This window comes from Elusimicrobiota bacterium (assembly GCA_016788905.1).
Taxonomy (GTDB): Bacteria; Elusimicrobiota; Elusimicrobia; order FEN-1173; family FEN-1173; genus JADKHR01.
On sequence record JAEURZ010000006.1, the window covers coordinates 56388 to 107413 of the forward strand.

Sequence of the window (51026 nt, forward strand, 5' to 3'; positions counted from 1 at the left end):
GAGGGGCCGGGGGGGGCGGGGAACGCGATGAAAGCGATTTTCAAGGGGTTCTTGGTTTCAGCGGCCATCAGCGCGGGTCTCTTCTTCATCGCGGGATACTTTTATCTGCGTGGGCCTGAAATGGACGCTTGGGGTGGTTGGTGGCGGATTCCGATGGCAGTGGCTTCGGGTGTTCTGTTGGCTATTCTTATTGATCGGTTGACCGAACACTTTACGGGAACCGAAGCTTCCCCCGTCAAAGAAATTAAAAAGTCAGCGGACACGGGGCCGGCGACCCTCATCCTCCAGGGCATTTCAACGGGTTTCGAAAGCTCCGTCTGGTCGATCCTCGTTATTGCCCTGACGATCGTTTCTTCCATCGGGATTTTTGGCACGATTCCCGGATTGGACCCGGCCCAGCGGGTGACGTTTATTCTGTATGGGGTGGCCATGACAGGTATTGGAATGTTGACCCTGACCGGCAATAACGTGGCCATGGACTCGTTCGGTCCTATTGCGGACAACGCGAACGGAATCGGGGAAATGTCCTGGTCCGGAATGACAGATCCTGAAACGAAGGCGGCACAACGGATTATGGCGGATCTCGACGGGGTCGGAAACACGACCAAGGCCATCACTAAGGGCGTGGCAATCGGTTCCGCCGTTATCGCGGCCGTTGCCCTCTTTGGTTCCTTTTTGGTGGACGTCGCTCGATCGCAAATTGAGCATAAGGTTGAGCCGGATAAACTTATCACGGCGCTGGGGATTCGGGTCGATGTGCCCATCGTTTTTGTGGGTATGTTGATCGGGGGCGCCCTTCCCTGGCTCTTTTCTTCCTTCGCCATTCAAGCGGTGAGTCGCGCGGCGGCCAAAATCGTTCAGGAGTGCCGTCGTCAGTTCAAGTTGGGCGTTTTGGAGGGAAAGGTTCCGGTGGATTATCGGCAGGCGGTGTCCATTTCGACCACGGCGGCTCAAAAAGAATTGGTGAGTTTAGCTCTGTTGGGCATCCTCACGCCTATTCTCGTGGGTCTGGTGTTCCAGGTGGAAGCCCTGGGCGGGTTTTTGGCCGGACTTATTTTGTCGGGTCAGCTCCTCGCGGTCTTTATGAACAATTCCGGTGGCGCTTGGGACAACGCGAAGAAACTGCTTGAAGAGGAACCGCGGAGCCTTGCCGACAACACGGGCAAAGGTTCTGAGCGACACAAAGCAACGGTCGTGGGAGATACCGTGGGCGACCCGTTAAAAGACACGTCAGGGCCCGCGCTGAACCCTATGATTAAAGTGGTCAACCTGGTGGCCGTCATTATTGCTCCCATTGTGGTGGGGTTTCAACCCCTGGGGGCGAAGGGATGGACGGTGGCGGCCCTTCTCCTCGCAACGCTTATTTGGGCGATTCGCCGGTCCAAAAAACCGGTGGAAGATATGACGAAAGCGGTCTAAAACCCTTTCAGGGTTATTGTGTTTGAGCGGGGCGGGTCGCCGAACGGGCGGTCCGCCCCGCTCAACTTAGAAGAAGTAGGTCAGAGACAGGTAGGTTTGATCGTTGTTATCAAAAAAACCAATTTGACTGGAAGGGGGGCCGCCGTAAATATCCACCCCCAGTTCAATTCCCACATTCGGGATGTATCCCACATTGATTTTAGGATTGTGGTAAAAACTTTTATCGGTCAAGTTAACGAAGCCCAGGTAACCCAGCTTAATGTTGCCACTGAGGATTTCCACGGAACACTGGCCGCTGAGTGACGATGTTTTTTGTTTGTGGGGCGCTAATGAGGTTTCGAAGTCGCGGATATGGCTCTGACTGTAGGACAAGTTCATGTAAGAGTTTGAAGGCCCGTTGTAGTCGAATCCTCCCACAGCCGTAATCAGGGGTTTCCTTTTTTCTTCCAAGGTCGAGGTGATGAAGCTATGACTGGACACATAGCTTGCGTCCCCGCGTAATCCGAAGCTTCCCATCGTCGTTTCAAATTCTAAACCGTAAACTTCTTCCCTCAAATAGCGGAATTCTAAGGGAACAGTGGTGTTTTTGGACCAGAGAACGAGATCTTCGACAGAAGCTTCATGTCCGGGAGGTGGGGGTGGTGGTGGGATCGGGAACGCGGCCATGGAAGGGGTGTCTCGTCTGTGGTTGAGATAGACCAAGGCCAAGTCGATCCGGCCAATGGTGCCGGAAAGACGTCCCCCGTAGCCGGCATCTTTCAATGTTTGGGCGGGGGATTTTTCCTGGATCCCAATCGGCCCATATTTTTTTTCCAAATGACCAAAGTAGGACCAGTCATCACCCGAATAATAAAAAGCGGATTTTTCAAAAAAGGGGATAAAAATACCTTGAAGATTTAAATAATCCGTGAGGAACTCCAAATTGGCCATAGGAACAGGAATTTTGCGGTCCGCCCGCGTTTTGGTGAGCCCTTGGGTGAGATCTTCGGGATTGAGGATATCCAGGGGACTTATTTCATCGGCTTTTCCCCATCGGACGATTTGGTTTCCCAAACGCAAATTAATGTGTTCGGAGGCCAGGTTGAGGTAAATGTTATAAGGGCGGACTTTTCCGTCCACCATCCATTGTCCCGCCACCGCTTGAACCGTGGGATTGGGAAGGTATTTCACCTGAGCGTTAATGTCCGTGGTGGTTTTCGATTTTTCTTCAAACAAATTGTCTTTCTGGGTGTCCCAATTAAAACGGTTATTGATTTTTGCGGTCAGTTTAATCGGGAGAGGTTTGGGGGGCGGTCTTTGGGTCCAGCCCTCCCCTGTGGCAAAGAAAAACAGGCCCAGAAGGGCGCCCGATTTCCAAAAAAGGGGGAGGAGTCTCACGGTGGCGTTACCGTGTCTGCTTCAGAAAGCCTCGGGTAAACATGCGGTTGGGAAGGCCATCGTTGTATTTGATTTGAGTGGTACGCAGGATCGTTTGGGTGTTTCGCTCGGAATTTTTCATTTCCACTTCCATGGCGGTCCAAATGTCTTGGATTTTTTCGAGTCGCCGAACTGTAAATATTTTCGTGGGTTGACGAATCACCCGGGTGTAATATTCGACACGCAATGGGATGTAAATGTCTTTGGGGATCCAGGAAATCCATCGCTTGTATTGGGACGATTTCGGATCCAAAGGAACGCTTTCAATCACCCAACACTCCCGACCGCTCCTGGATTCTTCCCGGAGAAGGGTGTGGGTGTCTTTGTCCACATTGCGCTCTTGCATGTCTTCATACGTGAAGTCCGTGTTCACAAAATCACTGTTTTTTTGTGAGGACGCGATGCGTCGATCGCGACCGATTACCGGGAGATAAAGGAACTGCTCATCGTCTTTCCCCTCCACTTGCCACGAAAGAAAGCAGGTCCCATCAATGGACGCGGGGGCCGTAAAACGGATGTAGCTTTTCGTCAGGGGTCCAAAATCTTTTACGGCCGAAATCATCGACCGCGCCTGAGTCACCCCGGACCTGTCGGTCAAAAGCATTTCGACTTTGGCGTAACTGTCCTTGCCATCGTCTCGGTCATTGACCCGTTGCACGATGGTTCTTCCGTCCAGTTTTTCGGCCGAAAAAGAAACCATTGGTAAGGCCAACAGAAGGGCAGAAGCAAGAACGATAGGGATCATGAGTGACTCCTTAATGTTTTATGGTTTAACTCTAGCCCCAAGCCTTTCTCATGTCAAGGGGAGGGAGTCCCCTATCGATTTTTGGGAATGGTTTGAAGGGTAAAGGGATTGAACCTGTTTTTAGCAAAAATGTACCAAGCGGCGGTGGACGTGAACCCGCGATCCTGGCGAACCCAGTCCAGCCCCCCTTCCTTGTTCGGGGCGTAGGGGATTGCGCGCGTCGTTTGCCCCTTTATTTTTCGATCAATCAAGAGCGCGTCCAATTGATTGGAGTAAAAGTTCGCCCGATCTTCCTTCCCAGAGACATAATAGGCGCACGCCATTTGACCCACCCCATCGGCCCATATGTTTTGGACGTCTGTCCGCGCGCTATGAAAAAAACCCATCACGCGCCGGCCGTTGACGCGCAGCGTTTTCCGATACCGGAAATCGCTTTCAGGAATGCCCAGGGCGTTGGCGTAGGAGGATCCCAAGGCGAGAACTTGCCAGGAGTACAGATCCAGGGGAAGGCGGCTCCCCACCAAGACCGAATGGAGCCATGTACGGATGTCTCGGGGGATTGTTTTTTCTCCAACGAGTTTCAAGGCCGCGTAGCAATCCAGGTTTCCTTCCGGATGTCCAGAGGATTCATGCAAGGCTGTGTCGCTCCGACGCCACCCGTGGCGGATATACCCGCCTGGGGAGGCGGGCTGGTAAAAAGAAACCAAAAGGTCCCGCAAGAGGTTTTTGAGCGTGGCGTATCGATCGGGGCCATAGCGTTGCCCGTAGTAGTGGGCCGCGATGAGAAGCCAGGCCATATCCCCCATCCACCGATCCGACCCGTGCGGCGCGAGAAAGGCAGATCCTTCCGCGGAATCCTTGAGGTACATGTCCTGATAAAACCCACGGGGTTCGCCCTTCACAAAAAAGTTTTGTCGGCTTGCGTCCAGGTTCAATTCATCCGTGGCCCTCGAATAAAAATCAAGAATACGGGCCGCCCTGTCTCGGTCGTCCTTTAAAATAAAAACGATGGCGGCCAGGGCGTTGTTAAACGTTTGGGCGCGGTTGTCTTCCATGGAAGATAACAATTGTTGCTCAAAGGAACCGGTGTCTTGAATGGTTTTGAGCCATTCGTAGACAAGGGGGTCTTCCGGGAGGGCTCTTTTGTCTCGTCGGGCAGTGAACCCGAACCCTTTTTTGTTGCGGGCCGGATCTAATCGTGGCCCATCCGGAATTGGGGTGGCCATCATCCCAGGACGTCCGGGGCCAATCTCATCCATAGAGAGAGTTCCCACTTCGGCGGTTCCCGCCACGGCCAAGGAAAGGCGAATGGGACGATTTAAATCCCCATCTCCTCCCCACCCATATTCAAAACTTTCAGGGTAAAGGACAACGGGTTCCCATTTGGACGAATACTGGGTGAGGGGATATCGACAAAGAAAGACGGATCCATCCTGATCCTGTATTTTGACTTCTAACGTTGCTCCCGAATCGGCGCGGAAAAGAAAAGTGAGGGGCCGCCCCTCGAAATCGGTTTCGTCCCAATCACGCGAAATTTGGACCCACCGATGGCCGGGTCCCTGAAGCGTAAAATTCAAATCCAGGCGAACCCCATCAATGCCTTTTGTTGGCTGGAGGGTGAGAGAACTTTCATTATCGGTTTCAATGGTCCATAGGGTGGGGCTGTCCCAATCGGATCCTCCGGCATGGAGGGTTCGAACATCGAACCCGAACATGGAAATAAGGAGGATGACCCCCCAAGAAACAGGACTCAAGATATTTAGTGGAGAACCCATAGCCGTGATGCTACATTTGAGTTAGGGAAATTGCCAGTTTTTTCATTTTGATCCGCAAGACCCGTCTCCTGTTCAGAGGTTGGATGTGCTAAACTCTTTCAGCCGCGAACAAGTGAACGCGAGCCTCGGAGGATCTCATGAAAAGATCGTTTTTATACAGTGCGTTGATGGCGGTGATCATTGGGGCTGGCGTTCACGCGGAGGAAGGGAAGAAGTGCCCCATGACAGGAGATTGCGAGACTCAAAAGGCCCAGAGGGTTGAGGCTCGGGTGGCCGAATTAAAAAAAGAATTGGGTTTGAGCGCGGAGCAAGAAACCAAAGTGAAGGCTACTTTGGAAGCCGCTATGACAAAGAAATGCGCCATCAATGAAGAATCCAGCGAAAAAGTCAGTGCCATAAAGGAATCGACATCCGCTGAGTTGAAAGGGATTTTGACCCCGGATCAACAGACCAAGTTCGATGCCATGTCCAAACCTTGCTGTGTTTTAGCGGGCCAAAAAGGACATACCTGCCCCTTGGTGGACAAGAAGGCTCCTTGTTGCGCAAAGGCGGGAGAGAAAGGGCACAAATGTCCAGTGAAAGAAAAGGCCGCCGCGTGTTGCCCCCACTTGGGAGAAAAGACAAAGAAATAGTTTTATTCCTTGTAGGATGTTTTAATCCCCCCGCTTCGGGATACGTCCCGTGGCGGGGGTTTTTTTAGGGGGATCAAGGAAAATAGTATAATGGCCCTTCCCCATGACCCCTGAATTCGTTCACCTTCATAATCATACCGAGTATAGTCTTTTGGATGGGGCGACCCGCCTCACGGACGAAAAAGGCAATCCTTCCGAGTTCATTAAATCCATGGCCGCGGCAAAATACCCAGCGCTGGCCATCACGGATCACGGTAATCTTTTCGGGGCCATCGAGTTTTACTCCGTTTGTACCGATGTGGGAATTAAGCCCATCATTGGCATGGAATCCTACATCGCACCGAATTCACGCTTGGACCGGCACGGCAGTCCTTCGGAAGCCTCCAACCACCTGACCCTCCTGGCGATGAATGAAACCGGGTATAAAAATCTCATGAAACTTTCCTCCCGGTCTTTCCTGGAGGGCTACTACTACAAGCCTCGGATCGATAAGGAAATTTTGGCTCAACACGCGGAAGGGCTGGTGGGACTTTCCGGGTGTTTAAAGGGGGAGGTCCCGAGCGCCCTTTTGGCGGATCGACCGGAAAAGGCCGAAAAGGCGCTGGACGCCTACCGACAAATTTTCGGGAAAGAGAACTTTTTTATCGAACTCATGGACCACGGTCTTGCCGACCAAAAAAAGGTGTTCCCTCGGTTGGTGGAGTTGGCTAAAAAGTTTGACGCTCCCCTGGTGGCCACCAACGATTGCCATTATTTCCGGAAAGAGGACAACCAGGCCCACGATGTTTTGCTCTGTATTGGGACCGGGAAAACCCTCGACGACCCGAAACGGCTTCGTTACGCGGCGCCGGAGTTTTATTACAAGTCGTCCGCCGAGATGTTGCAGGTGTTCGGGGAAGTTCCCCAGGCACTGAAAAATACCCTGGCCATCGCGGAACGGGCCCATTTGGAAATGAAATTCAATCAGATCCTCCTTCCTCGCTATGACGTGCCCGTGGGCGATTCCCCGGAGAGCTATTTGGAAAAGCTCTGTCTGGAAGGCCTCAAAAAACGAATGGGTCACATCCGGCCCGACTACAAGACGCGGCTGGATTACGAACTGGGCATTATTCGCAAAATGGGGTTTGCCACCTACTTCCTGATCGTCTGGGATTTTATCCGCTACGCCCGCACCCAGGGTATCCCCGTGGGGCCGGGCCGTGGGTCGGGCGCGGGGGCGTTAACGGCGTACGCGTTGTCTATTACGAACATCGACCCCATTACAAACGGTCTCCTCTTCGAGCGGTTCTTGAACCCTGAACGGCGCTCCATGCCGGATTTGGACATTGACTTCTCCGATGACGGTCGTGAAAAAGTCATTGCCTATGTCCGCCAAAAATATGGGGAAGCCTGTGTGGCCCAAATTATTACCTTCGGTTCCATGTTGGCACGTTCGGTGGTGCGGGACGTGGGGCGCGTGTTGGGGATCCCTTTACCGGAAGTCGATCGGGTGTGCCGCTTGATCCCGAAGGAATTGGGAACCACCCTTCACAGCGCACTGGGCGCTGTGACGGAGTTGCAGCAACTGACGAAAACAGATCCCCAAGTGAAACGGCTCTTGGACCTGGCCCAACGATTGGAGGGGCTCAAGCGTCACACTGGTGTGCACGCGGCGGGGACCATCATTGCCGCGGGGGAGCTGACGGAGCACGTCCCTCTGGCCAAAGGGTCACGGGACGTGGTCACCACTCAATACAATGATGAAGGCCTTCTGAAGCTGGGGCTTTTGAAAGTGGACTTCCTCGGTCTGCGCACGTTGTCCGTGATCCGGGACGCGGTCACCCTTGTACGGGCCCGTCACGTGCCGGATTTTGATATTGATAAAATTCCCGTGGATGACCCGGCCGCCTTTAAACTTCTGGCCCAAGCGAAAACCGCGGGAGTGTTTCAATTGGAATCCGGTGGGATGCGCGACCTTCTTCGCAAACTGAAGCCCACCACCCTTTCGGACGTGACCGCGTTGATTTCTCTTTATCGTCCGGGTCCCATGGGATCGGGCATGTTGGACGAATTCGTATCCCGCAAACACGCCCGGTCGAAAGTTCGTTTTGACCATCCCTCTTTAGAACCTTTATTGGCCGACACCTACGGGATTATTGTTTACCAAGAACAGGTCATGCAGATCGCCCAGGTTTTGGCCGGGTACACGCCCGGGCAGGCCGACGTGCTTCGGAAAGCCATGGGCAAAAAAATCCCCGAAATCCTTCAACAACAGAAAGAAACTTTTATGAAAGGCTGTGCAGAGAAAAAGGTCGAAAAAAAGATTGCGGAAAAAGTTTTCGACCTGGTCGTTCAGTTCGGGGGATACGGGTTCAACAAAAGTCACGCCTCGGCCTACGGGTTGGTGAGTTACCAGACCGCTTTTTTGAAAGCCAATTTCCCGGTGGAATTTATGACGGCCCTCCTGACTTCGGAAATCGGTCATTCGGCTCTTGGATCCAAGGAAGTGGAATCTAAATTGGTTATTTATATGGGGGAATCCCAGGACATGGGGATTCTCATTCTTCCCCCCGATGTTCAGAAATCCGAGGACGATTTTTCCGTGGAAAGTCCCCCCGAGCAAAAAAAGACTCCCGCCATTCGGTTCGGACTGGTGGCGGTGAAGAACGTCGGGGAGGGGGCGGTCGCGTCTGTTTTGGAAGCCCGCCGGGGGGGGCCGTTCCATTCCCTTGGGGATTTTTGCTCCCGGGTGGACACCCGTCAAGTCAACCGTAAGGTTTTGGAATCGCTCATTAAGGCGGGGGCGTTTGATGGGTTTCGTCCGGTGTTGGGGGAAGAGAGTGACGCGGTTCGGATGCCGGAACTCTGTCGCTGGCGGGCCCAACTCTTGTTTGATGTGGATGGAGCCCTCAGCCGTTCCTCGAGTGCGCGGGAAGAGGCGTCCGTGGGCCAAGGGGCCCTTTTTGACATGGGAACCGTGGCCCAGGCCAAACCCGCTCCTCGGTCGAACGGGGCCGCGCCGGTTGTGGCCCCCTGTTCCGAACACGAACTTTTAGCGAATGAAAAAGAAGTGCTTGGGTTTTACTTGTCCGGCCATCCGCTGGCGCGCTTTCGCAAAGAACTTTCCAGTTACACCACCCACACTCTCGGGACGTTGCCGGAATCCGGAACCGTTCGTGTGGCGGGAATGATTGTGAACACGAAAAAGACCATCACGAAAAACGGGAACGCCATGAGCCGTTTTAAGTTAGAGGATTTGGATGGAGAATTGGAATGTGTTGTTTTCCCGAAGACGTATACCCCGGACGTCGCCAAAGTGTTGGTGGCCCATGAAATGGTGGTGGTGAAAGGCCGTGTGGAACTTCGGGCGGACGACAAAAATTTGCTGGTGGAAGAAGTGGTGGCGCTTAAAGAGTCCCGGGCCCGGTTCGTTAAACGGTTGGTTCTCAAACTCGCGACGGCGGGCCTCGAGGACGAACTGGTCGGAAAGATCCATAAAATTTGTGCGGGACATCCTGGCCCTTGTCGGGTGTGTTTCGAACTGGACACCCCAACGCATGGGGCTTTTCGGCTGGTTTCGGATTGTGCCGTGGCCCCCACGGACGGGCTTCTGACGGAACTCCAAAACCTTGTGGGGAGAGACCGCGTCGAATTGCAGGCCTAACCTCCACCGATTCCCATTTTGTATAATCGTCGTCGGCGGCCTTGGGGTGCGCCTTTTTTTATTTAAGGAGGAAGAGACCCGTGAAGGACTATTGTGTGGCGGTGGTGGGGGCTGGGGCGGTGGGGGTCGAGATGGTTCGACTTTTGAAGAAACGTGGATTTCCCATGAACGAATTACGGGTTTTGGCCCGGAGCGAACGAACGTTGGTGGTGGATGGGGAGACCTATCCGGTTCGGGTAACCACGCCTGAGGCTTTTGCGGGGGTGGACGTGGCCCTTTTTGCGGGAACTGAGGGAGAGAAAGGGGCGGCCGTGACCTTTGGGAAAGAGGCCATTTCCCGTGGGGCGGTGGTCATTGATAATGGGGCGGATTTTCGAATGGACCCCCAAGTTCCTCTCGTGGTCCCTGAAGTCAATGGGGACGCGCTGAAAAATCATCGGGGAATCATTGCCAATCCCAATTGTACGACGGCGGTCCTTTTAATGGGATTGGCTCCTTTGCATCGGGTGTTTGGTGTCAAACGTGTTGTCGTGTCCACCTATCAGGCTGTCTCGGGCGCGGGTGGGAAAGCGATTGAGGCTCTTCGGGATCAGGCCCAAAAAGTTTTGGATGGACAGGAAATAACCGATTTGGGTGGGTTTCCCAATCTCATTGCGTTTAACGTTCTCGCCAACAATTGGAAGATTGAAGAGAAGGGTTATTCCAATGAAGAATGGAAAGTGATTAAGGAAACACACAAGATGCTCGACCCTGAAATTCAAGTGTCCGTTACAACGGTTCGGGTGCCCACGGCCATTGGCCATGGGGAATCCGTGTGGATCGAAACAGAAAAACCGATCTCGGCCGAATCGGCCCGTGCTGTTCTGATGAAGGCGCCCGGGGTCCGTGTGGTTGACGAGGATTCTCCTCTTGACGGGGTGGCGTGTCCCATGCCTATTTTGGCCGCGGGTCGGGAAGAGACATTGGTGGGGCGAATTCGGGGAGACCTCTCCAGCGATAACGCCTTGTCCTTCTGGGTGGTGGGTGACAACTTGTGGAAGGGCGCCGCGCTTAACGCCATCCAAATTGCGGAGACTCTCATCGCTAGGGGATGGCTAAAACCAATTCCCACCCCATGAAGGTGCTTCTGTTGGGGGCCCAGGGGCAATTGGGTACCGAGCTTGTTCGAACAAATCCTGGACACGACCTTCACGCGCACACCCGCGCCGAGGCCGACCTCACGGAGGAACGTTCCCTCGTCGACTGTGTTCGTTTGGAGGCTCCGGAAGTGGTGGTCAATACCGTGGCCTTTAATCAAACAGAACGGTGTGAAACGGAACCTCATGCCGCATGGGTGGTGAACACACTTGTCCCACGAACCTTGGCCCGGGTTTGCGGCGAAGTGGGGGCTCGGCTGGTTCATTTCTCAACTGATTTTGTTTTTGATGGAACCAAAGGGTCTCCTTACGTTGAATCCGACGCGCCCCACCCGATCAATGTTTACGGCCTTACAAAATATGGGGGAGAACGGTTTGTTCTCGCCGCATCCGGGCGCAACCTGGTCTGCCGGACGGCGGGACTTTACGGGAAAGTGGGGTCTCGGATCAAAGGGGGAAACTTTGTTCAAGCGATTCTTTCCCGTGCGGAGAAGGGGGAACCCCTTCGGGTGGTGAACGATATTTCCCTGTCGCCCACTTCCGCTGAGGATTTGGCGGCCCAAACGTGGGCGCTCGTGGCCCAATCGGCGGCCGGCGGGGTGTATCATATGACCAACACGGGGGGGTGTACATGGTTTGAGTTCGCTCAAGTGATTCTTCAGGCCCGTGGCCTCTCCGCCAACCTTTCCCCTATTCCTTCGACCCAATGGCCCAGTATCATGCGGCGATCCCCCGACACGCGACTGGTTTCCGAACGACTTTCTTCCCTTGGGATCAAACCCCTCCGTTCTTGGCGTGAAGCCCTCACTTCCTATTTAAAACAAACGGTCTCTTCCTAAAACAACGACCCGGTTCTAGAAATCACTCCCTGGGAAAAGATGGAAAATAGTCTTTGACTTTCCTAGCCTGATTTTTCAATATATCCGAGTCGACGATGACGGAGAGAGGCTCGAAAAATGAACCCAAATTCTGGGCACTGCGCTAAAGAGGTCATGGACATCCGGGAGCTGTCTGGGTATCTGGGTATTGGAAAATCAAAGATTTATGGACTCATCCGTCAGCGCAAGATCCCCGCTTCTCTTATTGGTCGTCAATACCGGTTTTCAAAAGAAGTGATCGATTCTTGGTTACGGGAAAGTTTGATCACCCATCCGACTGAACCTCAGGGATGATTGTTTGAGAAGCGACCCTGATTTTTATGCTTTTTGTCGACGGTGGAGGGGGGGACCGTCGGTCGACGGAAGAGAGCGTTCCTATCGACGGAAACACCCCTTGCAATTTTTTTCTAAAATGCTACAGTGTGGTCCCGAGAGGGAATATATTGTTAAAACAGGGAGGTGACTCACATGGCACAAAAAGTCGCGAAAGCTGGAATCAAAAGAGAAGATGGGTTTCTTTACTTCATCGACAAAGAGGGTGATGTATCCCGGGCGAAAATGGCCCGTGGTGGAAAAAAAGGTGGCAAACCTCAAAAAGTGACAAAAGTGGGCGTTAAAAAAGAGAAAGGCTTCCTGTATTTCCTGGACAAACAGGGGGACGTCTCTCGCGCCAAGATGGTCCGCCGCTAAACGGCAGACTCTCCGTGCGCCTTTGGCGTACGGACTCATTGACGCAGGGCGCGGGGGCTTTTTCGGTCCCTTTTCCAGCGTCTTTCAAGAACCCCGCTCTCCTCCATTAGGTCCACCTAAGGAGGGGGGCGGGGTTCGTCCTTTGCCCAGAATAACTCCGAGGGAGAAAAGAAGGGGTGGAAGTCGTTCCCGTTGGTCCCCTTGCAATTCCAGAACCCCCTCTTTCAGGGCGCCTCCCGTGCCTAATTTTTTCTTTAATGTAGAAAGGAGGGATAATTTTCCTTCCGGGTGCATCCGGAGGCCAGACACAAGCGTTACCATTTTCCCTCCACGACCCGATTTTTCAAAACGGAGGGATACGAGATCCGTTGTCATGGGGTTATTTTTCCAAAAAAGACCTGAACCCGCAACGACGTAAACCATAAACTTTCTGGATTTCCTAAAATACCTATCCATGAATTCATTTTCATTAGCGATAATGGCTGCTTTTTTTTGGGGGTTGTCGGCCATCATAGAGAAGTGGGGACTTCGTCACGTGGATCCGGCGGCCGGGGTTGTGGCGCGAACCTTGGGTGTTCTCCTGGGGATCATGGTTTTTATGGCCGTTTCACCCGACCTCCCTCGACGGTTTTTGGAGATGGACGGGCGAGCGAAACTGGCTTTGATGGGGGGGGGCTTTTTGGCCAGTGTGGTGGCCCAGATGTTTTTTTATCGCGCCTTGAAGATCGGTGACGTGGGGCGCGTGGCGGCGGTGGGGGGGGCCTGGCCAGTTTTTGCTTTCGCGTTAAGCATTTTGATTTATCACGAATCGCTCACACGTGGGAAACTCTTGGGGGTTCTTCTCGTAACGGTAGGTGTGTTTTTATTGAAATAGGTTCGACGGATATCGGGGTGTCCCCGGGATCCTCTGAAGACGAAAACAAACAATCGGAGGTTTAAGATGGCACAAGAATTTTCGTTCGATGTGGTAAGCAAAGTGGATCTGCAGGCCATGGATAACGCGGTGAATTCGGCCCTACGGGAGATCACCACCCGGTTCGATTTTAAGGGAAGTGTGAGTCGGATGGAGCTGGATAAAAAAGCGGAGACCCTAACGCTTTATTCGGACAATGAGGGAAAGTTGAAAAGCGTGGTGGACATCCTTCAAAACCGTTTGGTGAAGCATGCTCTTTCGTTAAAAGGATTGGACTACGGTCCCGTTCTCGCCGCCGAAGGAGGAACCGTTCGTCAGGTGGCCAAAATCGTCCAAGGGGTGGCTTCCGAGAAGGCTAAGGAAATGGTTCGGGCCATTAAAAACGCCAAACTCAAAGTTACGCCATCGATTCAGGGGGACCAATTGCGGGTTACGGGGAAGTCCAAGGACGACCTTCAATCCGCCATGGCTCTCTTGAAGGGGCAAGATTTTGGTTTAGCCCTTCAGTTTGTGAATTTTCGGTAGGCGTTTCTGACGGACGTTTCCTCATGCCGAATCCCCCGCTGAAGCGGGGTCTCTGGATCCTGGTTCTGGGGGTCCTTGTGGCTCTGATTTCAGGGGTCCTCTATTTCCTTCATGTGGTTTTGGTTGATGATCGCCAAATCCCTTTTCCTCCCTCTGGGAAGGATTCCCCTCCCCTTCTCCAACAAAGTTTTTTGAATTGGACCCATTTCTTCCCAGCGGATAGTCCTTCCTCAAAGACAATTTCAGGAGATCAGTTCCCCCCCCTTGTGATCAAGCATCCCGAAGTGAATTTTCGCTGGGTGGATGAAAAGTCTGGTGTGGCTCAGGTGACACTGGTTGACCCACCCGGCCAAACGCGGTTGTTCGCCCTTGTGGCGGAGGCCGGGAGCTCCTATATTTGGACGGGAAAACTTAGACCGGGGACCGTCCTTGAATTTCGCACCGGAATTCTTTCGGAAGGGGTTACGTTCCGATTTCGTATCGACCTAGAGGATGAAAAGGGTCAATTCCACCCGTTGTATTCTCAATTCTCTCGTGCTCTTTCTTCCCTATCCACGGACCGGTGGGTCAACAGGCTTCCAGCCTATTGCCGTGCCCTGATGCGGAACAGGGGGGCAAGGGATGCTCAATGGACTCCCGCCCGTGTCGACCTTTCGGCATGGGCGGATCGTAACGTTCATCTGTTTTTGCGGGTGGAGGCTCCCCACGAGACTTCCTTGTCCAACCGTGGCCTGGCTTTTTGGGGGGGGCCGGTCCTTCAGTTTCCCGCCGTTGAGATGCAATCCGTTCGGCGACGGACCTCCCAGTCTCTTCCTGAGAAAGATGTTGTTCTCGCTGTGCTGGAAACGACCCCTGATCAGACGGGAGCTCCGGACATCGTTTTTGGAAAAGATTTCACCCGTTTTGAAGATTTCCTCCGGAGGTCAACCCTCTTTTCTCGGTTCTACACGGTGGACACCCGTTTGCCGGAATCTCTCCGAGGACTTCTTTTTCCTTCTTCCGTACCCTGGCCGACCCTCTTGCAGGAGCGGGGTTACCAGACGGTTGCGGTCGGCGCGTTCACTGAAGAGATGATGTCGGTTCTCTCGGAAGCAGGATTTGATGAAATTCATCAGGTGCCTCATAACGGAGAGGATTCCGTTCGCGCGGCGGGCCGCGCGGTGGAATGGGTGAGAGACCGGGGGCGACGACCACGCTTGATTTTGGTTTTTTTTCGCGATATGCCTTTGAACCGAATTTCCCCTGTTCGCTTTTGGTCGTTTTCCATCAGCCATTTCCCCTGGTCTTCCGTGCGTTGGGTCCTGTGGCGCCGGGCCAGCGATGCTTCCTATCGGGATGATTATGTGGGTCGATTGATGGAGGAATTGGATCCTGAGGCTGTGGTGGGCATGGTCTCTTTACGGGGTGTGGTTCAGGAACCCACCCCGGTGCGTTGGTCTGAAACGGAACGCCGGGGGAAAGTGTTTCTCGATGATATGGGGATGGGACTTCGCGAAAGCGAAATTCGAACCCTGTTTGCTCTCCGTCACGACGCGCGTTTGGGACCCCAGCTTCAACGTGCCCCCGGGCAGAGCGTGAATGTGGGGCCTCTCCTTTTAAGTGCCCTCGACATCCCTCTTTCGACCGAAAAGCGGCGTCCCTCAATAAGAGGAAAGTCCACCCTGAGGGAGGATGCCACGGACCCCTGGTTGGTACGCTCTCCGTGGGCCAAGGCGGTGATTGTGGACAGCCGTTTCAAATACATTCGGCATGGCCCTCCCCGTGTGCACACCGTCAAGCGATGGGGACGCCCCGTCCAGAGGCGGTGGACCGATTTCCCGGCGGAAGAAGTTTTTGATCTTTGGAGTGATCCCGAAGAACAGCACAATCTTGTTCGCTCGCGGCGTCATCTGTTGGCTCGCCTGAGGGACGTGATGGAGGATTTGGCCCCAGATCCTGTGGATATCCGGTTCGGGTTCCTCAATCCGAAGGGGGATCGGTTGCGGGGCGTGGTCACCTGCTCAGGGGGAAAACTCGTGAAGGTGGGGGGGACTTTTCCTTTCGAGCATCGCGGGGATTATGAATTTTCATTTTCAACGGATTTGTCTTCCGGGACGTTCACGTTCGGGACTTTTCCTCCCGACTCTTCCTACAGTTTCCGTTTTCATGTGAACGGACGTCCCCTCCCTTCAAGTCAACTTCTCGTTTCTCGATGGGGGTTGCCGTTTTTTGAATCGACATGGAACGAGTGGCATGACAAAACAAATTTCGGCTGGATGGAAGGGTGGGCCCCCCCTCCCGCTTCGCTCTCCCCAGTGGGTTCGCTGGGGCGGGTTCCTTTGACGGGGAATGAAGGCAGCGGAACGGAACTTCCATGACATGGCAAGGGGCATTGAAAGGATCACCGGACCTTCTCAAAGGATGGGTTTTAGCCAGTGGGCGGGACGCCGTGGCCAGTACGCGGGCTTCTATTGTTTCTACCGAAGGACGGGCCGGGATCACGGTTTTTGTCGCCTTATGGGTGATGGGACGGCTCACGGCTGGGGGATGGAGTGTCTGGGGGCCTGAACTGGGCGGCGACATTCTTCCCATTGTTTCGAGCTGGTACCCGGGGGAGCGGGTTCTGGGTCAGGTGATCCTCTTTGTATCCCATGTTTTTTTGGGGGTCCTTTGGGGTGGAATCGTTAAGAATTGTTGGGGTGGAATTCGTCACTTTTGGCCCCGGGTGGGGGCCGACCGGTTTACCCCCTGGACGGTGGGAGTGACGTCCGGGGTCCTCATCCTCTGTTTTCATGGGGCCTGGTTGCTTAGGGACCTGTCCCGCCATCCGGCGCTTTATCAAGAAACCCTATTGGCCCCACACCGTTTCGGTTGCTGGCTCCATGGGATTTCTTTTGGAGTGATGTTATCCCACCTGAATGGACTTGTGGTTATTGGGATGGGGCTCGTTCTGGGTGTCGCGTTCTTCCATTTAATCGATCAGGTTTTTTCATGGTTTATGAAATTTTCCCGTCCGACCCGTGTGGCGATTGGAGTTTTGGGAGGGGCTTTGGTGCTGTTCGCGTTGGGAATCCGCTTTGTGGTGTGGACTCAGGACACGCACAACGAGGGGCCGAACTTGATTTTCATTTCCATCGATGGGTTGCGGGCAGACCATTTGAACCAAATCCCCGAAAGTGGGCCAGGGTCTACCGTTCGTTGGAACCGTGGTTTGGCCCGCGCGGTGCCTCCTTCCAACGGGTTGCCCACGACCCTCGCCACGGCCTTATCGGGCCGCTCTCCACTCCGGCATGGGGTTCGACACGATTTCCCTTCCAGCATGGACACCGCTCCTGATCCGGAGAGTCTCCCCGGGTGGCTACGGCAGAACGGCTGGACCACGGTCCTCTTGGCCGATGGGCCCGGGGACTACCTGGCACGAATGGGCGACGGGTTTGATGTGTCCCGCGTGGCGCCCCGTGGTTTAGGGGCGCGCTTTTTTCGCCGACAGATAGAGAGATCCCCCCATTTATTGCCATACCTTTCGGGACGGTTGGGGCGTCGGATCCCTTTTCTCAGGGGATCTCCGTTTTTGTCAGACCCCCATATTCTTGTTCGGGAAATGGGGGATGTTTTGGGCGTGCTTCGAAAACAACCCCGATTTTTCCTCTGGGCACATTTTTCGTCGCCCGGTCCTCTGGTTCCAGTGGTTTCCCCTGGGGCGGCGAAACGTTTGGTGGCGGACGGGACGGGGTTTTTCCGTCGTCCTGGAGAGGGCTGGTCGGGGGACCCTCTCGCGGGATCCGATTGGCCTCGCGTGAAGCGGCTGTATGAAGAAAATCTCAAAGAAGTTCTGGGTTCACTTGAGCGCTTGGTTCAATCGTTGAAGGATCGTGGATTGGACCGAACGACAACGGTAATGCTTTGGTCGCCGCGACCCGCACTCTTATCCGCTGAAGAAGAAGCCGACGCTCGCGCCCTCAAGGGGCCCTCTTTTTTTGAGGCTCCTTTGACGGCGGTTTCCTTGGATCCGCGTTCGGGGGGGGCTCTGTTTTCAGGTTTGGGGCGGACGGTGGATGTGGCCCCAACCGTGGCGCGGCTTTTGGGTCTGCCCCCCTCCCCCGGGTGGGAGGGGGTTTCCTTAACGGAGGAGTTTCCTCGTGGGGAGCAGGGAATCATTTATTCGGAAACATCTTCGATTCCCTTTGTCCAGGTATCATCAGGCGCGGCTTCGGTGGTTCCCCTTTTGGTGGAGGATCGGGAGGCGGCTGGGCATCTCCGGGTGCGTCCGGCCTGGGAAGATCCTCTCCTCATTTTTCGGGATCGCGCGATGCAATGGGGGAACGAACGTCTTGTTTATCACCCAGAAAAGACCGGAGTTTCCTTTGACTATTACAACTTAACAGAGGATCCGGAGGCGCGAAAGAATTTAGCCGAGACCCGTTCCGGGAAGGCCCGTGTTCGGGTTCTTCGTGAAGTATTTTTCCGCTATTTGTCTCAGGAATCTGGGTGGCGTCCGCAAAACGATTTCTGGATTCCTGAGGCTTTCCTGCGGGAAGAATGGGAGGAGGATCTTTCCCTATTAAAGAGGTAAGGACGCGGCGTCCTGGAGAGGGAGGGGGCCTGTGTCTCGAATTCGGAGGCCTCGTTTTTGGACAGCGTCCAGGTAAATCGAAGGGGGGAACGCACGTTCCAAGGGGGCCACTCCCAAAACTCGAACGGTTCTCGACACCAGCATCTCAAGGGCAATCGCGGCTGGGAAGGCGGTGGCCCGTTGCATGGCGGAAAACCCCGTGAGGGGATCTTCGAATTCCAATACCTCATACACTATTTCCGTCGGTTGTCTCGCCCGCGTTCCTCTTACCGTTACTTGTAAAATGACCATATCCCGAACCTCCGGGTGGGAGAGGCGGTCTTGAGCCAACGCCAAAAAAAGGTGTTGGGGAATGACAGGGTTCCCATCCACAACGATGGATTTTTCATCGAGAAGCCCCAGTTGCTTGAGGGCGAGTATCTTGTCGAAATGTCCGGGATATCGGAGTGTCTTAGAGCTGTAACGCCGGACTCTCCCTTCGTAGGTCCACGGGGCGGTGGAAGTGGCCCCGGCGGTGACGAAGGCTTCCAGGGTTCCTATGGGAGCCGGAAAGACAATTTCTTCTTTTTCTGAAAACGCCTGTACCTGTGTCACCTGACCATTTGTCAGCTGGATGGCTGTTCCGAAATAGTTTTTCAGCATCCCTTCCAGGTTAAATACTTTTTTATACCCGAGGGGGGGGGTGTCGTGTTCGGGGAGGCCGCCACAGAGAATTTTGACCTCTTCCACTCGATCCATAAGCGAAATCCCTTGGGCCGCCAAACTGTTACAAAGTCCAGGCGCGAGACCGCAATCGGGGGTTAGCGCAATGCCCATCTTTTGGGCAGGACGGTCCAGGCGTAAAATGTCCTGGGTGGTTTCAAAATGGCCCCCGAAATCCACATAGTGGGCCCTGGCGGCGATGGCGGCACGGGCCACCGCTAAATTCAATGAACACGGGAGAGCGCTCAAGACACCGTCATGCCCACGCATCGCGTTGTAGAGGTCGGATTCGCGACGGGCGTCTAGTGCGACGGTGGTGAAGCGTGGCGGTCGGGTCCCCCGAGCGGTGAGGAGTTTTTTTATTCGCTGGGCGCCCGCGCGCGCGGCGGGGAAAGACGCGTCGGCTAGGGTTAATCGCGCGGTATCCCCGTTGAGCGCCAGATCAAAAGCCGCGGCGACTCCCATGGGGCCTGCGCCTAAAACGATATAGGATTTCCCGGCCATAGGTCTACGTCTTTTTCGGAAGAAGAGGGGTGATGTCTTTGGAGGGCATCGGACGACCGAGTAGATAGCCCTGGGCTTCTTCACACCCGTGATCTTTTAAGAATCTTAACTGATCTTCAGTTTCAACGCCTTCGGCGACAACCGTTAACCCCAGGCTGTGGGCAATGCCTATGATGGCGTGGGTAATGGCGGTGTTGTCCTTCACTTTCGGGACTCCTTGAACGAAACCACGATCGATCTTTAATGAGTTTAAAGGGAAAAGCCGAAGACAACTGAGGGACGAATACCCCACGCCGAAATCGTCGATGGAAATGCGGACACCCATCTCGCGTAAACTGCGAAGCAGTTTAACAGATTGGTCCACGTCATGCATAGCGGCCCCTTCCGTTATTTCAAGTTCCAGGGTATACCCCAAGGACGATATTTTGGTGAGGGCGGTGCCGAAAAGGGAGAGAACGTTTTGCTGTTGGAATTGTCGGGGGGACACGTTGACGGCGATCCCCACGGGGGCCCGACCCGCTTGGTGCCACGCTTGCGCTTGTTCGCAGACCCCGTTCAACACCCAATCGCCTAAGTTGAGGATCAACCCGGTTTCTTCAGCAACGGGAATAAATTCAAGAGGAGACACCATCCCTCGCTGGGGATGGTTCCAACGGATCAAGGCTTCGAGGCGAATGAGACGGGCGTCTGGAATGCTGAAAATGGGTTGATAATAAAGTTCCAATTCCCCCCGCGCGGCGGCGCGGCGGAGTTCGGTTTCGATCCGAAGTTTGGAGACCAAGCGCGAATAGGTTTCACGACTGAACAATTCCTGGCAATTTTTTCCACTCTGTTTGGCCCGTTGCATGGCGCTTTCCGCTTCGTTAAGGAGCCCTTCCGGGGTTGAGGCATCGGGGCTGTTCAGTGTAATTCCGAGGCTGGCGGTGACGCTGACTTCTTCGGGGCCCACATCGCAGGGGGTGGAAATTAAATCCCGCATTCGGTCAGCGAAGACCACCGCCGAACGATCGTTGGGAATGCCATCCAAAAGGATAGCGAACTCATCGTCCCCGAGTCGTGCCACCGTGTCTCCCGCGCGCGCGAAGGATCTCAACCGTGCCGCCACCGCTTGAAGAAGAAGATTGGCGGGCTCATGGCCCAGCCGTTCGTTCAATGAACTGAACCGATCCAAGTCGATGTAAATGACCGCGATGAGGTAACCGGCCTGACGTTTGACGCGGTCCAACACATTGCTCAGCCGATCCATGAAAAGTGTTCGATTGGCTAGGCCTGTCACTTTATCGTGGAATCCCTCATGGCGAAGCTGTTCTTCAGCTTCCTTGCGAGAGGTGATATCGGTTTGGGACCCCACAAGGCGGTACGTCGTTCCGTTTCCATCCCGAACGGCAATCCCGCGTGTCGACACCCACCGGTAGGTGTTGTCCCGGTGGCGGATGCGGTATTCGATTTCCAAGGTGTCATTTCCGGCTTCCCCCAGATGGATGAGCGCCCTCTTCACCAAATCCAAATCGTCGGGGTGGAGCCGATCCCACCATACGTTTGGGAGGTTATCCAGTTCTCCATCGTTATAACCCAAGATGCTTTTCCAGCGGGGGGACAAGTAAATGCGGTTGGTCGGGAGGTTCCAATCCCAGAGACCGTCATTCGCAGCGCGGGCCGCTAAGGCATAACGTTCTTCGGATGACTTAAGGGCCTCCAACGCCGTTTTCCGGGCGGTCATGTCGCGAATGAGAACGATGGTCTGGTCGTGTTTCGTGGGGCGGAGCCGCGCCTCGTAATAAACCAGACCACCGTTCAGCAAAAAAGCGAATTCAAGGGTGGTGGTGGTGAGGCTCTTCCGGGCGCGGGTCAAGGATTCTTGGAAACGGCGTCCAATCTCGGTGTTGGGGAATTCAGCGAGCGTTTTCCCGATCCACTGTTTCGCGGGGCTTCCCATTTCGGCCAGGGCGGCCCCACTGGCTTCCACGATCATTCCGGTTTGGGTCACCACAAAAAAAACATCGGGAAACGTTTCGAAAATAGTTTGAATATGGGAACTGCGTTTGGCGATTTCCCGCGTGTGGTAATCGGCGTTCCGTTCAAGGCGATTTTGGTTTTTCTCTTGTTCCCAGAGAGCGTCGTTCACAGTGCGTACGAATTTTCGCCACAGAACCCCTGCGGTCCCGTTCCTCTCTTGGAGGAGCCTTTTGTGTTGAGATTTGAGTACCTTGTGCAGTTTGGCCACGTGAAATCCAGTTCCTTTTCGGGGGCCCACGGAATCGAGGTTTCTTTCTGGGGTCCGAACGTTCTATACTCTCTTATCCCCGAATCCGATCAAAATCAAGGGGGAGAAAAGGGAATCCGTCTTTATGCGAATCGCGGTCGTTCAAACCCATCCTGAACGGGGTCAGGCGCTCAAGAACATGGAGCGAGCCAGGGCGCTTATGGTCCCGACCTTTGCGGAAATTTACGTCCTCCCGGAACTGGCCTTTTCGGGCTACAACTTTTCCACGGGGGAAGAAATCGCCCGTTTGGCGGAACCCCTTTCGGGCCCCACCGCAGCTTTTTGGACAGAATTTTGCCGGACCCGCAAGACCCATGTGGTGTATGGATTCCCTGAACAGGTGGGGAATAAGCTCTCTAATTCGGCCGCCCTGGTCGGGCCCTCCGGGGTGGTGGGGGTGTACCGGAAAATTCACCTCTTTGGCCGGGAAAAGATTTTTTTCTCTCCCGGGGAGGAAGGCTTTGCCGTTTGGGACATCGCGGGTCTGCGTGTGGGACTCCTCATTTGTTTCGACTGGTATTTCCCCGAATCGGCCCGCACCTTGGCCTTGGCCGGCGCCGATATCCTTCTTCATCCTTCCAATTTGGTCCTGCCCCATTGCCCAACGGCCATGGTTACCCGCTGTTTGGAGAACAAAGTTTTTGCCGCGACCTCTGACCGGGTGGGAACCGAGGCGGGGGGAGATGGCCCGCTCACCTTCATTGGGCAGAGCCAAATTGTCAGCCCAAGGGGTGAACTTTTGGCTCGGTTGGGGGGGCAAGAAGAATCCGTGGCCGTGGCAGACATTGACCCCGCTCTCTCCCGGGACAAGAGGCTCTCCTCGGGGAACGACCTTTTTTCCGAACGGCGACCGACCCTTTATTCTCTCTGATCCCCTGTTCGCGGCCCTCCGGGAAGCCGATTATTGTAAAATTCCTTTGAATCTCATTGTGTTGTACGGTGGGGAGGCAACGGTTGAGTATTGAGGTGCGGGGGTTAACGAAACGGTTCGGGGATTTCCTGGCGGTGGACCGCGTGTCTTTCCGGATGGAAACCGGAGGCTTGGTGGCCTTGCTGGGCCCTTCGGGGTCTGGGAAGAGCACTTTGCTTCGGATGATTGCGGGATTGGAGCGGCCGGACGCGGGCGATATTTTGCTCACGGGGGAGGAGTCCACGTCCCAGTCCGCCCGGGAACGAAACGTGGGGTTCGTTTTTCAGCATTACGCCCTTTTCAAGCACATGACCATCTGGGACAACGTGGCGTTCGGACTCGCGGTCCGAAAAGCAGATCCAGAAGAAATCCGATCTCGGGTAAGCGAATTGTTGAAATTGGTTCAACTCGAAGGGTTTGAACACCGCTTCCCGGGTCAGTTGTCGGGGGGGCAACGGCAACGGGTGGCCCTTGCGCGGGCATTGGCCCCGCGGCCACGGGTCCTTCTTTTGGATGAGCCTTTTGGAGCTTTGGACGCAAAGGTTCGGGAAGAGTTACGGGAATGGATCCGCCGCCTTCATGAAGAAGCCCGCGTGACCACTCTTTTCGTGACCCACGACCAAGAAGAAGCCATGGAAATTTCCGGGAAAATCATTGTCATGGCCCGGGGCCGTATTGAGCAGGAAGGCACACCCCTCGAAATATTTGATCACCCCGCCACCCCCTTTGTGGCGCGATTTGTGGGAGAAACGAATTCGGTGGATGCCGTGGTCAACCAGCAGGAACTGGTGGTGTGGGGCCCCTTCCGTTTTACAGTGACGGGGCCAGCTGTGGGAAGCCGGGTCCGAATCTATTTCCGGCCCAACGATGTGTATCTGAGCTCTGTCCCGGAAACTCTTCAGGTGGAAGGCAAAATTATCCACACTCGGTTCCGGGGCCCGTTGATCGAGCATCAGATTGATGTGGGGGCCGATCAGCCCATTGTGGCCCATGTCCCGAAAGGGGTTTCCCTGGCCAGCGGTTTTGCGGCAGGACGGCGGGTCTACGTGGGCATCACCGCGTTCCACACTTTTTCATTGTCATGAGGAACTGCTTTTGACCACGACTCCAAGTGAAACGACTCCCTCCAACGTTTACTGGCACCAAGGAAAGCTGAGCGAGGCGGACCGGGCAGAAAAACTTGGACAGCGGGGATGTGTGGTCTGGCTGACGGGTTTTTCAGGGTCAGGAAAGTCCACCCTGGCGCGGGAATTGGAATCGCTCCTTGTCCTCCAGGGGAAAAACGCGGCTGTGTTGGACGGCGATAATCTCCGGATGGGTCTCAACATGGGCGCGTCTCTCCTGGTGGAGAAAGCCGGATATGGGGACCCCGCGGCGAAACGGTTTGGGCTGGGTTTTTCGGAGGACGATCGGCGGGAAAATATTCGGCGTGTCGGTGAAGTGGCGGCTCTCTTTTCTCAGAACAATGTGATCGCCGTGACCGCGTTTATTTCCCCCCGCCGTTCGGATCGGGCCGCCGCCCGCGCGCTTCTTCCCCCAGGACGTTTTTTCGAGATTTTTTGCGACACGCCTCTCGCTCTCTGTGAAGAGCGCGATCCCAAGGGTCTGTACAAGAAAGCCCGGGCGGGGGATGTGGCCCAGTTTACGGGAATTTCCGCTCCCTATGAACCGCCGGAATCTCCGGACCTCGTTTTGCCAACGGGGAAAGAAACGCCCTCTCAGTGTGCCGCACGGGTGGTCCAACTTCTGAAAGAAAAGGGGATGTTTTTATGACCGTGACGCCGTCACTTCTTGAGGAACTTCGACCGTTGTCGGAGCCGGGGGAACTTCTAAAATCGCTTCACCATCGGTTCGGCGACCGTATGGCCATCGGAACGGGAGGGCAATTGACCGGGGCGGTGATCGTGGCTCTCTGTGTGGAAGCCGGATTTATACCCAGGGTTTTTACCAACGACACGGGCCGACTGTTTCCGGAAACCTTGGCGTTGTTTCATAGAGTGGAAAAGAAATACGGGTTAACGATCGAACGGTTTTCTCCGACCCCTGAGGAAGTTGAATCGATGGTGTCGGAAAATGGAGAATTCTTGTTTTTTGATTCTAAGGAAAAACAAGAACTCTGTTGCCGCCTTCGAAAAGTGGTCCCCAACGAGAGGGCCCTTCGCACCGTGGATGTCTGGGTGACCGGACTTCGGGCGGACCAATCCCCTGAACGACGGAATACGCCAAAACTGGAGATGGTAGAACGGGAGGACTCGGGGAAAAAGCGTACCCTTCTCAAAGTGGCTCCCCTGGTGGACTGGACGGAAGCGCGGGTTTGGGACTATGTGCGCGCCCACGATGTCCCTGTGAACGAATTGATGACGCAGCCGCTTCCTGGGGGGTGGCGTTATGAATCATTGGGTTGTGTGATTTGTACCACGCCCATCGGGCCCCACGAACCTCGGCGGGCCGGACGGTGGCGCTGGTTTAATCAAGACGTTTCAAAAGAGTGTGGTTTGCACCTCCCCCCTCCCCGTGTCTGAGACCAGCCTCTTTCTGGAGACGGCGCGCACGGCGGTTTACGCCGCTGGTCGTCGGGTGATGGAACTTCTTTGTTCTCCTATAGAAACGTCCCGCAAAGCCGATCATTCCCTCGTTACCAACGCCGACCACGAGGCCAACACCATTATACGCGAGGCGCTTCGAACGGCTTTCCCGGATCACGGACTCCTGAGTGAAGAAACCGGGCGGGAAGGTCCTCCCGACGCGAAATACCTGTGGGTCGTTGACCCACTGGACGGTACGCGGGCTTACGCCACGGGGATTTCGGGATTTAGCGTGATGGTGGGTTTGTTGCGAGACGGGAAACCCTCCCTCGGGGTGGTTTACGATCCTCTGGCGCACACACTTTTTGAAGCGGAGAAAGGCGCAGGGGCCTATTTGGTGGGACCGGTCCTGAGGACGCCCTTGTGTGTTTCTCCCCGTGAGGATTGGTTGGCCATGCCGGTCATCACGTCGAAAGGATTTCCCCAGGAATGGCGTCGATCCCTGGAACAAAAATGCGGGTTGCGTTTCCTCGATCCGATCAACAGTGTGGGGGTCAAAGTGGGGTATGTGATCCGGAGGTTGGCGGATCTGTATCTCAATCACCACCCCGTTCATCTGTGGGATACCTGCGCGCCCCAATTGATTTTGGAAGAAGCGGGGGGCCGGATGACCCTCTGGGACGGGAGCCCTTTAACCTACGCTTTAGAGGGATCATTTGTTCATGCTCAGCCGACCTTGGCGACGAACGGGAGACGCCACGAGGACATGGTTTCGCTTTTGGCGAGCCTGCCTTCCTCCTCATGAAAGAGAAACCCCTCGATTTACATCGGTTGTCGGAACGGGATTTGGTTTTGAAATTGGCCGACGCGAATAACGATCTCCGCTGGGGGGCGTTTCAAGAGCTCGGGGCGCGGGGGGAGAATCGGGGGTGGAAAGCCTACGGCCTTTTGACCCAGGACCCCGAACTGGCCCGACTGTTCCTTTCTCCCAAGGATCCCTTTGACGCCGTGGGGGTTGTGGTGGGACCGGGAACTTACGAACGGATCCGGACAGCGTGGTCGGGGGGGCCCGAACAGGACCTCTCGGGGGGTGGAAAAGAATTTACCCTGGATTTCCGAAATCTTCGGCTGGACGTCATTTCTTTGGGTGCGACTTTTGGTCCCTTGGAAGGGGACACCCCAGAAGGGCGGGAAGGATTGGGCGAAGTGGAGTTTCGCGTGGTGGACGTGGCGGCTTTTGCGGCTCGCGTGGAAAATCTAGAGGGGGATCTACGGGGCCGGATTATTTTATTGCCTTCGGATCCCGCGGGGGTCCCATCGGGATCGTCCCCACCGGCCCGTTTCCTTCTTGCGCACATCCGTTCGTCCCGGAGCGTTCAATCGGTCCTCGTTCAACTGATTCAAGGGTAAGCGATCCCCCTTATCATTGGCAGGGAAGCCGTGGTCCCTTGCGTGATGTGTTCGATAGAGGTAGTATCAGCCCATGCCAAGTCCATGGGATGACGATGAAACACCGCGCGATGCGGTGGAACAGTTGCTGGAGCGGCTCAACCAGTTTAAAAAACAATTTAATTTTAATCTCCTTGGTGTTGGTGGGATCGTCCTCGGGGTCATTCTCTTTTTGGGAGCGTTGACCTCCTTCTACACCATCCAACCCAGCGAAGAAGCGGTTGTTCTTCGTTTCGGTCGCTATATTCGGACCGAGATGCCGGGCCTTCGTTTTAAGTTCCCCTTTGGTATTGAACGGGCCATCAAAGTCAGAACAAAAATCATCCACCAGGAAGAGTTTGGATTCCGCTCTTCGGGAACGACCGGAACCCGGACCCAATATTCCAACAGGTCCTTTGGGGAAGAATCACTCACGTTAACTGGGGATCTCAATGTGGCCGATGTGGAGTGGATTGTTCAATATCAGATTTCGGATCCCAAAAAATATCTTTTTAATACCCGCGAGGTGCTCCAAAATCTGAGGGACGCCAACCAGAGCATGTTGCGAAGGGTGGTGGGCGACCGATTGGTGAACGAAGTTTTGACGGTAGGGCGCGCCGAAATCGGGGAAGAAGTGCATCGGTTAACGCAAGAAATTCTCGACCGTTACGACATGGGGGTCCGAATTGTGACCGTTAAATTGCAGGACGTGAACCCTCCCGCGTCGGTCCGGCCCGCTTTTAACGAAGTCAATGCCGCCAAGCAGGAACAAGAACAAGCGATCAATCAGGCCGAACGCGAATACAACCGGGTGATTCCGGAAGCCCGAGGAAAGGCGGAAAAACTGGTGAAAGACGCTGAAGGATACTCGGCGGCTGTGGTGAACCGCGCCCTGGGGGACGCTTCCCGGTTTCAGGATATTTTGTCGGCCTATCGGACCGCGCCCCAGGTAACGCGCACGCGGCTCTATTTGGAAACTCTTGAAGAGATTTACGGTCGAGTGAAATCCATGACGATCGTTGATAAAAAAGTTCAAGGTGTGTTGCCCGTTTTTGGGAATTTAACACCGGACCCTCAGGTTAAACCATGAACCCCCGAAACCCACTCACTCTCCTCATTTCTGGCTTTGCGGTCCTTTTTGGATTGATCGCGATAAAGTCGTCTCTGTATATCCTCCCGGAATGGCAGCAGGCCGTCATCACTCAATTCGGTCGACCCATTGGAGACCCCATCAAAGATCCAGGTTTGCACATGAAGGTTCCTTTCATTCAACAGGTCCACCTTTTCGATAACCGGATCCTCGCTTGGGACGGTTACCCTAACCAGATCCCCACCAAAGACAAGAAGTATATTATCGTGGACACTACGGCTCGGTGGCGAATCGTGAGCCCCCTTGTTTTTCTTCAAACCGTTCAAACCGAGCGCGGCGCACGAACCCGTTTGGACGCCATTTTGGATGCGGTGACGCGGGACACCATTTCCAAGCATAATTTAGTGGAAGGGGTCCGAAATTCAAACACCATTTTGGACAACATAAAATCAAAACTGGCCCGTCAAAAAAGTGGGGAATTGAAACCGGGTGATGAGGAAGAAGAAATCATTGGAGAGATCGAACCCGTAACGGTGGGGCGGGAAGCGCTGAGTGCCCAAATCATCGATCAGGCCAAGGCTGGACTTAAAGAGTTTGGAATAGAACTGATTGATGTTCAACTTCGGCGGATTGCCTACGAAGAAAGCGTTGAAGCCAAGGTTTATGACCGTATGATTTCGGAGCGGCAACGGATCGCCCAGCGTATTCGCTCCGTGGGTCAAGGGGAAAAGGCTAAGATCGAAGGAAAAATCAGCAAAGATTTGAAAGAGATCGAATCGGAAGCCTACGGACGGGCGGAAACGCTTAAGGGAACCGCCGACGGAAAAGCCATCCGGATCTACGCCAAAACCATGAACTCCGATCCGAGTTTTTATAAATTTATTCGAACGCTCGAGGCGTACAAGAAGTCAATTCCTCAAGACAGCACTCTGATTCTTTCCACGGACAGTGAGTTTCTTCGACTTCTCCGCGGCGAATAAACTTACCGAAACACCTCCACCATCAACTCCCGTATTATGATTTAGATTGGCCCTCTTGGGGGTTTCCCTTTTGGTTTGGATCTTTTCTCAGGGACGTTTTTAATGAGATTGCTGCTTCTCGTTCCTCTTCTGTTAAATCAAAATTCAAATACCCGATGATGTTGTGGAAGGCTCTGTCCCATTCTTGGGCAGCGACTAAGCTTTGCGTTAGCCTCCAGTAATACGTCTTTTCGTTTGGTTGTTGTACGGAGAGGATACGCCACTGGACAATGGCGGACTTGGTCTGGCCTGTCCGATCGTAAAGGTCGGCCAATTGGGAGCGAAGCTTTTCGTTCCCTTTGTTCAATTCAACGGCTTCGCGCAAGAGAGCGATGCTTTTAATGAGATTCCCATTGAGAAATTCCGCGTTCGCCCATTGGGATAGGAGGGATTCGGACCGTGGGAGAAACCGGCTGGCTCGGGCAAAGGCCGCGGGAGCTCTTTGGACATTTCCATAGTCTTGAAACAGTTGCCCCAGGGACCGGCTGGCGGAACCGTTGGACGGGTCGATGGCGATGGCGGTCAGAAACGCTTCTTCAGCCTGGTCGGGTCGATTCAGGTCTCGGAAAGCCTGCCCCAACTGTTCGTAAGTTTTAGAAAGAGAAGGGGCGGAGGGTGGTGTTTCAGCCAAAAGGACAGGGAGGGTTCCCTGGGATACCTCGTCAAAAGCGGAAGGGAGTCGATCGAGTGGTGTGGGATGAAATACGAACCCCACAGGGGTCGCGTTTTTTCCAGACCCCGAAAGGAGTTTCGGGGTTTCCACATAAAAGGGGCGGCCGGGTTTGGGGATGGGGGCGTTGGGGTCTAGGCTGGGGAGGAGATTGATGTCCCGCCGTTTCCCTAAAACGTTCTGGGCGTAGAGGACGGCCCCCGCCGTTTCCCATCGGGTCCAGGCCAAAACGCTGTCCTTTGGGAGGGAACGGAACATATCGGCTGTCTGGCTTTCCACCATTGGCGCTCTAGGAAACCCAAAAGGAATCCAGTTAAACAGGGCTATCGGGAGAAGAAAGAAAGCGGCCGCGGGGCCCCGGACGGAACGGGATAAAATACTTTTTAAACCCCCAGCGAAAAAAAGGGCCAGAAAGAGGCCTGCGACAACAGGAAAAATCGAAGGATCACGGCCGGGAACAAGGGGGATCAAAATCGCGCCAAAGAGCCAAAGATAAAGAAGGCCTGATCCCTGTTTCCGATTGGAACGGAGAGAACAATAACAGCCCCACAGGGCGATGGGGGGACCTCCCCACGTTAACATCTCAAAGGAGGTTTGGAGGGCTTCTCGAATCAGAATAAATTTATTCGGAACATCATCCACTGAAAATATCCCTGTGGTCATGAGGGTGGGAAGGGCATCGATCAATTGGTCCACGGTGGCCACTTGACACGCGGTGAGAAGGATCCAGGGGAAAACAAAGGCCGACCCGACTCCTATCCCCGCGAGAGTCATGCGGGTGAGCCGGATGAGAATTCTTTTGAATAGAGATTCTGCTGGTTGGTTCGGGGAGGGAGCTCTTGTTCGGAAAGAATGGTGCAAGGCCAGGAGTCCCGGAAGGAGGAGCGCCCACCGGAGATCCAGTGTGAGGGCCAATCCGCTGGCGAAGGCCGCCCAAAAACCGCTGATCCAGCGTTGACCGAAACGCGGAGGGGATCGGCTCCAGGAAAGAAATCGTTCCAGGGCGAACACGGGGAAAAACAGGTTGGTCGCGGCCAAGAGTCCCGATGTGCCCAACCGAAAAACGCCAGGCGAAAAAAACCAGAGGGCGAGGACAGCCAAAACAAGAGTGGACCACTTTCTGTTTTCTTCCAATTCAAAAAAAGTCGGACCAGGGGCTGAACGAGGTTTTGCCAGTGTGAGCGCGTGGAACGCGAGCGGGACAGTGAGTGCGGCCAGGAGGGCTCCCATAAGATTCAAACGAAAAGCGGGGGAACCGAAGGGAAAGAGGTGAAGAGCTCCCTGGCCAAGGAGAATGGGCAGAGGAAGGGTGGCGGGGCCCTGCGGGAGAAGCGTCCATGCGGCGGTGGTCCAAAACCCATCCATCCCCTTGGGGAGTGTGGCGGGAAGGAAGGACAGAAAGAGACTAAAGGGAGTGAGAAAAATAAGGAGGTAAAAAATCACGCCATCCCCTCCGGGTCAACGTCCAGGCCCACGCCCACGCCGGTCGGAGGAACAAAAGAATTCGCCCGGGCCATCATGGGGGAGAAACACTCCAAGGACGATTTGAGCACCACCTGCCATTGAGCCCACCCGGCCTTGACCCGGTGAAACGCTGGGGCGGGGCCCAGGTAGACGGCACCGATTAAGGGCGGGCCATCCTCCATCCATCGGACAAAGGTTTCCGATCCCTCTTCCGCACTTTTTTCAGTGCGGGCGCGGATGAGGACATGGGTCATCCGGGTGAAAGGAGGGTAAGCTGATTCTTGACGGTAGGCCATTTCGTTTGTGGCAAAAGCGTCAAAGTTTCTATCCGCCGCGGCGCGCAGGGCGTAGTGGTCGGGATGGCGTGTTTGGATCAACACTTCGCCGGGCCGTTCGGCCCGACCGGCTCGTCCCGCCACTTGCATCAGCAGTTGAAACGTTCGTTCCGCTGCCCGGAAATCGGGGAAAGATAGGGACCGGTCGGCGTCCAAGACCCCCACCAACGTCAGGTGAGGGAAATCATGTCCCTGGGCAATCATTTGGGTTCCGATGATCATGTCCGCCCGTCCTTCATTCACTTCACGATAAATCCGTTCGTGCCCGTGTCGGCCCGCCACAGCGTCCCGGTCCCATCGGAGGATTCGGGCTTTAGGAAAAAGAGAGGCAACGTCCGCGGCCACACGTTGAGTCCCTCGCCCAGACATTTTAAATAGGGGTCCGGAGCAGGCGGGACATGGGTTTGGAAGAGGCGCCGCGTGGTCACAGGAATGACAACGGAGCGTGGCGGGCCCTACGGTTGGGCGGTGAAGCACGAGGCTGACCTGGCAGTTTGGACAACGGGCAACCCACCCGCATCCCTGACATTCCATATGGGTGGAGTAGCCTCGCCGGTTTAAGAACAACATGGATTGTTCCCCCCGCTCGAGCCGCTCTCGCAGGGCCGACACCAGCGAATCGGAAAAATACCATCCTTCTTTTCGCATGTCCACCAACCGAACGGTTGGAAACGGCCTGTTTTCAACGCGACGTGAAAGAACGAGCCGTTGAATCTCTCCCTTCTGGGCCCGTACGTGGGTCTCGAGCGAGGGGGTCGCACTCCCTAAAATAAAGAGCGCCCCATGGAGGCGGGCTTTTTCTTCCCCCATGTCCCGGGCGTGGTAGTGGGGGGTATTGTCCTGTTTGTACGAGGTGTCGTGTTCTTCATCTAAAATAATGGTTCCAAGGGGTGCCATGGGCAAAAAGAGGGCAGACCGCGGGCCCACAATGACACGAGCGGTACCTTCCCGGACGCGACGCCAAACGCGCCACCGTTCCCCGTCCGCCATTTCGCTGTGCCAAATTTCCAAGGTCTCCCCAAACCAACCTCGCAGGCGGTCTTCCATTTGGGGGGTCAACCCAATTTCCGGAACGAGAAGCAAGGCCCCACGCCCGGTCTCGAGAGCCGCCGAGATCACCCGCCGATAGACCTCTGTTTTCCCGGAGGCGGCAACCCCTTGAAGGAGGAACCGGTGATGATCGTTGGACCCAAGCGCGGGAAGGAGAGCTTTCAGCGCGTTGGACTGATCAGCGGTGGGCTGGAAAGGGGTGGGGGACTCTTTCACTCGGAGGGGACGGGAAGAGGGGCGTTTCGGGGGCTGGCGCCGACCCAAGGGAAAAACCGTGAACAGGGCTTCCCCGAGGGAACAGGCGGTGCGTTGGCTCATCCAATGGGCCAAGGCCAAATCCCGACTCTCTAATACGGGTTCGGGCTCAACCAATCCGTCAAGTTCTTTTAAATCGGAAGGGGAAAGACCGCCCGCTTCCGGTTCATGCAATCGGAGCACGATCCCCATTTGGCGTGCCCGTCGACCGAACGGGGCCCACACGCGGTGGCCGGGTCGAACACTTTTGTCCAATGCGGGGGGGATTTTGTAATCAAACACGCGCCGGAGCGGAATGGGGAAGCCCACTTCGGCCAATGGCATCGGTGGCACGTTTACGTTGCGGTGCCCACGGCGGCCGCGAGCGCTGCCTTGAGGTTTTTCATGTCTTCCCATACATCTTTCTTGAGGGCAGGGTTTCGGAGGAGCGCGGCGGGGTGATAGGTGGGGAGAAACCGAATGGGCGTTGGCAGTCCTTCCACACGAAAATCCACCCATTTCCCTCTAAATTTCGAAATGGCTTCTTCTGTTTTGAGAAGCGCCTTCCCCGCTGTGGCGCCCAAGGCGACGATGAAGAGCGGCCGGATAATACGGATCTGCGCCAAAAGGAATGGGGAACAGACGGCCATTTCCTCGGGTGTTGGAGGACGATCGTTTCCCCTCTTGGTGTTGTCTGACGGGTCAATCAGGGGATGGCATTTGACCATGTTTGCAATATACACCCATTTCCAGGATGGCTCTTGGGGCAGGCGGGAGAGGTCTGTGGCTGTTAAAATTTTGTCCAGCAATTGTCCCGCGGGGCCAACAAAAGGTTCTCCCTTTCGGTCTTCCGCATACCCGGGCCCCTCGCCAACAAAAAGGACTCGGGCGTCGGGGTTTCCCACGCCATAGGCCAACTGGATTCGCGATGAACCAAGGGGGCACCTCTGGCAGTCGCCGATGTGGTCCCGTAACCGAGTTAAACGTTCCCCTTTGGAAAGGGAGGTATCATCTTGAAAGGTGTCCAACGTTGATGTTGAGGCTGGGGGTTTGGGCGAAGGGGGCTTTTGTTTTTGGGGCGGCGCCACAGAGAGGCTCGGTTTCTTCCCCGAAAGCAACCGTGCCTTTTTGAGTTCAACCGTTCGGCGCAAGGAAGCCGTTAAATGGGCTAATTCTTCCCGGGGATTATCGGCCATGGTTTTGAACGGAGGTGAGAAGTTTGGCCAGAAGTCGGCGCGCTAAATCGATTTTGCTGCCGCCAAACCGTTCGGGCCTTGTTCCCGGGCGGAGGATCCACGCTTGAGTTCGTGAGCTTCCGAGAGAAGCGGGTGAATTGGCAACGATGATGTCCAGGTTTTTGGCGGACATCTTTTTCTTCGCGTGGGCCAGGACCTTTTGGGTCTCCAGGGCGAATCCCGCCAGGCGGGGGAAAGGACCACGCCGTTCCGCGGCCAGTGTTCCCAGAATGTCCGGATTTGGTGTGAGTCGAAGAACCATGGGTCTCCCATTCTTTTTGAGTTTGGTCCGCGAAACGGTTATGGGACGCCAATCCGCCACGGCAGCGGCCCCCACCACGGCGTGGGCGCCCCGTGCGGCCCTTCGCGTGGCGGTCAACATTTCCCGAGCCGTCACCACAGGGATCACCTTTATGTTTTTCGGGAAATCCAGGTTTGTGGGGCCGGCCACGAGAGTCACTTGTGCCCCCGCTTTTTGAGCGGCCTCCGCCAAAGCCCATCCCATCCGGCCCGATGATTCGTTGGAAAGAAAACGGACAGGATCCAACGCTTCGCGGGTGGGACCAGCGGTAATAACCAGCTTCCGATTTTCCCAAGAAAGCATCGTTGAAATTTATCTTTGCGGTGCCAGGGCTCGAACGAGTTCCTCCACCAGGGTTCCCGTCTCTAAGAGGCGACCGAGCCCCTGATCGCCCGATGCCAATGCGCCGGTCTCCGGTCCCAAAAACCGATGACCGAACCCTTTAAGGGTTTCCACATTTCGTCGGGTGGCGGGGTTGGTCCACATGGGTTCATGCATGGCGGGCGCGAGGAAGACAGGAGCGCGGGTGACGAGGCAAATGGACGTGAGTAAATCGTCCGCTTGGCCACCGGACAGGCGGGCCAAAATGTTGGCGGAGGCCGGGGCCACAAGCACCGCGGTGGCCCCTTTGGCTAATTCCAGGTGAGGCATGGCCCCCTCTGGGAGAGAGAACGCATCCGTGAGCGCGGGTCGCCCCGTGATGGCGGTGAACGTCAGCGGGGTGATAAACCGTTGCGCGCCCGCTGTGAGCACCGCGGTGACTTGGGCTCCGGCCTCAATTAACCGCCGAGCGATTTCAGCGGCTTTATACGCCGCCACGCTTCCCGAAACACCAAGGACAATTGTCTTGCCGCTCAATACCGCCATGGGTGGGGGGGGGTTACTTTTTCACTGAGCCTGATTCTCCCGCGCCCGCTTTCTCGTTCGTAGGTTCATCTTTCAGACTGATGGTCGGGAAAGTGAAATCCAAATCCTTCTTTTCCGTTTTAGGGGGTGGGGGAAGTTTTTCAATGTCTTCTAAAGAAACCTTTTTTCCTAAAATTTCCCGTAGGGATTGGGCCAAAAGTTCTTGGGGTTGAAGAGTGGACTGGTCTCGATGTTTGATTTCTTTGGCCCAACGGGTCACGAGGGAAATCATGCGGTACTTGTCGTGAGTGACGGTGAGGAGCAGTTGGCTGAGCGGGGCATCTAAATTGACGGCCGCATCAGCCGTCGTCAGTTCGATTTTTTCCTTTTTAGTCACGTGGGGAATCCTCCTCGAATAAAACGCTAAAGTGTGGGCGCCCAGCCCGATTCTTGCAGACCAAGGCGGGGGACGCGTCGTTGTTCGGCACGAAGGATCGCCAGTAGGTCTTCCAGGGCGTCTTCGATATGATCGTTTGTTACCAGGTAGTCGTAATGCGCCGCTTGTTCCATTTCCGCCCGGGCGTTGGCCAGTCGCCGTTGAATCGTGGTTTCATCGTCTTGGTTACGGCCCCGCAACCGTTCTTCCAACACTTTCCACGAGGGGGGGGCGATAAAAACCAACACGCTCTCGGGAAACACTTTCCTGACCGACTGGGCGCCCTGAGTATCAATGTCCATCACCACGTTCAACCCTTCGGACAGATGGGCTTCAATCGGGGCTTTAGGTGTTCCATAATAATTCCCATGGACCTCAGCCCATTCCAGCAACTCTTTCTGCTGAATCTTTGTTTTAAACGCCGGTTCTGAAACGAAAAAATAGTCCTGGCCATCCACCTCCAGCGGCCGGGGTCCTCGCGTGGTGCAAGACACCGAAAGGCGCACATCCGCCCGCCGGTCGACCAGCGCTTGGCAAAGAGTGGACTTCCCGGCGCCCGAAGGAGCCGAAAGGACGAGCACGATTCCGTTTGACATGGGGTAGGTTCTTTAAACCTTTTGAATTATATCAGATTTCGTCCCAATTCCGCTAATTCGGTAAAAGTTCCTTCTCAGTGAGGGTCAGCCAGACGACGGGTTGAGACAGAGAAAAGAGGTGAGGATCTTCGTCCCGTTGAAAAAGCGTGCGGGGGGAATCGCCTTGGATTTCCTTGAGCACACGTAAAACGTGATTTTTTCCGGAAGATAAAATGACGACGATTTCGCGTGAAGGGAGGTTCCTCTTCTCGGCTAAAAGGGCCACGGATTCCGGCGGGTCCACAAATTCATCGGCGCTTACATAGCGAAGGCTGTTGACCCGTTCGTCCACAATCTCGGAATTGGCGGGTTTTCCGTTCACGGTCCAGGAGGTGGAACTTCGCTCCACGCGGAGGCTTGTTTTTCCCCGGCGAACTTCAACCGCCTGAACGGCCTCATCGGCGGGAAGGGGGAGCAAGCGTGTTTCACGCCAAGCGTGGAGATCGGCTTCCGCATAAGCTCGGCTCAGTCCCTTGGCCAAATAGACCTCCGAACCCGTTTCCAATCGAACGAAGACGTTTCCGCCCGTTGGGGAGTCCTTCCCGATGATCCATCCTTGGGGTTCTTGGGCACCTTCTCCCCACACTTTTAAGAGAATTCCCTGGGCGTTGTCCAGGCGATACAGGGCATGACTTTCCGGTCGGTGGCTGATCACTTTTTCCAGGGTCAGAGAACGCAGGCCGGCCAGAAAGCTCACCACGCTTCCTTCATTCGCGGGGACGTTGACAGGCGAGGTCACTCTCCATCCTGTTTCCATTGATTCCATTGTGATGGAGTGGGCTGGGCGGGTGAGAGAAAACCGTTGAATTTTTTCAGGCACATCCGGTGTTTTGGGTCCGGAGGGGGGGCGGGGGATAAGAACAAGGATATAGGCCGCCGCCAGAACAAAAAGAACCACGGCCAAGGTCCGGAGGTATTTAGGCATTCGGAGGTATCTCCCGACGCGAATAAATCCCGTGAATCTTTTCACGGGTTCGGACACGATTTTGCCAGTGAAGGAATCCCGCCAAGATGACCAGGAAAGGAACAAAGAAGTATCCCACGACTTTAATCAAGGGACGTCCCCAGGGGGGGACGGGTTTTAACGGGCGGAACGGTGAACTTTTGGGCGGAATGGAAAGATAATTTCCGTCCTGAGTTAACCATCGGGCCAGGGAAAGAAGAAAAAGGGGATTGCCCGGAGCGTTGGGTATTTGTGGATTGGCAAAAAAGGATGTCCCGATCACCACCAGTTTAATCTGGGGGGCGGGTTGTTGGGGTTCCCGGAAAGAAACGGTGGACCCTTCCACCAGCGCGGCCAGAGTGAAGGGGCCCAGGTCCTTGTCCCGCCCCACGCGCTTAAAGGATGTGGGAGGTTCGGACTCCATCTGTTTTTGAATGTTCGGTGGGTCCACGTTGTAAAAGCCCGGCCAAACCCAACTGTTCGGTGAGGATCGAGCCATCCAGGTGAAGGTTAAGGTGGAGGGGGACCCTAGCGTTGACGTTAAAGCGCTAGCGAAAGGGAAACTTAAGACGTCAATCCCTTTCAGGGCTTGGTTCTCCCGCTGAAGCGCGTCCGCCATAATGAAAGGAAAATATTTAACCAAGAAGGCGGACCCTTTCGATTGCATCCCAATGTTACGGCATTGGTTGTCCATGACGAATTCCCGTTCCACGCGTATCCCGTAATGTTCCAAGAACGATTCTAAACCTGTGTCCTGTGCCATGGATCGGAAATTTTGGGGAAAGACGACCCGGCGGTTGAGCGCGACCACGAGAGGTATTCCCGAAGAAACATACGTGTCCAAAACAGAAAGCTCCTCTTCCGACAACTTGGACTGGGGACCCAATAGAAAGATCGCGTCGGGTGTGAGGCCCGAATCGAGGGTGCTCAATTGAGTGGGTTCCACATGGAACTCTTCAAAGAGACGGCCCGCAGGACCCTCCTTGATGAAGTTGGGAGACACCTCGTTGTGATTCGAAATGAAAAATAAGGTTTTCTTTTTCTCCTGACTCATCACACGGATTCGGCTGGCTAATTCGTATTCCAGGGTGTTGACGTCCTGAACAAAAGGAATGATGTCTTGTTTGTCTTGATAGTGGATAACCATTGCGATATAGCCTTCGCGAACCTGGAATTGGTCCGCGCTCTCCTGGGTGAAACGTCCCGGCTGGATGTTCAAGCGGCGGAATTCTCGGTCCATTTCATCCGACCCGTTTGGGGCAATGGTTTCCAGTGAAATCTTTCCTCGGCTGGAGGAACGCCATTCATTCAGCAAATCCTGGATATAGCGTCCCTGGCTCTCGTAGGGTTGAGGCAAACCCGGGGAGAGATACAACCGAATAAACACAGGATCTTCCAGTCCGTTCACCAGGTCCACGCTCGCCTGGGAAAGCGAATACCGTCCACCCGACGTCCAATCCCATCGGGCAAAAAAATGGTTTCCCAAAAGGTTAGCGAAAATCAGTGCTCCCAGGACCAACAGAACCCCGGTCCCGGAAAGAAGGCTCAAACGGAATTGACGTTGGTTGTGCGCGGGGAGGCTCATCGCCATCTCCGGGCGTTAAAACTCGCCAAGGTTCCCGTCAAAGCCAGGAAGGTCCCCGATAAAAAATAGAGGATATCTCGGGTGTCCACCACGCCCTTTAAAAACCCTTCGAAGTGCCGGTTCACTCCCAGGAAAGACAACAGTTGGCCTGGTACGCCAGGCATGTAATCCGCGGCCTGTCCCACCATGAAGAACGCAAAACAAAACAGAAAGCCGAGCAGGAACCCGACCACTTGACTTCGGGTGAATGAGGAAGCCAACAGGCCAAGCGATCCGTAGAACGCGCCCAGAAGGATCGTCCCAAAAAAACCGCCAGCCATTTGTCCGAAATCCGGGGGGCCCAACGCGATTAAGATACCGAAATAGGGGAGGGAGAATAGGACCATGATCAGCCAAATTGAAAGAATAGCCCCGTATTTCCCCATCACAATTTCGGCGTCATCCAGGGGGAGTGTGGCGAGTGTTTCGATGGTCCCTGTCTTGAACTCCTCGGAAAAAAGGCGCATGGTCAAGGCGGGCACGAAAATTCCAAGCATCAGGGGCAGTGTTCCGAAAAAAGAGTCCAGGTTGGCTTGGCCCCCTAAGAAAAGGGAGCTGGTAAAAAACCAGCCTTGCAACAAAAAGAAAAGAACAAGAACAATGTACGGCATGGGGGAGTTAAAGGATTCTTTCCACTCTTTCTTCGTCAAAAGCCAGGCCCGAGAAACCCTCATTTCGCCTCCGTGAATTGTCGGAAAATATCGTCCAAGGCGGCGGTGGGACGGCGCAGTTCCATGAGGGGCCATCCGGTTTCCGCGGCCAGGCGACCCATCTGCTCCCGCAAGTCTTCGGAAGCGGAGACGCGAAACCCAGGGCAACCGGGTTCCGCGTCGTCAATATGTTCCACCGCGGTCACCCCCGGAAGGGACCGCAGTTTTGCAGACACCCGATCGGCGGGGCCCCTCAGTCGGACGTAAAAGGTTTGGGTCCTCGTGACCCCTTTTTGTAACTCCTCTAGGGTTCCCTGAGCCGCAATTTTTCCCTTGTGGATAATCAAGATCCTGTCGCAAATTTTCTGGGCTTCCGGCAGAATATGGGTGGAGAGGAGGACGGTTTTCTTCTCCTTCAAGCGGAGGATCAGATCACGCACCTCTTTTTGTTGGTTGGGATCAAGCGCTGACGTAGGCTCGTCTAAAATGAGGATTTGGGGGTCGTGCAAAATGGCCAGGGCCAACCCCAGTCGTTGACGGTAACCCTTTGAGAGTTCGCCCACGTCTTTCGACATAACCTCCAACAAGGAGCACTGTTCCGCCACTTCATCAATCCGGCTGTCCATCCTGTTTTCAGGGATTTCCCTGAGTCGGGCGAAAAGTCGAAGCGATTCCCATACCCCCAGGGATTCGTAAAGAGGGTTAGCTTCCGAAAGATATCCCACGCGACGACGAACGTCCATGGGATTTTCTTGGACATCCCATCCCCCCATTTTTATAACGCCTGAGGTGGGCGGAAGGTAGCCCGTCAGAACACGAAGGGTTGTGCTTTTTCCCGCCCCGTTGGGACCCAGAAGACCGACCACTTCGCCTGGGTTTACGGTAAAGGAAACATCGGTCACGGCCCGGGTGGATCCGTATTCTTTTGTCAGGTTTTTAACATCAATCATGGAAGCGCGGGTGTCATAGTTTTAGTGAAAAAATAGTAGAAATACAAAAAACAAAAATCAACTGCGGTTTGCTCAGGATAGTGGTAGTATGATCTCCGAGGAAATATCTACAACCGTCACATCATGCCATTTATTTCACCTGCCCAGCGTGCTGGTCTCCGCCGAAAACTTCTCAACTGGTATTGGGTTCATGGTCGCCATGCTCTTCCGTGGCGCGGCACCTTTGACTCTTACCACGTTTTGGTTTCAGAATTCATGCTCCAACAGACCACGGTCCGTACGGTCATCCCTTATTTCCATCGGTTTATGAAATCCTTTCCCACGGTTCGCCATCTGGCTCGGGCGCCGTTAGAAAACGTGCTGGAACGGTGGGCTGGGTTAGGTTATTACGCCCGTGCTCGAAACCTTCACGGGGCCGCCCGGATGTTGGTTCGTGACTACGGGGGGGAAGTCCCTTCCTCGATTGAAAAGGCACAATCTCTTCCCGGGGTTGGCCCCTACACAGCCGGGGCGCTTTTGTCTTTTGCCCACGACCAGTCCGAAGCGTTAGTGGATGGAAATGTGATTCGCGTTTTTGCCCGAATTTTTGGAATCAAACGTGAGACCCGAGAACCCCAGACGCAAAAAAAAATATGGACCCTCACGCGGGCGCTCCTTCCTCCCAAGGGGGCACGCCATTTTAATTCGGCCCTCATGGATTTTGGAGCGACCGTCTGCCTGCCTCGTTCCCCCGCGTGCGAGGTTTGCCCCCTTTCGGATCTCTGTTGGGCTCATAAAAACGGCTGGGTGGATCGATTGCCCCTTTCGCGAAAGGCAACAGTGAAACGGGTGGTACGCTTGAACGCCTTTCTCGTTCAGCGGGGAGGAAAGTTCCTTTTGCGTCGTCGCCCCCTGGGCGGTCTTTGGGGCGGTCTATGGGAAATTCCTCTGGTCGAGACCCATGGTAAAAGGAAAGAGGCAGAGGGAAAATCTTACGCCCCACTCGTTCGATTGAGAGAAATCCGGCACGTGTTGTCCCACAGGGATTTGCGTGTGTCTATTTGGAAATCGGATGTGATCACAACGGCCGAAGGGGCCCGTTGGGTGAAAAAATCTCAAATTCAGAAAATGGCGATTTCATCCCTCACAAAAAAGATATTGGGATTCAAAAAAACTAGTTGATGGGGTCCCCCAAGTGGTGGCGGATGTCTTTGCCTTGGACCATGAAAATGACATCCTCGGCCACGTTGGTGGCGTGATCGCCAATCCGTTCGAGGTTGCGGGAAAGCAGAATTAAATCGACGTATTGGCAGGATCGTTCCGGATCATTTTTTAGTCGTTCAATCAGAGAGGTCAACGCTGTTGTTTTTAATTTGTCTTCCTCTTCTTCCTGAGTAAAGACGCTTTTGGCCAATTCCACATCTTTTCGAGCAAAAGCGTCCAAACTATCCCGAAGCATTTTTTGGCTGATCTCAGACATTCGGGTGAGCAACGCCACTTCAGGGACCGGGGTTTCTTTTAGGAGGTGGTAATGGCACGTTTGGCTGACGTTCACCGCCTGGTCGGCGATGCGTTCGAGATCCGTGTTGATTTTCATGGCCGAAGCGATGAGACGCAAATCAATGGCCATGGGTTGGTGCAAAGCGATCAGTTTAAGGCACCGGTCATCGATCTCCACGTGCATCTGGTTGACCTGTTTCTCGAGTTCGAACACTTCCGAGGTCAATTCGTCGCGTCGTTCGTAAAGTGCTTTGACGGCTTTTTGAATCATTTCTTCCGCGATGGAACCCATGCGGAGCAGGCGTTCTTTTAAGAGTCGTAAATCCTCATCGAAATGTCGTTCCATTTTTCATCTCCTCCCAGTGGTGGGTTAGCCGAATCGTCCCGTGATGTATTGTTCCGTGCGTGTTTCTTGGGGGCTGGTGAAAATACGACCGGTGGGGCCGAATTCCACCAGTTCTCCCAGGTAAAAGTAAGCGGTCATGGCAGACACCCGAGCGGCTTGCTGCATGTTGTGGGTGACGATGACGATGGAATACTGTTCCTTCAAACCTAAAATCATTTCCTCAATCCGCTGGGTGGCGATGGGGTCCAGCGCGGAACAGGGTTCGTCCATGAGCAAAACGTCGGGTTTCACCGCCAAGAGCCGGGAGATGCACAAGCGTTGTTGTTGTTCTGGGGGGAGGGTGAGGGCGGGTTCATTCAGTTTGTCTTTGACTTCTTTCCAAAGGCCAGTGGCGCGAAGGGACTGTTCCACTATTTCCGGAAGACGTTGTTGGGTCTTGAAATGATGAACACGTGGGCCGTAGGCCACATTTTCGAAAATGGAGATAGGGAACGGATTGGGGCGTTGAAACACCATGCCCACTCGCTTGCGGAGGGAAATAAGGTCGATCCCCGGTCCTAAAATCGTTTGGCTGTCCAGAAGGACTTCGCCTGTAATTCGTACCCCCCGAATGAGATCGTTCATTCGATTGAACGTTCTGAGAAGAGTGGATTTACCGCACCCCGATGGCCCGATGAAAGCGGTGATGGTACGGGGCGGAATCGGGATGGTCACATCTTTTAACGCGTGGAAATTCCCGTAATAGAGATTGAGGCCCCGGGTCTCGATGACGGGGGGCGCGGAGAGAGTCTCCGGGGCGGGTTGAAGAGGGAGATCAGCCAAAACGTCCGGAGACATAATCCGCGGTCCTCTGTTCTTTAGGGTTTGTGAAAAGTTGCCCCGTTTCGGAGAGTTCCACCAGTTCCCCCATGAGGAGAAAAGCGGTCCGATCCGATGTCCGGGAAGCTTGTTTTACGTTGTTGGTGACCAGCACAATCGACATGACTTTTTTGAGGCCCTGCATGGCTTCTTCAATTTTTGCTGTGGAAATGGGGTCGAGGCCCGAACAGGGTTCGTCCAAAAGGAGCACTTCGGGATGCAGCATGAGACTGCGGGCGAGACATAGGCGTTGCTGTTGTCCGCCGGAAAGAGCCAACGCCGAGAGGTTCAAGCGGTCTTTCACTTCGTCCCAGAGAAACGACGCCCGGAGGCTTTCTTCCAATCGTTGTTCAAAGTCCGCGCTCTTGTTTTGAAATCGGAGACCCAACCGGAGATTGTCCGCAATGGACATGGGGAGTGGAGTGGGAGTGGCGAACACCATACTGACACGGCGGCGGATAGCGGAGACATCGATTCCAGGCGCTAAAATATTGTCGTCATCCAACAGAAGTTCACCCGAGATGGTGAGCCCGTCTTCCAAATCGGTCAGGCGGTTCAAGCATCGTAAAAAGGTGGTTTTGCCGCTTCCGGCGGGGCCGATGATGGCCAATATTTCGTTCTGAATGAGAGAAAGGCTGACGTCTTCCAAAAGGGCTTTGTCTCCCGCGGTGATACGAATCTGACGGGCGCGGATCTTTTCTTTAAGGGCGGGGGTGGAAAGGCTCATCGGCCCTGGAGCCTCCGTCGAATTTTGGATCGAATGATGATGGCCGTGAAATTAAGCCCAAAGGTCAGGGCCAAGAGGACAAGCACCGTGGCGTAGAGAATGGGCATGGTGGCGTCCACGTCCGGCGATTGAGTCGCCAAAACGTACACGTGGTAGCCCAATTCCATGAACTGGTGGTTAAGCCGTGTGGGCAGGTGGGGCAAAAAGTAGGCGGCCCCGGTAAAAAGGATAGGCGCCACTTCCCCGGCTCCTCGGCTCACGGCCAAAATGGTCCCCGTTAAAATACCTCCCACCGCCTGGGGCAACAGCACATGTCGGACCATTTGCCAGCGGGTGGCGCCGAGGGAATAGGCGACTTCCCGATGGTTTTGGGGAACCACACGAAGGGCCTCTTCGGTGGACACCACCACGGTGGGCAAGGTCAAGAGCGCCAGGGTTAGCGCGGCCCACAGAATGGCCGGCTGGCCGAAATAGAGATCCCCCCCGAAAAAAAATGTGTCGAGCCCACGCCCCACGAATTGGATGAAAAACCCCAATCCGAACAAACCAAAAACGATGGCCGGCACGCCCGCCAGGTTTTGAATGGCCAGGCGAACCAGGTGAACCCAACGGGATCCTTTGGGGGCGTATTCTTGGAGGTATATGGCGGTGGAGACGCCTAAGGGCACCGCGGCCAGGGTCATCAGAAGGACGAGGGCGGCGGTTCCGAAAATAGCGGGAAAAATACCGCCTTCCGTCATGCCGTGCTGTGGAGCTTGGGAAAGAAAGGTCCAGGAAATATGCCCGATCCCGTGGCGAACAATGTTGCCCAGGATCAGGGCCACCATGAGGGTTAAAGCGAGACACGCCAGACCCGTGGCCACGGTGAAAAAGACGCTGGTGAAATTTATCCAGAGCCGTTTCATCGTTTCCCCGTAAGTCTCCGGTTCATCCGTCCGACCCAGGCTTGGCCCAGGAGATTAATGGTAAACGTAAAAATGAAGAGGAGGACGCCGATAAAAAAGAGCACATGGTAATGGGGGCTTCCTCGGACCACTTCTCCGAGTTCAGAGGCCACCGTGGCCGACAAACTGCGGAACCCTAACCCCAAATCCCAGTTCGGGATCGCTTGATTGCCCGAAGCCATGAGCACAATCATGGTTTCCCCGATGGCCCGGCCAAACCCTAAAATGCCTGCGGCGAAGATTCCAGGAAAGGCGGCCGGCAAAACCACTCGGCGGGCGGTTTGCCAAGGCGTGGCGCCCAACGCGATGGACCCCTGTCGATAGCTTTGGGGAACCGCGGTGAGGGCGTCCTCCGCCACGGTAAAGACGATCGGAATGACGGCCAAGCCCAGGGCGATCCCACAGTTGACGGTATTTAATCGGTAGTCCAGACCAAAAAAATCTTGAACCGTCGTGGCCATGACAATGAGCGCGAAAAAGCCCAACACCACAGAGGGAATACCCGCTAATAATTCAATGACAGGTTTAACGATTTCGCGAAGCCAAGGGGGGGCGAATTCGGACGTAAAGAGGGCCGCCCCCAGGGCCAGGGGAAACGCAAACAGCAAGGCCACCAGGGTGACTTTCAACGTTCCGATGATCAAAGGCCAGAGGGAATATTTCGGGAGTTCTGACACCGGTTGCCACATGTAACCGGGGGGTTCTCCTTCTTCGGGAACCTGGGCTAAAAAAAGTTTAGAAAGGCTCGCTTCCTGCCGAGCCTCAGCCGATGTGAAAAGGGGAACCGCTTCTTTTCCTATAAAAATGAAAATTAAAATAAGGGCCGCGATAGCCACGCCCGCGCTGACGCGGATGCCGTATTCGATGACGTGTTCCATCAGTCGTTGTCGAGTCATGGGTCTTAGGGTTTCTTCAAGGGGTAATAACCGACTTTGCTGACGATGCTTTGGCCTTCAGAACTGAGAACGAAAGCGATGAAATCTTTAATGGCCCCTTCGGCGGGGCCGCGCAAATAAAAATAGAGATCGCGGCTGATGGGGTAGGTGCCGTCCAAAATATTCTCTTCGTTGGGATAGATCCCAGGAGAATTCGCGTCAGATTTGATTCCACAGAATCGGATTCCTTTAGCGTATGCGGCTCCTCCGTAGCCGATGCCGCGTTTGTCCCGCGCAACAGAATTGGCAACGGAGGCTGTTCCCGGAAGGCATTGGGCGTAGGGGGTGAAATCCTTTTTTTTCAGCACGTGTTCCTTAAAAAACTCGTATGTGCCGGAATTGTTTTCCCGTGAATAGAGGATGATTTTTTGATCTGGGCCTCCCACCTCGCGCCAATTGGAAACTTTTCGTCGGTAAATAAGCGCCACCTGTTCCAGGGTGAGTTCCTTCAAGGGATTCTCCTCGTGAAGGTAGACCGCGATACCGTCTTTGGCCACGGAAATTTCAACGGGGTTCCGCCCCGTGAGTTCCTTGAGCGCCGCCCGCTCTTTATCTTTCATCGGTCGGGAGGAGGCACAGATATCGGTGGAGCCTGAAAGGAGTGCGGCGATCCCCGTGCCGGACCCTCCCCCGGTGACCTGGACCACCACGTCCGACCGTTCCACCATATACCGCTCGGCCCAGCGTTGGTTTAAAATCACCATGGTGTCGGAACCCTTGATGGTGACTGTTGGAGCGGCCGCCCCGTTCAGGGCGAAAAAAGAAAAGGTGATGGCCAGGAGTTTTTTCATAGGGGAGAATCTATCACTTTCGAGGAAAGTTCGGGAGGGGATTCTGGGGCAATGTGGGGAAATGGTTTAAGCCGGGAGCGTCTTTGTTTATTTAAAACGCATGACAAACAGCACGATAGCGCGTCTTGGCAGGTGTGTCGCAAGATATTGGGGTGAAGTCGAATAGAGAGTCGGGAGGGTTTGTATCAGATGTCGGGGATTTAGATAAAAGGGGCCAGGGTATGAGCGCACAACTACCGGATCGGATTATTTTTCAAAATCGGGAGTACGATATCATTTCGTTTTCCCCACATAAACTATTTGATCCGGCCCCATGGGGATTAGAGCCATCGTCTCCTCACAGGGCCTGTCTCCGGGGCACCTTGGCCACTTTTGCCGTTAAAGAGAACATCCTCCATTTACAAGATTTACGGTATTGGACACACCGTTCCCCTTTACTGGGGCTGGGTGCCGGTAAAATGATTCGAGAAGAAGAGGCGGGGGAGTGCCCGGGTTATCTCTATCAGGGGATTAACGCGGTCATCCCCTGGAGTGGGCAACTCGTCTTAGGCCGTTCGTTTTTCTGGCCGCTTCTTTTGCCCCGGGGCTTTCAACCGGCGTGGAAGTATAAAGAGGTCATGCAATTGGTCTTTGAAGAGGGATCTCTTCGCGCTTTTGGAGATATGAGCAAAAAGATAGCCCGGGTTCGGGCGGAAGTATTGGAGACGGTGGCCGCGGCAGGATTTTAGGTTGGTGAGGTTAAAAGATTTTCAAGCGGGGTCAGGATCGTGTCCCTCTCCGCTTGGAACGCCATTTTTTTGTTGGAGGGAACGGATCCCGCGGAGGGAATTTTCAGGGTTAGGAAGTTGACGGTTGTTCCATTTTTGAGGATTTCAAAGTGCAGGTGCGGGCCGGTCGAGAGGCCCGTGGATCCCACATAGCCGATCACCTGCCCTTGATTGACCTTCGTCCCCGGGCCCATCTTCTTGGCGAACCGGGAAAGATGTCCGTAGTAAGTCGTGTAGGTCCCGTTGTGGCGCACCTGCACCAAGTTGCCCAACCCGCCCTTCCTTCCACGAAAAATAATTGTTCCATCCCCAACGGAAACCACGGGGGTTCCTGTCGCCGCGGCGTAATCCGTACCGTGGTGGGGACGCCACCGGCGGAGGATAGGATGGAATCGCCGGTTCGTGAAGCCCGACGAAATTCGACGGAAATTGAGCGGCGCGTGAAGGAAGGCTTTTCGTAAAGAACCGCCCTCTTTGTCGTAATAGCTCCCCATGAACCGGGTCGCCGTGTGATGGCCGGTAGCTCTCCCGTCGTAAATGGCCCCTAAAATTCGCACATTGACCAACCGCTGGTTTGGGGTCCGTTCCTCTTCCCAGGTGAGGGCGAAACGGTCTCCATCTCGGGTTTCGGTTAAAAAATCGATGGACCAGGCAAAGATGTCGGCCAGCTCCACAATCACATTCGCTTCCATGCCTTGTTTAGACAGGCTGGCCCACAGCGATTCGGAGATGTTTCCGGAAGCGGTCTTTTGCGTTCGCGCAAGCGGGACGGCTTCTTTTCGCGCGGTCAGGGTTGGGCCGGCGGGTGAAGTTTCCGTAAGTGTGTCGAGGACGGGAGGGGGGACCGATTCGACAATGTATCGTTCAAGACGACGGACGATGGAAAGGCTTTGAAACTCGCCGGAAGTGCTGTGGTGGACCTCGTAACGGTCTCCCGCGTTAAGGGTGCGCGGGTTAAGGTGTTTGGCAAGGGCTTTCACAATGGCGACGGATTCTTCGGGAGAGATGGAAGCGTCTTTTAAGACATTGTACAAAAGAGTCCCTCGGGAGAAAGACCCTGCCGAAACGACAAAACGGGAAACCTCCTCTGCCTCGAGGGGAAAATCCGAAAGGGAATCGTTTCCGCTCCTCATCCGGGAAAACAACCACAGGGTCACAATCCCCACGGCGAACAGGACCAAAACCCACAGTCCCAGTCGCACGGGCTCATGGAGTTCCCCTTGCTCAGAAAAGAGCGCTCGAACGCGTCGTCTCACGAAAGGATTATAAAGCGAGGCCGTCCCGCTGTCAAGAAATTCAACCCTTTTCAGTCCCTTGCCGATAATTCTATAGTGAGTTAGCGAAAGGCGTGTTTCTTGAATCGGTAGGACACCAGGAGGCATCATCATGACGAAGGGCAATCTTCCCCAAGGCGACCTGAAAGAAATCATCGTCCGAAATTTGCGAACGACCAGCGGGCGAACCCCCGAATACGCCACCAACAATGACTGGTACTTAGCCCTGGCGTTAACCGTTCGGGAGCGGGTCTACGGGTCCATGGACTACGTCATGGGTCGGTTAAGTCAACCGGATGGCCGGATGGTGGCGTATCTCTCGGCCGAATTCCTGCTCGGTCCCCATCTTCGCAACCACATTATTAATTTGGATTTAAGCGGTCCTGTGCAAGAGGCGATGACCGCCTTGGGGCTTACCCTGGAAGACGTCCTGGCTCAAGAAGAGGAACCAGGCCTTGGCAATGGAGGGTTGGGGCGATTGGCCGCGTGTTATTTGGATTCTATGGCGACTCTGGGGATTCCCGCCAAGGGGTACGGCATTCGATACGAATTTGGAATTTTTAATCAGATGATTCGAGATGGGGTCCAAGTGGAAACCACCGACAAATGGCTTCGACGGGGAAACCCGTGGGAAATTCCCCATCCGGACTTGGCGTTCAAGATCGGGTTTGGAGGGCGTACCGAAAGTTACCGTAACGCCGGGGGACGCGTTCTTTGTCGCTGGATTCCCAATTGGGTGGTCAATGGCGTGGCCTACGACACACCCATGACGGGGTACCATTCCCCCAGCGCGGCCCTTCTGCGGTTGTGGAAAGCGGAAGCCGTGGAGTCTTTTGATTTCGGTGCGTTTAACAGTGGGGATTATTACCGTGCGGTTCAGGACAAGATCACCTCTGAAAACATTTCGAAGGTTCTTTACCCCAACGATGACGTGATTGAGGGCAAGAGACTGCGGTTGGAACAACAGTATTTCTTTGTTTCCTGCACCCTTCAAGACTTGATCCGCGTAAATTTGGCCCTTAAAAATCCCCTCACCCAGTTCCATAAGAAATTTGCGGTGCAATTGAACGACACCCATCCCAGCGTGGCGGTGGCGGAACTGATGCGCCTTTTTGTGGACGAGCACGGGATGGCCTGGGACACCGCCTGGGCCATCACCCGGGAAACATTTTGCTACACCAACCACACCTTACTTCCTGAAGCTCTGGAAAAATGGCCGGTGGGTTTGTTTGGGTCTATCCTGCCTCGCCACCTCGAAATCATTTACGAGATCAATCGCCGGTTTTTAGAACAAGTCCGTCAGGACCGTCCGGGAGATGAGGACCTGATTCGCCGCGTGTCGCTCATTGACGAAGCGGGGGAACGTTACGTTCGGATGGCGCACGTGGCGGCAGTCGGAAGCCGTGCCATTAACGGGGTGGCCCAACTGCACACGGATTTGCTTAAGCAAGATGTGCTTCGGGATTTTCAAAATTTGTTCCCCAATAAGATTGTCAATATTACGAATGGAGTGACCCCTCGACGGTTCGTGGTGGGTGCCAATCCCGAACTTTCCCACCTGATCACTGAGGCCATCGGGGATCGATGGATTCTCCATTCAGAGGAGGAACTTCCTAAACTACTTCCGTTGGCTCAGGATGCCGCGTTCCAGGGGAAATGGCGAGAAATCAAGCGTCATAACAAACAAAGGCTTGCCGCGCTGATTCTGGACCGAACGAATTGGGCCGTGGATCCGGAAAGCCTTTTTGACGTTCAGGTCAAACGTATTCACGAATACAAACGTCAGCATCTCAGTGCGCTCCACATTATTCGACGCTACCTGGACCTAAAAGAAAGACCAGGGAGCAAACCTGTGCCACGAACGTTCGTTTTTGGCGGGAAAGCCGCCCCAGGATATTTCATGGCGAAGCTGGTGATTCGGTTCATTAATGCCGTGGCGGAAGTGGTGAATCGGGATCCCGAAACCCGAGGAATTTATCGTGTGGTCTTTTTCCCTAATTTCAATGTAAAGAACGGGGAATTTATTTACCCGGCGGCAGAATTGTCGGAGCAGATTTCAACGGCGGGGAAAGAAGCCTCCGGGACAGGGAACATGAAGTTTACTTTGAACGGAGCCTTGACGATTGGAACCTTGGACGGCGCCAACGTGGAAATCCGCGAAGCGGTGGGGGCAGAAAATTTCTTCCTCTTTGGGAAAACGGTTCCTGAGGTCGAAGCCCTCTGGCGCGGGGGCTACGATCCCCGCCGCTATTATGAATCCGAACCACGACTTTCTGAAGTGTTGGATTTGGTTTCTTCGGGGTTCTTTTCACCCCAAGACCGCGGGCTGTTTCGGCCCTTGGTGGACTCCCTGTTGCATCAAGACCCTTACCTGCTCCTGGCGGATTTTCCTTCTTACATTGACGCTCAGGAATCTGTGGATCAAACCTACCGAAACGCGGCCCGCTGGACGGAAATGTCCATCCGGAACGTGGCCGGCGCCGGGCGATTCTCGTCCGATCGGTCCATCCGTGATTACGCCAGGGAAATCTGGAACATATCCCCCCCCGAACGAAACGGACGTTAACCCAAAATCCCCAGTTGAACCACGGGATTCGACAAAAAAATCGGGCCTTTTCCCTTCATAAAAAAGTTTGTCCGTAGTCCCTGCGACCGCGTTAGAAGAAATGCCGCGTGGGAGCGGCCTACGGCCTGCACTTTTTTGTTCGTAAAAAAGCCCGCTTTTTTCGTCTCGCATCAGCGGCTCTGCCGCCTCAGGTGCCAGGCT

General features: G+C 54.7%; 46 protein-coding genes (1 of these 46 only partly in view). 22 read left to right on the forward strand and 24 right to left on the reverse strand.

The genetic code is table 11. The features are described from left to right. A protein-coding gene (locus JNK54_03960; protein MBL8023421.1) for a sodium-translocating pyrophosphatase crosses the window boundary here: on the forward strand, positions 1-1419 show its 3' portion. Its footprint begins 915 nt before the window's first position; 1419 of the gene's 2334 nt are visible here — the last part of the coding sequence; the start codon falls outside the window, past its left edge; its stop codon occupies positions 1417-1419. Between the two features lie 66 nt (positions 1420-1485). Here JNK54_03960 and JNK54_03965 read toward each other — a convergent pair whose 3' ends face one another. The 3 genes from JNK54_03965 to JNK54_03975 form a co-directional block, all read right to left on the reverse strand. Further along, positions 1486-2796, reverse strand: a complete 1311-nt coding sequence (locus JNK54_03965; protein ID MBL8023422.1) for a hypothetical protein — start codon at positions 2794-2796, stop codon at positions 1486-1488. 7 nt (positions 2797-2803) lie between these two features. Then, positions 2804-3580: an outer membrane lipoprotein-sorting protein gene (locus JNK54_03970; GenBank protein MBL8023423.1), complete on the reverse strand. Its 777-nt coding sequence runs from the start codon at positions 3578-3580 to the stop codon at positions 2804-2806. A 71-nt stretch (positions 3581-3651) separates the two neighbouring features. Beyond that, the gene (locus tag JNK54_03975; protein ID MBL8023424.1) at positions 3652-5355 is read right to left on the reverse strand and encodes a hypothetical protein; all 1704 of its coding nucleotides are present in this window, start codon (positions 5353-5355) and stop codon (positions 3652-3654) included. A gap of 137 nt (positions 5356-5492) precedes the next feature. Between JNK54_03975 and JNK54_03980 the strand changes: the two genes are divergently transcribed. The 6 genes from JNK54_03980 to JNK54_04005 all read left to right on the forward strand — a co-directional run bounded on the left by JNK54_03980 (position 5493) and on the right by JNK54_04005 (position 12334). Further along, positions 5493-5987: a hypothetical protein gene (locus JNK54_03980; protein MBL8023425.1), complete on the forward strand. Its 495-nt coding sequence runs from the start codon at positions 5493-5495 to the stop codon at positions 5985-5987. 103 nt (positions 5988-6090) lie between these two features. After that, complete coding sequence (gene dnaE / locus JNK54_03985) at positions 6091-9630, forward strand: DNA polymerase III subunit alpha (GenBank protein MBL8023426.1); 3540 nt, start codon at positions 6091-6093, stop codon at positions 9628-9630. Positions 9631-9710: 80 nt separating this feature from the next. Then, the gene (locus JNK54_03990) at positions 9711-10748 is read left to right on the forward strand and encodes an aspartate-semialdehyde dehydrogenase (protein MBL8023427.1); all 1038 of its coding nucleotides are present in this window, start codon (positions 9711-9713) and stop codon (positions 10746-10748) included. Then, entirely contained in the window at positions 10721-11605 is an 885-nt protein-coding gene (gene rfbD, locus JNK54_03995) for a dTDP-4-dehydrorhamnose reductase (protein MBL8023428.1), read from the forward strand. Before JNK54_03990 ends, rfbD begins: the two co-directional genes overlap by 28 nt. Before the next feature lie 117 nt (positions 11606-11722). After that, positions 11723-11938, forward strand: a complete 216-nt coding sequence (locus JNK54_04000) for a helix-turn-helix domain-containing protein (GenBank protein MBL8023429.1) — start codon at positions 11723-11725, stop codon at positions 11936-11938. A gap of 174 nt (positions 11939-12112) precedes the next feature. Beyond that, positions 12113-12334: a hypothetical protein gene (locus tag JNK54_04005; protein MBL8023430.1), complete on the forward strand. Its 222-nt coding sequence runs from the start codon at positions 12113-12115 to the stop codon at positions 12332-12334. A gap of 84 nt (positions 12335-12418) precedes the next feature. Here JNK54_04005 and JNK54_04010 read toward each other — a convergent pair whose 3' ends face one another. Next, positions 12419-12709 (reverse strand): translation initiation factor, encoded by a 291-nt coding sequence (locus tag JNK54_04010; GenBank protein ID MBL8023431.1) that lies wholly within the window; start codon positions 12707-12709, stop codon positions 12419-12421. A 79-nt stretch (positions 12710-12788) separates the two neighbouring features. Between JNK54_04010 and JNK54_04015 the strand changes: the two genes are divergently transcribed. From JNK54_04015 to JNK54_04030, 4 genes are all read left to right on the forward strand, one after another. Further along, positions 12789-13208 carry an EamA family transporter gene (locus JNK54_04015; GenBank protein MBL8023432.1) on the forward strand — a complete coding sequence of 140 codons (420 nt, stop codon included), beginning with the start codon at positions 12789-12791 and terminating at the stop codon, positions 13206-13208. A 66-nt stretch (positions 13209-13274) separates the two neighbouring features. Further along, entirely contained in the window at positions 13275-13772 is a 498-nt protein-coding gene (locus tag JNK54_04020) for a YajQ family cyclic di-GMP-binding protein (protein MBL8023433.1), read from the forward strand. Between the two features lie 23 nt (positions 13773-13795). Then, positions 13796-16129, forward strand: coding sequence for a hypothetical protein (locus JNK54_04025; protein ID MBL8023434.1), 2334 nt, complete (start codon positions 13796-13798; stop codon positions 16127-16129). Then, on the forward strand, positions 16126-18324 hold the full coding sequence (locus tag JNK54_04030) for a hypothetical protein (protein ID MBL8023435.1): 2199 nt from the start codon (positions 16126-16128) through the stop codon (positions 18322-18324). The genes JNK54_04025 and JNK54_04030 overlap by 4 nt, the downstream gene beginning before the upstream one ends. On the opposite strand, the gene JNK54_04035 is transcribed toward JNK54_04030, so the two are convergent. After that, positions 18313-19530, reverse strand: coding sequence for a saccharopine dehydrogenase NADP-binding domain-containing protein (locus tag JNK54_04035; GenBank protein ID MBL8023436.1), 1218 nt, complete (start codon positions 19528-19530; stop codon positions 18313-18315). The two genes, JNK54_04030 and JNK54_04035, sit on opposite strands and share 12 nt — an antisense overlap. Before the next feature lie 4 nt (positions 19531-19534). Then, positions 19535-21655, reverse strand: a complete 2121-nt coding sequence (locus JNK54_04040) for an EAL domain-containing protein (protein MBL8023437.1) — start codon at positions 21653-21655, stop codon at positions 19535-19537. 223 nt (positions 21656-21878) lie between these two features. On the opposite strand from JNK54_04040, the gene JNK54_04045 reads away from it, so the two are divergent. From JNK54_04045 to hflC, 8 genes are all read left to right on the forward strand, one after another. Continuing rightward, complete coding sequence (locus tag JNK54_04045; GenBank protein MBL8023438.1) at positions 21879-22664, forward strand: acyltransferase; 786 nt, start codon at positions 21879-21881, stop codon at positions 22662-22664. 83 nt (positions 22665-22747) lie between these two features. Continuing rightward, the gene (gene cysA, locus JNK54_04050) at positions 22748-23788 is read left to right on the forward strand and encodes a sulfate ABC transporter ATP-binding protein (protein MBL8023439.1); all 1041 of its coding nucleotides are present in this window, start codon (positions 22748-22750) and stop codon (positions 23786-23788) included. After that, positions 23694-24476, forward strand: a complete 783-nt coding sequence (cysC, locus tag JNK54_04055) for an adenylyl-sulfate kinase (protein ID MBL8023440.1) — start codon at positions 23694-23696, stop codon at positions 24474-24476. Before cysA ends, cysC begins: the two co-directional genes overlap by 95 nt. Next, positions 24473-25225 carry a phosphoadenylyl-sulfate reductase gene (locus tag JNK54_04060; GenBank protein ID MBL8023441.1) on the forward strand — a complete coding sequence of 251 codons (753 nt, stop codon included), beginning with the start codon at positions 24473-24475 and terminating at the stop codon, positions 25223-25225. The genes cysC and JNK54_04060 overlap by 4 nt, the downstream gene beginning before the upstream one ends. Further along, the gene (locus JNK54_04065) at positions 25218-26033 is read left to right on the forward strand and encodes a 3'(2'),5'-bisphosphate nucleotidase CysQ (GenBank protein ID MBL8023442.1); all 816 of its coding nucleotides are present in this window, start codon (positions 25218-25220) and stop codon (positions 26031-26033) included. The genes JNK54_04060 and JNK54_04065 overlap by 8 nt, the downstream gene beginning before the upstream one ends. Beyond that, the gene (locus JNK54_04070; GenBank protein ID MBL8023443.1) at positions 26030-26638 is read left to right on the forward strand and encodes a hypothetical protein; all 609 of its coding nucleotides are present in this window, start codon (positions 26030-26032) and stop codon (positions 26636-26638) included. Before JNK54_04065 ends, JNK54_04070 begins: the two co-directional genes overlap by 4 nt. A 73-nt stretch (positions 26639-26711) precedes the next feature. Beyond that, complete coding sequence (gene hflK, locus JNK54_04075) at positions 26712-27746, forward strand: FtsH protease activity modulator HflK (GenBank protein ID MBL8023444.1); 1035 nt, start codon at positions 26712-26714, stop codon at positions 27744-27746. Continuing rightward, entirely contained in the window at positions 27743-28726 is a 984-nt protein-coding gene (hflC, locus tag JNK54_04080) for a protease modulator HflC (GenBank protein MBL8023445.1), read from the forward strand. The genes hflK and hflC overlap by 4 nt, the downstream gene beginning before the upstream one ends. Positions 28727-28760: 34 nt before the next feature. On the opposite strand, the gene JNK54_04085 is transcribed toward hflC, so the two are convergent. From JNK54_04085 to JNK54_04135, 11 genes are read right to left on the reverse strand one after another with little or no spacing between them, the layout of a single operon-like run. After that, positions 28761-30878, reverse strand: a complete 2118-nt coding sequence (locus JNK54_04085; protein ID MBL8023446.1) for a hypothetical protein — start codon at positions 30876-30878, stop codon at positions 28761-28763. Then, positions 30875-32863, reverse strand: a complete 1989-nt coding sequence (priA, locus tag JNK54_04090; GenBank protein MBL8023447.1) for a primosomal protein N' — start codon at positions 32861-32863, stop codon at positions 30875-30877. The genes JNK54_04085 and priA overlap by 4 nt, the downstream gene beginning before the upstream one ends. A gap of 11 nt (positions 32864-32874) precedes the next feature. Further along, positions 32875-33714, reverse strand: coding sequence for a uracil-DNA glycosylase (locus JNK54_04095; GenBank protein ID MBL8023448.1), 840 nt, complete (start codon positions 33712-33714; stop codon positions 32875-32877). Further along, entirely contained in the window at positions 33704-34357 is a 654-nt protein-coding gene (locus JNK54_04100) for a phosphopantothenoylcysteine decarboxylase (GenBank protein ID MBL8023449.1), read from the reverse strand. Before JNK54_04100 ends, JNK54_04095 begins: the two co-directional genes overlap by 11 nt. Before the next feature lie 9 nt (positions 34358-34366). Further along, a complete protein-coding gene (locus JNK54_04105; GenBank protein MBL8023450.1) occupies positions 34367-34921 on the reverse strand; it encodes a hypothetical protein in 555 nt (184 codons plus the stop codon). A 13-nt stretch (positions 34922-34934) separates the two neighbouring features. Further along, positions 34935-35297 carry a hypothetical protein gene (locus tag JNK54_04110; GenBank protein ID MBL8023451.1) on the reverse strand — a complete coding sequence of 121 codons (363 nt, stop codon included), beginning with the start codon at positions 35295-35297 and terminating at the stop codon, positions 34935-34937. A gap of 26 nt (positions 35298-35323) precedes the next feature. Then, on the reverse strand, positions 35324-35932 hold the full coding sequence (gmk, locus tag JNK54_04115) for a guanylate kinase (GenBank protein MBL8023452.1): 609 nt from the start codon (positions 35930-35932) through the stop codon (positions 35324-35326). A 52-nt stretch (positions 35933-35984) separates the two neighbouring features. Continuing rightward, entirely contained in the window at positions 35985-36896 is a 912-nt protein-coding gene (locus JNK54_04120; protein MBL8023453.1) for a DUF4340 domain-containing protein, read from the reverse strand. Continuing rightward, positions 36889-38499 carry a GldG family protein gene (locus JNK54_04125; protein ID MBL8023454.1) on the reverse strand — a complete coding sequence of 537 codons (1611 nt, stop codon included), beginning with the start codon at positions 38497-38499 and terminating at the stop codon, positions 36889-36891. The genes JNK54_04120 and JNK54_04125 overlap by 8 nt, the downstream gene beginning before the upstream one ends. Beyond that, a complete protein-coding gene (locus JNK54_04130) occupies positions 38496-39212 on the reverse strand; it encodes an ABC transporter permease subunit (protein ID MBL8023455.1) in 717 nt (238 codons plus the stop codon). The genes JNK54_04125 and JNK54_04130 overlap by 4 nt, the downstream gene beginning before the upstream one ends. Then, complete coding sequence (locus JNK54_04135; protein MBL8023456.1) at positions 39209-40138, reverse strand: ABC transporter ATP-binding protein; 930 nt, start codon at positions 40136-40138, stop codon at positions 39209-39211. The genes JNK54_04130 and JNK54_04135 overlap by 4 nt, the downstream gene beginning before the upstream one ends. Positions 40139-40261: 123 nt before the next feature. Between JNK54_04135 and mutY the strand changes: the two genes are divergently transcribed. Beyond that, a complete protein-coding gene (gene mutY / locus JNK54_04140) occupies positions 40262-41299 on the forward strand; it encodes an A/G-specific adenine glycosylase (GenBank protein ID MBL8023457.1) in 1038 nt (345 codons plus the stop codon). On the opposite strand, the gene phoU is transcribed toward mutY, so the two are convergent. The 6 genes from phoU to JNK54_04170 are packed head-to-tail and all read right to left on the reverse strand — an operon-like array spanning position 41292 to position 46218. Further along, the gene (gene phoU / locus JNK54_04145; GenBank protein MBL8023458.1) at positions 41292-41963 is read right to left on the reverse strand and encodes a phosphate signaling complex protein PhoU; all 672 of its coding nucleotides are present in this window, start codon (positions 41961-41963) and stop codon (positions 41292-41294) included. The two genes, mutY and phoU, sit on opposite strands and share 8 nt — an antisense overlap. A 24-nt stretch (positions 41964-41987) precedes the next feature. Next, positions 41988-42800, reverse strand: coding sequence for a phosphate ABC transporter ATP-binding protein (pstB, locus tag JNK54_04150; GenBank protein ID MBL8023459.1), 813 nt, complete (start codon positions 42798-42800; stop codon positions 41988-41990). After that, positions 42778-43548, reverse strand: coding sequence for a phosphate ABC transporter ATP-binding protein (locus JNK54_04155; protein ID MBL8023460.1), 771 nt, complete (start codon positions 43546-43548; stop codon positions 42778-42780). The genes pstB and JNK54_04155 overlap by 23 nt, the downstream gene beginning before the upstream one ends. After that, complete coding sequence (pstA, locus tag JNK54_04160; protein ID MBL8023461.1) at positions 43545-44453, reverse strand: phosphate ABC transporter permease PstA; 909 nt, start codon at positions 44451-44453, stop codon at positions 43545-43547. Before pstA ends, JNK54_04155 begins: the two co-directional genes overlap by 4 nt. Continuing rightward, positions 44450-45388: a phosphate ABC transporter permease subunit PstC gene (gene pstC, locus JNK54_04165; GenBank protein MBL8023462.1), complete on the reverse strand. Its 939-nt coding sequence runs from the start codon at positions 45386-45388 to the stop codon at positions 44450-44452. The genes pstA and pstC overlap by 4 nt, the downstream gene beginning before the upstream one ends. A gap of 5 nt (positions 45389-45393) precedes the next feature. Next, positions 45394-46218 (reverse strand): phosphate ABC transporter substrate-binding protein, encoded by an 825-nt coding sequence (locus JNK54_04170; GenBank protein ID MBL8023463.1) that lies wholly within the window; start codon positions 46216-46218, stop codon positions 45394-45396. Between the two features lie 221 nt (positions 46219-46439). On the opposite strand from JNK54_04170, the gene JNK54_04175 reads away from it, so the two are divergent. After that, positions 46440-46946, forward strand: coding sequence for a hypothetical protein (locus JNK54_04175; protein MBL8023464.1), 507 nt, complete (start codon positions 46440-46442; stop codon positions 46944-46946). Here the strand turns inward: JNK54_04175 and JNK54_04180 are convergent. After that, positions 46943-48241 carry a peptidoglycan DD-metalloendopeptidase family protein gene (locus tag JNK54_04180; protein MBL8023465.1) on the reverse strand — a complete coding sequence of 433 codons (1299 nt, stop codon included), beginning with the start codon at positions 48239-48241 and terminating at the stop codon, positions 46943-46945. The two genes, JNK54_04175 and JNK54_04180, sit on opposite strands and share 4 nt — an antisense overlap. A gap of 130 nt (positions 48242-48371) precedes the next feature. On the opposite strand from JNK54_04180, the gene JNK54_04185 reads away from it, so the two are divergent. Beyond that, positions 48372-50825, forward strand: coding sequence for a glycogen/starch/alpha-glucan phosphorylase (locus tag JNK54_04185; GenBank protein MBL8023466.1), 2454 nt, complete (start codon positions 48372-48374; stop codon positions 50823-50825). Positions 50826-51026: the final 201 nt, after the last annotated feature.

Excerpts from the sequence above, each read along its gene's own strand:
- JNK54_03980 (MBL8023425.1), top strand. The coding sequence starts at position 5,493 with ATGAAAAGATCGTTTTTATACAGTGCGTTGATGGCGGTGATCATTGGG.
- JNK54_04010 (MBL8023431.1), bottom strand. The coding sequence starts at position 12,709 with ATGACAACGGATCTCGTATCCCTCCGTTTTGAAAAATCGGGTCGTGGA.
- JNK54_04070 (MBL8023443.1), top strand. The coding sequence starts at position 26,030 with ATGAAAGAGAAACCCCTCGATTTACATCGGTTGTCGGAACGGGATTTG.
- priA (MBL8023447.1), bottom strand. The coding sequence starts at position 32,863 with ATGCCATTGGCCGAAGTGGGCTTCCCCATTCCGCTCCGGCGCGTGTTT.
- JNK54_04020 (MBL8023433.1), top strand. The coding sequence starts at position 13,275 with ATGGCACAAGAATTTTCGTTCGATGTGGTAAGCAAAGTGGATCTGCAG.
- JNK54_04045 (MBL8023438.1), top strand. The coding sequence starts at position 21,879 with ATGCGAATCGCGGTCGTTCAAACCCATCCTGAACGGGGTCAGGCGCTC.
- JNK54_04030 (MBL8023435.1), top strand. The coding sequence starts at position 16,126 with ATGACATGGCAAGGGGCATTGAAAGGATCACCGGACCTTCTCAAAGGA.
- JNK54_04135 (MBL8023456.1), bottom strand. The coding sequence starts at position 40,138 with ATGATTGATGTTAAAAACCTGACAAAAGAATACGGATCCACCCGGGCC.
- hflC (MBL8023445.1), top strand. The coding sequence starts at position 27,743 with ATGAACCCCCGAAACCCACTCACTCTCCTCATTTCTGGCTTTGCGGTC.
- dnaE (MBL8023426.1), top strand. The coding sequence starts at position 6,091 with ATGACCCCTGAATTCGTTCACCTTCATAATCATACCGAGTATAGTCTT.
- gmk (MBL8023452.1), bottom strand. The coding sequence starts at position 35,932 with ATGTCAAACGGAATCGTGCTCGTCCTTTCGGCTCCTTCGGGCGCCGGG.
- JNK54_04105 (MBL8023450.1), bottom strand. The coding sequence starts at position 34,921 with ATGGCGGTATTGAGCGGCAAGACAATTGTCCTTGGTGTTTCGGGAAGC.
- JNK54_04025 (MBL8023434.1), top strand. The coding sequence starts at position 13,796 with ATGCCGAATCCCCCGCTGAAGCGGGGTCTCTGGATCCTGGTTCTGGGG.
- JNK54_04100 (MBL8023449.1), bottom strand. The coding sequence starts at position 34,357 with ATGCTTTCTTGGGAAAATCGGAAGCTGGTTATTACCGCTGGTCCCACC.
- JNK54_04005 (MBL8023430.1), top strand. The coding sequence starts at position 12,113 with ATGGCACAAAAAGTCGCGAAAGCTGGAATCAAAAGAGAAGATGGGTTT.
- phoU (MBL8023458.1), bottom strand. The coding sequence starts at position 41,963 with ATGGAACGACATTTCGATGAGGATTTACGACTCTTAAAAGAACGCCTG.
- JNK54_04060 (MBL8023441.1), top strand. The coding sequence starts at position 24,473 with ATGACCGTGACGCCGTCACTTCTTGAGGAACTTCGACCGTTGTCGGAG.
- JNK54_04000 (MBL8023429.1), top strand. The coding sequence starts at position 11,723 with ATGAACCCAAATTCTGGGCACTGCGCTAAAGAGGTCATGGACATCCGG.
- pstC (MBL8023462.1), bottom strand. The coding sequence starts at position 45,388 with ATGACTCGACAACGACTGATGGAACACGTCATCGAATACGGCATCCGC.
- pstA (MBL8023461.1), bottom strand. The coding sequence starts at position 44,453 with ATGAAACGGCTCTGGATAAATTTCACCAGCGTCTTTTTCACCGTGGCC.
- JNK54_04125 (MBL8023454.1), bottom strand. The coding sequence starts at position 38,499 with ATGAGCCTCCCCGCGCACAACCAACGTCAATTCCGTTTGAGCCTTCTT.
- JNK54_04035 (MBL8023436.1), bottom strand. The coding sequence starts at position 19,530 with ATGGCCGGGAAATCCTATATCGTTTTAGGCGCAGGCCCCATGGGAGTC.
- JNK54_04120 (MBL8023453.1), bottom strand. The coding sequence starts at position 36,896 with ATGCCTAAATACCTCCGGACCTTGGCCGTGGTTCTTTTTGTTCTGGCG.
- rfbD (MBL8023428.1), top strand. The coding sequence starts at position 10,721 with ATGGCTAAAACCAATTCCCACCCCATGAAGGTGCTTCTGTTGGGGGCC.
- JNK54_04130 (MBL8023455.1), bottom strand. The coding sequence starts at position 39,212 with ATGAGGGTTTCTCGGGCCTGGCTTTTGACGAAGAAAGAGTGGAAAGAA.
- JNK54_04015 (MBL8023432.1), top strand. The coding sequence starts at position 12,789 with ATGAATTCATTTTCATTAGCGATAATGGCTGCTTTTTTTTGGGGGTTG.
- cysC (MBL8023440.1), top strand. The coding sequence starts at position 23,694 with ATGTCCCGAAAGGGGTTTCCCTGGCCAGCGGTTTTGCGGCAGGACGGC.
- JNK54_04170 (MBL8023463.1), bottom strand. The coding sequence starts at position 46,218 with ATGAAAAAACTCCTGGCCATCACCTTTTCTTTTTTCGCCCTGAACGGG.
- JNK54_03970 (MBL8023423.1), bottom strand. The coding sequence starts at position 3,580 with ATGATCCCTATCGTTCTTGCTTCTGCCCTTCTGTTGGCCTTACCAATG.
- JNK54_04185 (MBL8023466.1), top strand. The coding sequence starts at position 48,372 with ATGACGAAGGGCAATCTTCCCCAAGGCGACCTGAAAGAAATCATCGTC.
- hflK (MBL8023444.1), top strand. The coding sequence starts at position 26,712 with ATGCCAAGTCCATGGGATGACGATGAAACACCGCGCGATGCGGTGGAA.
- JNK54_04155 (MBL8023460.1), bottom strand. The coding sequence starts at position 43,548 with ATGAGCCTTTCCACCCCCGCCCTTAAAGAAAAGATCCGCGCCCGTCAG.
- JNK54_04095 (MBL8023448.1), bottom strand. The coding sequence starts at position 33,714 with ATGGCCGATAATCCCCGGGAAGAATTAGCCCATTTAACGGCTTCCTTG.
- JNK54_03975 (MBL8023424.1), bottom strand. The coding sequence starts at position 5,355 with ATGGGTTCTCCACTAAATATCTTGAGTCCTGTTTCTTGGGGGGTCATC.
- pstB (MBL8023459.1), bottom strand. The coding sequence starts at position 42,800 with ATGTCTCCGGACGTTTTGGCTGATCTCCCTCTTCAACCCGCCCCGGAG.
- JNK54_04175 (MBL8023464.1), top strand. The coding sequence starts at position 46,440 with ATGAGCGCACAACTACCGGATCGGATTATTTTTCAAAATCGGGAGTAC.
- mutY (MBL8023457.1), top strand. The coding sequence starts at position 40,262 with ATGCCATTTATTTCACCTGCCCAGCGTGCTGGTCTCCGCCGAAAACTT.